This window comes from Frigoriflavimonas asaccharolytica (assembly GCF_013294015.1).
GTDB lineage: Bacteria > Bacteroidota > Bacteroidia > Flavobacteriales > Weeksellaceae > Frigoriflavimonas > Frigoriflavimonas asaccharolytica.
The window spans coordinates 173,015-225,038 of record NZ_JABSNO010000002.1 but is presented as its reverse complement, the minus strand read 5'-3'; the positions used below and the strand labels follow the sequence as shown (position 1 = coordinate 225,038).

Below are 52,024 nucleotides of genomic sequence, written 5' to 3'. Positions count from 1 at the left end.
GAAATCATGACTAAAATATGCAAGGATTATTACATAAAGATACGTTTTCTTGCAGATATAAACAAACTTTATAACTTCTAAATAACTATTAATCAGTTGTTTAAATAGTTTTTAATGGCTGACTATTTAGAAGAAAATCCTGTCAATCTATTTTTTACAGCGGGAGACATCGCAAGAGAAGAACGGAATTCAATATTAAATAAGTTACTTTCAATTTTGCCTAAAGACAAAAAATTTCTGGTCAGAAAAATAAGAATCAAGTATAGAAATGGTTTTGCAATAGAAGATTCTTTGGAAAAAATTGAAAAAAAGGAATTTAGATATGAAATTACAGAATAGTGTAAACTAAAATTATTTCCTTTCTCGTTTCGGCTTTTTCGCTTCCTCTGCAGCTTTTATCTTGTCCACCTCAGCTTTTGCAGCATTGAAAAGTCCATTATCAGATTCATAAACAACTTCGGGATAGTTGGGCGAATCTACCAAAATATCTTGCCATTTTTTGATGCGATCTTTGGTATTATAATTAAAATCTGGGAAAAAGCGCTCTTCCTTCGAGATAAAACTCATCGGGTAGACATTATTTTGAGAAGCAATTTTACAAGATAATATTTGCACCGTATTCTCCTCGAACAAAGCTTCTATCGTACCACAAGCTGTAAGTGTAACGCCAATTCTTTCTACTTCTTTCGTTTTTTCATTTTGATCGTCTGCATACGTTATCGCTTGTGCATTTCCAACCACCGTTGCAACTTTTATATTATTGTTTTCGTAGTAGACATTCATCAATTTGCCTTTTACTTGGTGAAATTCGTCTTTAATGTTCAGAGAATCTACTTTGCTTATCGCAAATGCATTATTCACAACTTTCAAAGAATCTATAAATTCTTTTTTGGTATCAAAATAAGCATTGATCAGATCTCCCGTCACTTGTTTTGCGCCACTCCACAAAATAGGTTTCACGTTCAAACGTAGAATGCCATCCGTTTCGTTAAAACTCATAGAATCTGCTCTTGCTTGCGCATTAGATTTATAAAATCTGGCTTTTTTGTACGCTCGCAGATAGCTTTTTTTAGCTAAAAGAGAATCTAATTTTTGAAAAGTAATAATTCTTTCTGCGGAAAAATACATAGAATCTTTTTCTAAAATCCTTACAGCATAAGCATTTCCAGTGATCATTGCAGAATCTATTTTTTCATAAATTTCTCCATAGTCTCCTTTTATGTATCTATTTTCTTTGGGATCTCTTAAAACGACATTTCCTTTTCCTGTACCGAAACCTGTAATTTGGTTGAAATATAATTTATCACCGGTTAAGGTTTTACCATTGTAATAAATTTTTGAATTTTTGTTGAGGTACACCTCCTTAGTTTGCATATTGTAAGTTCCACTTTCTGTGTATACTTTATTTGCAGGGTTTTTCTTGTTGGTAATGGTTGTAGGTCCGGTAAAATTTGCAACTCCCGTATTTTGATTTTGTTTGATGTTGCTGCCATCAATTTTATAATCTGTAGTATTGATGCCCACATCGCCACTTAAATCTATCAATCTTGTATTTGTGAAATAGGTTGCGGTTTTAGAATAAATGGTACTTTCTGCAGTAGTAATTGTTCCGCCTGTATTAAAATAAGCTTGATTGGATATTCTATCATAATACAAAATATCCGTCTTTATGGTTTGTTTCGGATCTTGCAGCACTACATTTTTGCGGGCGATTCCTTTTTGAGTTTCACCATCATATTCCATCTCTTCGGCAGTGATTATAGAACCATCGGGATTTTTCAAAACTACATTTCCGATTGCTTTTATAAATTTTCTATCTTCATAAACGATTACTAAATCTGCATTGATAATAGAACCTTTGTTGTTGAACTGTACATTTCCTTTAAAATATCTATTGCCATCATACAAAAGTGGATCTACACCAAAAAAATCTGAGTGATCGTGTTGTACAATATCTTCGGGATTTTGGGTAGGTTTTGGGTTTTTATTAAAATAAGGATCTTTTGCAGGTGTCTTTTGCCCGAAAGCAGGAATTGAAATACATATAAGAAGCAGGAATAGGAAAATTCTTTTCATTAATCTTTTTTGGTGCCGTAGAAATAAAGTGAGTGCGAATCAATTTTTACGCCAAAAGCTGCTTCTATAGATTCTTTGATTCCTTGTATTCTAGGATCACAAAATTCTATAATTTCTTCTATATCTCTATCGCTCGTGCTATCTTTTTTATATATTACAAGATGATCATGCTGTCTATCAAAATAGGATTTTTCGTAGGAAGAAGAGTTGGAATCTTTTTCCATAAATTGATGCTTTCGGATAAGACCAGCATCCAAAAAGATCTCCAAAGTGTTGTAAATAGTAGCTTTTGAGACATGGTATTTTTTCTGCATCATCAATAGATACAAATCGTCTACATTGAAATGATTTTGTTGATTGTAAATTTCCTCTAAAATGGAATATCTTTCTGGTGTATTTCGGTAGCCTTTTTCTTGAAGGTAAACTTTAAGTACATCTTTTATTTGGGATATGTTGTTTTCTTTCTGAGTAAGATTCATTGAGAATATTTGTACAAATTTATTGAATTAAAATTAAACAATATTATTAATTATAATGCCTAAAATCTACTTGTTTTATTTTTTTGGAGATATATTTATGATCCAAAATTGGTGCCGATTCTACTATTACATTGTGAGATGATACTCCGTAAGATTTGAAATCTGTAGTCCCGAAATTTTTAACAAAATTATAAATATTTAAAATTATTTTTTCTCGCACGGTAAGTAGATATTCATCTATGTAGACGTTATCTATAATTACATATTTTAAATCTGCTGGTATATTGTGATTTCGTAAAGATGGATGAGGACTTCTAGAAGGTATGGTTCCATCTTCAATTAGATCTTCTACAACTTGCTGAAAATAATCGTTAATTCTTCTATCAACTTTAAAACCTAGTAAAAAATTAATTTTAAAAATCGTCCCTGGTGCAATTTCGTCTACGGAATAGGTGAAAGTATAAGGATCTTCTAAATTTATGATATTTAAAATAAAATAATGATCAGCTCGCTTCGGTTGAGCTCTCATGATGGAGTATATAATTTTAGATTCTACTTCGTCGCCCTTTTTTGCCCTGCTGAAAAAAGCCAAATTTGTTGCAAATTTTGGGATAGATTCATCTAATTTCATATCCATAATGGTAGAAACATATTTTTCTAATTTTACAAATTTTACAAATTTTGTTTTTATTAATCTTCCATTGTACCATGCATACATGCAAACTCCAATAAAACCTGCAAGTACTAAAGTAATCCAACCTCCATCTAAAAATTTAATTACATTGGCACTAAAAAAACCTATTTCGATAGATAGATAAAGCGATAGGAAGCATAGTATCAATAATTTATTTATCCGTTTTTTCAAAAGCCAGAATGCAAGCAAAACAGTGGTCATCATCATGGTAATGGTAATGGAAAGTCCATATGCTGCCTCCATCTTTCCAGATTCTTTAAAATGATAAACAATGATTAAACATAAAATTAATAATCCCCAATTAATAATAGGAATATACATCTGCCCTTTTATTCCAGATGGATAATCTATCTTTTGGTATGGCCAAAAATTTAGCGACATTGCTTCAGAAAAAATAGTAAAACTACCTGTAATCAATGCTTGACTAGCGATAATAGCGGCGCCAGTTGCAAGTATAATACCTGGAATTAACATCCATTCTGGCATCACACCAAAAAAAGGATTCACTTTTCCACTATATACAGCATCAAAATTTTCTAAAATCCAGGCGCCTTGTCCTAGATAATTTAAAATCAGCATCACTTTTACAAAAATCCAACTTACACGTATATTTTGTGCACCACAATGACCAAGATCGGAGTAGAGTGCTTCTGCACCAGTTGTACAAAGAAATACAGCTCCTAAAATTATAATTGCACTAGGCGAATGAGCAATAAGTTTGTAAGCATAATATGGGTTGAAAGATTTTAAAATTGCATAATTATCTACTAAATGCGTAATACCTAAACCTCCTAATACCAAAAACCAAACTACCATCACAGGTCCGAATAACTTACCAATAGAATTGGTACCAAATTGTTGTACCGTAAAAATCACAAATAGAATAATACACGTTATCGAAACTACTGGAGTATCTGGATTATAAATTTTCAAACCCTCTATTGCAGAGATTACAGTAAGAGAAGGTGTAATAACTCCATCTGCAATTAATGCTGATGCTCCGATGATAGCGATAAGATAAAGCCAGCGTTTTTTTAAATTTTTTATTAAAGAAAATAGTGCCAATATGCCACCTTCCCCTTTATTATCTGCACGTAGCGATATAATTACGTATTTTACCGTGGTTTGCAAAGTTAGCGTCCAGATGATACAAGACAATGCACCTTCGATGTACTCATCAAATGGCATAGAACTACCTTCTGTTCTGGCATTTACAATAGCCTTCATCACGTACAAAGGAGAGGTACCAATATCGCCAAACACAATACCGAGGGAAACCAATATCCCAAGTGTCGTTAGCTTTTTAGTATCTAGATGAATATTAGAATTTTGTGACATTATAAAAAATATCTGCAAATGTAAATTAAAAATATATTTCAAAAACAAAAAAAAACTCTCAAATTGAGAGTTTTAATTATTAAGATTTTACGTACATTGCTTTCTTAATTTCTTCTTTCACATTTTCCAGTTTTGGAAACCATTCTTCAAATAATGGCGCAGAATATGGAGCTGGAGCATCTGGAGTTGTAATTCTTTTTATTGGTGCATCCAAGTAATCAAAGGCTTTTTGCTGTACCATATAGGTAATTTCTGAGGATACAGAACCAAACGGCCAAGCTTCTTCTAGAATTACCAATCTGTTCGTTTTTTTCACAGATTCCAAAATCATATCAAAATCTAGCGGACGAACGGTACGAAGATCGATCACTTCTACAGAAATTCCTTCTTTTTCCAAATCTTCGGCAGCTTTCAAAGCCAATTTCATTATTTTTCCGAAAGAGACCAAAGTTACGTCTGTCCCTTCTCTTTTTATTTCTGCTTTCCCAATTGGAATGTAATATTCCTCTTCCGGAATTTCCATTTTATCACCATACATTTGCTCAGACTCCATGAAAATCACAGGATCATTGTCTTGTATTGCTGATTTTAAAAGTCCTTTTGCATCATAAGGATTAGAAGGTACGATCACTTTCAAACCTGGGATATTGGCAAACCAACTTTCCAAAGCCTGAGAATGTGTAGCACCCAATTGACCTGCAGACGCAGTCGGACCACGAAAAACGATTGGACAATTCCATTGGCCACCAGTCATTTGTCTTATTTTCGCAGCGTTATTTATTATTTGATCTATCCCAACAATACAAAAATTGAAGGTCATATATTCTACAATCGGGCGGCAACCATTCATTGCGGAACCTACAGCAATTCCTGTAAAACCAAGCTCAGCAATAGGAGTATCAATGACTCTCTTTTCACCAAATTCATCTAGCATTCCTTTGGAAGCTTTGTATGCACCGTTGTATTCTGCAACTTCTTCACCCATTAGATAAACGGTATCATCTTTTCTCATTTCCTCGCTCATTGCATCACAAATGACTTCGCGAAAAGTTTTTTCTGCCATAATAATATTCTATTTAGAGTACAAAAATAATGAAATTTATTTTAGAAAAAAACAAAAAGCAATTCATTTCTGAATTGCTTTCAATTTTTAAATCTTTTATAAGATTTAGTCAGCTTTATACCAAGTTTGAGATCTTCCTATCAACGAGAAACCAACGTATCCGCGTACATTCAATTTATCACCTTCTCTTTTGATGATGCATTTGTATGTTTTTCCAGTTTTAGGATCTGTGATGGTTCCATCCTCAAAATCATTTCCGTCTTTCACTAATCCTCTGATGATTTCTAGACCTAGAATTGGTTTATTTTTTCTGTCATCTTTACAGTTTGTACAAGTTGCACTTGCTGGTTTTATCAATAGCTGTACTACTTTACCATAGTATTTTCCATCTTTTGCTTTGGTAATTTGAACGATGGATTTTGCTTGTCCAGTTTCATCATCTATGGTTTTCCATTTTCCCTCAATTTGAGCGTAAGACAATGTACTAAATAAAACTGCTGCAAAAGCAAATAGTAATTTTTTCATTTTTAATAATTTTTTGTTGGGTTAAATTTACTTAAAAAAAGTTAAAATCAAAATTTTTAACTATTCTTATCATAACATTTGCAAAATGGATACCAAACTTTTAAAAGAGGCATCATTACTCTAAATAATCAATAATTTAATTTAATTTTTTATTAATAATTCTATCCATATAATCTTGATACCAAGCTTTCGCTTTTAGTTTCCCTAATTCGTTTATAGGGTTTTTTGGTTCATTGATTAAATTTTTTTCTAAAGCCAAATCCTCTTTTTTATAAATTCCTGTAAAATTTGCTCCATCAAATAAATAGATAAAATCCCCGATGATGAATTGTTCTATTCCCGTAGAATTTACGATAATATTATCTTCTACTTTACTAGAAACTAAACTGTTTCCCCAACTTCGTATTTTTTTGTTATAGCCCATTAAATCTGCCAAAGTTGGATAAATGTCTATTTGCTGTGTAGGTTTAGAAATCTCCCCAATCAATTTATATTTAGGATTTGGCGAATAAAACAGAATAGGAATTGCAAATCTATTCATCGCTTTTTCATATTCTGGATAAGCAATCTGATTGGGATGATCTGCCACCATCACGAAAATTGTATTGGAGTACCAAGGCATTTTTTTCGCAGTTTCAAAGAATTTTTTTAAAGCAAAATCTGTGTATTGTATCGGTTGATGCATTTCTATTGTTCCTTTTTTAAATTTTCCATTATATTTTTCTGGAATTTTGTAGGGATGATGCGAAGAAACCGAAAAAAGCGTTGCCATAAAGGGACTTTTCTTCTTATTTAAAGTGTTTGCAAAATATTGAAAGAAGGGCTCGTCCCAAATTCCCCAAATTCCATCAAAATCATCGTCATTATTATACTCTGTTTTTCCATAATAATGTTTGAACCCCAATATATTACCAAAACCTTGGAAACCCATAGATCCATTGGGAGCACCATGAAAAAATGATGTATCGTAGCCCATTTCATTAGAAACAGAGACGATAGACTGTATTTTTTGGTTGGCAAATGGCGAGCTCGTAAATGCATCTTTCAAACTTGGAATTCCCGCCAAAATGGAACTCATACCATGGATAGACTGTCTTCCATTAGCAAATGCATCTGTTGCTATCAAACTTTTTGTAGCCAAACTATCAAAGAAAGGTGTGTAGGTTTGGAAATTTTCTATTTTGGTATTTTTATTAAATGCTCCAGAATATTCTTTTCCAAAACTTTCCAATATGAAAATAACCACATTAGGTTTTGGGCTAATGGAATCTCTTTTATAAATTTTGTAGGGTTGAATATTTTTATCAATAAAAGCACTATCCACAAAATGAACTTCTTTAAAATTATTGGTATTTATGGTACGGAAAAATGAGAAAACACTGTTTAGCACTAGATTTCCGTGCAAGGGATTTTCTACATGTCTATTGGCATCTACCAAATTTATAGGACGTGTGGAATGTTGAAAATCACCACGGATTCCACCAACAGTAAGCAAAGTAGCAAGACAAATGAATAATATTGAGGATAGAAAATATTTAATTTTATTTGTAGCCTTACTCGTTTTAATTGTAAATTTTTTGTAGAGAAAAACCCAAGAAATCATCAAAATGATATACCAAATAATTACAAAAGGATGTTCTACAACGGATGCTAAAAAAACTTTGAAAATATTATTTTCATTTTTTGCAACATCAATTGCTGCCATCGTTAGTCTTGTTTGTGAAAATTTATAGTAAATAAAATCACCAAAATTCATAGAATAAGCTATTCCATTTAAAATGAAATACGTGATCATTAAAAATTTTTGATAAACTCTTCCTGTGTTGATCGTTAATGGAATTAAACTTAAAAGAATAAATAGTGCATTAACGTATAAAATCGCTGTAGTATCAAAGGCAGTTCCGTAGTACGCAATATTAAAATATTCTGAAATGGAATCTACTTTGATCAGCTCTTTATTAAAAAAATAAAATAACAATCTTGCAATTTGGTAGAAAAAATAAGCTAAAAAAAGTCGGTAAATAAGAGCAAAAATCTCTTGGAATCTATAATCTTTCATATAACAAGTGAAAACTTTTCACAAATTTACATTAAATTCATATTTAATTAACTGTATGTTCACAATTTAAAATAACGATGGTAATTTTAATAAAATTCTTACTTTTGCACTTATGAATTTTGTCCAAAAAAATCTCGCAAATGCTTTCACTTTAGGGAATTTACTTTCTGGGAGCATCGGTATCATTCACCTAATAAAAGGAAATTATGAAGTTACGGCTGTATGCATTATCATTTCATTAATCTTGGATTTCCTAGATGGATTTGTAGCCAGAGCGATGAAAACGGATTCCAATTTAGGAGCACAATTGGATAGTCTTGCAGATATGCTTACTTTCGGTTTGTTACCGGGAATTACTATGTATAAAGCATTAGAACCATTTGGCTATCAATTTTTAAACTTTACACTACCCTTTGAAATTTCTTATTTTGGGTTGTTTATAGCCCTATTTTCTTGTTTAAGATTGGCTATTTTCAATTTAGACGATGAGCAAACCTATTATTTTAAAGGTTTAAATACTCCATCAAATACCATATTAATTTTTGGATTATATTTCGCATTTATGGAAACTTCTGCATTTCAATTTTTATTCTCAAATGAAAATTTGTTGGTGTTAAGTATCGTCATCAGCTCTTGGCTTCTAATTTCACCCATAAAAATGATTGCTTTTAAATTTAAATCCATGAAATTGCAAGATAATATTCCAAAAATTGTGTTGTTGGTTGGTGCGATAATCATCTTTTTGATATTCAAAAAAATGGGAATTCCACTGATAATAATCTATTACATGTTTATTTCTATCATTTTCCAAAAGCAATTAAAGAATAATTAAAATCAATTTTCAATTTTCACCCCTCAATTATAAATAATGAACCTAAAACTCCACAAACCTCTTTGCGTATTCGATTTAGAAACTACAGGATTGAACATATCTAAAGATAGAATTGTAGAAATCTGCATTTTAAAAGTTTTTCCAGACGGATCTAAAGAAAGTAAAACTTGGCTGGTAAATCCAGAGATGAAGATACCAAAAGAAGCAGCAGAAGTGCATGGTATTTCTGATGAAGATGTTGCCAATTCTCCAAAATTTAAAGAAATTGCGCCAAAAATAATGGAAATGATTGCCGGTGCAGATTTGGGAGGATTCAATTCCAACAGATTTGATGTTCCACTATTAGCTGAAGAGTTGTTGAGAGCAGAATTAGATTTCGATTTAAAAAAACACAAAATGGTAGATGCGCAAACCATTTACCATAAAAAAGAACGCAGAAATCTTTCTGCAGCTTATGAATTTTATTGCGGCAAGACTTTAGAAAACGCCCATTCTGCGGAAGCAGATACTTTGGCTACGTTTGAAATTTTGGATGCGCAAGTTGGAAAATATGAAGACGTACCAGATAATGTGACTGAATTGAGCGAATTTGCAAGCCACAAAAAATTTGCAGATTTGGCAGGGATGATCCATTTTGACGATGATGATATTGAGATTTTTGGTTTCGGAAAATACAAAGGCCAAAAAGTTTTAGATGTTTTCCAGAAAGATGCAGGCTATTATTCTTGGATTCAGAATGCAGATTTTCCTTTTTACACCAAGAAAATTTTCACTCAAATATTCTTAAAAAGCAAATTTTAAAACTGTACACCAGTAAAAAATGTAAATTACAAAAGGAATAAAAGTTTAAAAAAATGACGCGCTTTTTAAAGTTAAAAAAAGAGCACCGCTACTTAATTTGTCTTTATTAAGAAATATTAAAACACTTTCTTTTGTTACTTTTGTGGTTAAAAAACACTTTTAAATTTTTAAATTAAACTATGAAATTTATTTGCATCGGCAGAAATTACGCAGAACATGCTCTAGAATTGGGCAACGAAATTCCAGAAAGTCCAGTAATCTTCATGAAACCAGATACTGCACTTTTCAGAAATGGCAACCAATACTATATTCCAGAATTTACACAAGATTTGCACTACGAAATAGAAATTGTAGTAAAAATAATGAAAAACGGGAAATATATTTTGGAGAGAAATGCTCACAAACACTACGAAGAGATTGCTTTAGGTATCGATTTTACAGCAAGAGATTTACAATCTGACCTCAAGAAAAAAGGACTTCCGTGGGAATTGTCAAAAGCTTTTGATGGATCTGCAGTGGTGAGTGAATTTTTCCCAAAGGAAAATTTCGATTTGAATAATTTGAATTTTTCTCTATTAAAAAATGGGGAAAAAGTACAAGATGGCAATTCATCGCAAATGATGCATTCTGCAGATCAAATTATTGCTTTTGTTTCCCAATACTTCACTTTGAAAAAAGGTGATATCATATTTACTGGAACGCCGAAAGGCGTAGGAAAAGCGGATTCTGAAGATGTACTTACGGCATTTCTGGAAGATAAAGAAGTTTTGAGATTAAAGATGAATTAAGATTTTCACTTCAATCTTTTTTTTAAAACTTATTTTAAAATTTTTCGTAACTTTAATTCAATAAAAAAACCAACCATGAAAAATATTATATTGCCCATAGATTTCGGAGATTCTACAGAAAAACTTCTAAATGCAGCCGTAAAATTCGCAAAAGAAATGGATGGAAATATTTGTTTAATCCATGTTGCACCATCCGATATGGGTTTTGCAATAGGAGATATGGGTTTTCAATATTTTCCAGAAGTAGAGCAAAATGAGATCAGTGGAGAACTATCTCAACTCAATGATCTAGAAAATAAAGTAAAAGGCGAAGGAGTATCTTGCGAACATCTTTTGAAACAAGGTATTGCAAAGGAAGTAATATTAGAATATGCCGAAGATAAAAACGCAGATTATATCGTGATGGGATCCCATGGAAGAAGCGGGATTTACGATGTTTTTGTAGGAAGCTTGACAAAAGAATTGACAAAAAACTCTCCAATTCCCGTTTTGGTAATTCCTTGTCACGAATAATTAAATTAATTTTAAAACACAGAAAAACCCGTTTAGATTAAATTCAAAACGGGTTTTGTTTTTTAAGAACAAAAGAATTTAATCTTCTTTTGTCTTGTAAATTTTTGGATCGTAGTATGGGTGATGACCTTCTGTTGGCGAAAAATATTCTTTGTCTTTATTATTTCCCAATGTAGAAATCAAAACGTAGCACCAGTAGCAGAACATTCCACATGCTGTAAAAAACAAAATCCAATTGATTACATTTCCTGCAATAGGAAAAATTTGGAAGATCCACTTAAAAACGTCACTCAAGAATAGCCAAAAAGATGTCATTATTTTATATTTTAAATTAACTTTGCACAAAGTTAAAAAAAATGTTCAGATTACTTTCAAAAGAAAGCACTATTTTTTCAATTCCTTTGTATATTGGTTTTTTGTTGGTGATGCTCATCTTCTTTAATTTATTCGAGATAAGCGATTTCGCAATCATTTCTACTATTGTTACTTTTGTGGGAGTTGCCTTGGGATATTTTTGTTTCAACGCCATAAAGCTTAATTATTTATATCATTTGCCGTTATTTCTCTATACATTTTTCGTATTTGCGCTTTATCCTGGAAATTTAGATATAGGAATTGCCGTTACGCTGCTTTCCAATTCCTTTATTATTTTAATTTTAACAGACGTGAATGAGGATACCAATAAGAAATCTTACATTCTAATCGGTACATTGCTCGTCATTAATTATATTTTTCTGCCTACAACATGGCCAATGATATTATTCGTTATTTTACACGTTATTTCAACGTCGCAAAGAATTGGTCTGCAACTTTTTCGGGTCATCTTTGGTGCAGCTTTAACTATTTTTTCTTATTTTTCTGTCGTATATTTCCTTGGATACCATTCTTGGAATGAAGCCTATCTTCCGTTTTATTATTTCAATTGGACGGTAGATTTTCAATCTTTATATCCACTTATACCTGTGGTCTTATTGCTTTTGTACGCAGTTTTAGATCATTTTAACAATTACAATAAAAAAAGTCCGGTAAGTAAATATAAATATACTTTCATCCTTATTTTCACGGTGGCGCAACTGCTTACGATTGTATTTTACATGGGATCTCACTATGAATATTTGCTACTTTTGGCTTTACCAATCAGTATTATATTAAGCAGAATGTTAAATTTTTTACCCAAATATTGGATGCGAGAAGTAGGACTTTGGAGCATCATCATTTGCTTATTAATTTTCAAAATCAGTTATTATTTTAAATATTTTTAACCATGGTATTAATAGAAGATAAACTTATCTCTGAAGAAATTTTCTCAGAAGAATTTGTGTGCAACCTAAGTAAATGCAAGGGAGCTTGCTGTGTAGAAGGCGATGTAGGAGCACCACTAGATGAGAATGAAACAAAAATTTTGGACGAAATCTACGATAAAGTAAAACCCTACCTAACAGCAGAAGGTATAGAAAGCATAGAAAAGCAGGGGAAATGGGAAATTGATGCACGAGATGGAGATTACGTGACGCCAATGGTGGAAGGGAAACAATGCTCCTACGTAACCTACGATGCAAAAGGAATCACAAAATGCGGTATAGAAAAAGCGTATGAAGATGGAGTGATAGACTATCAAAAGCCGATATCTTGCCACCTCTACCCTATTCGTGTGAAAGAATACGCTACATTCACAGCTTTTAATTATGATGAATGGCCTATTTGTAGCCCAGCTTGTGCGCTAGGAAAAGAATTGAAAGTTCCTGTTTACAAATTCGTGAAAACGCCATTGATAAGAAAATATGGTGAAGAATTCTATCAAACACTTTCCGATGCCGCAGATGAATGGAAAAAGGAGTTTGGATCAAAATAAAATAATCAGCTTTATTTTAAAATATAAAATTTTGGAATAAAAAATAATACAGTAGTTAAAATAATGACAGTAACGATAATTGGAGTCGGATTGATAGGTGGTTCGATGGCTTTAAAGCTGAAAAATCAGCAATTTGCAAGCAAAATATATGGGGTAGATTTCAATGAACAAAACCTTCACAAAGCATTAGAATTAAAAATAATAGATGAAGCTGTAAATTTGGAATTTGCAATTAAAAATTCAGATTTAATAATTCTCGCAATTCCCGTAGATTCATCTCAGAAATTATTGCCGAAAATTCTTGATTTTTGTACAGAAAATCAAACGGTGATGGATGTTGGTTCTACAAAATTTGAAATTACAAAAGGCATAAAAAACCACATCAACAAATCCCGTTTTGTGGCGTCTCACCCAATGTGGGGAACAGAAAATTCTGGTCCAGGAGCTGCAACTTCAGATGCGTTTGGTGGTAGAGCTGCTGTAATTTGCGAGGCAGAAAATTCTGCTACGGATTCTTTAGAACTTGTAAAAAAAGTCTACGAAAATCTAGAAATGAATCTTCTTTATATGTCTTCCGAAGATCATGATATTCACACCGCTTATATTTCCCATATATCCCATATTACTTCTTATGCATTGGCAAATACAGTATTAGAAAAGGAAAAGGAAGAAGATACCATATTTCAATTAGCGAGCTCTGGTTTTAGTAGCACCGTACGTTTGGCAAAATCTCATCCAGAAATGTGGGTTCCTATATTTAAGCAAAACAAAGAAAATGTGTTGGATGTTTTGAATGAGCATATCTCACAACTTCGCAAATTTAAATCTGCACTAGAGAAAGACAATTTCGAATATTTGGAAGAATTGATCAGCAATGCAAACAAAATAAGAGGAATTTTGAAGTAGAAATTATCAACCGCAAGAAATATTAAACAAAAAAAATCCGCAAAAAATAAATTTTGCGGATTTAATATTTTAAAATAAATTAATAAAACTTAAGCATTTTCTGCTGCTACAGCTTCATTTTTTTCATTTTCTGCTTTGATGATTTCTAAAAATTCATCGTGAGAAATAACTACTTCTTCTTTGGTAGCTTTTTCTAAAATCACGTCTTTTAGTTTATTCATCGCAACTTCTTGAGAAATTTGCTTCACTTGATCTTCACTTTTCAACATTTCGGCAGCATATTTTTGTACTTCTTCATCTGCAATATGATGCAAACCATACATTGCCATTTGATTGCGTATTGCTTGTTCTGCTTGTGAAAGAATATCTGCATAATCGATTTTTACATCGTTATCATTCATCAATTTACCTTCAATAATCTGAAATTTTAATTGATTTTTTTCTGCTTGAAAAACTTCTTTTGCTTGATCTTCAGTTTTAATGTTTTCATTATTAAACATCAACCATTTGATTAAGAAAGCATCTGGAAGTTGAATTTCTTCTTTCTCATTAAGTTCAGCTAAAACTTGATTTACAAAATGAACATCTGCATTTTGCTGAAAATATTCATCCAATTCAGTTTTTACTTTCGTTTTCAGTTCTTCTTCAGTTTTTATTTCGTCTTTACCATAAACTTTATCAAAAAGATCTTGATCTAATGCATGGTTTTTCGTTCCGTAGAAATCCTTCACAGTCAATTCTACTTCATCATGATGCAATTGCTCTAGCTCTGGCTTAGAAAAACTAAATGCCTTTGCCAAATCTTCATTCGCAAGAAGATCTGCTTTGCTTACACGTAGAGTTTCATCCATTTTCATAGATTTCAACATCTTGAATGCATCTTTATGTTCCGCGTTTATGGTTACATTTTTCGGCTGATGAATGTGCTCACCTTCTGCTTCTGCTTCTACAACTTGTTTGATTTCTACATTGATGTGAGAATCTTTACCAATTTTATCTTGTGGAATTTGCTCAGCAAAACGCTTTTGCATATTTTCTATAGATTGAGAAACTTCTTTGTCAGATGCTTCAACTTTGTAGAATTTTGCTTTATATTTAGCTAAATCTATGGTGAATTCAGGTTCAAAACCAACTTCAAAACCAACAGAAAGTTGTTCTTTTTTATAATCGAAATCGTCTACAGGAATAGGAACTGGCTGCCCTACCAAACGCAATTTATTTTCGTTAATGAATCCGTTTAAAGATTCGCTCACCAATTTATTAATTTCTTCATAAGCAATTGGCGCTTCATATTGCTTTTTCACCATGCTCATTGGCACTTTTCCCTTTCTAAAACCAGGGATATTTGCAGATTTTGCATAATTGTGAAGTTGCTTTTCTACTTTCGTTTTATAATCTGCATTATCGATAGTTACAGTAAGTAGTGCACTTACATCATCGTGATTTTGTTTAGTAACGTTCATTTTCTATAAAATTTTAGGTTGCAAAAATAGCAATTTTTTTTCGAATAGCGATTTGCTTTACGCTAAAGAAATGTTAATGTTATTTTTTGTTATATTTAAATTAATTTTCCATTTCTAGGGCTATATCTTCCCACAGTTGAAGTTCTTTTGCGAGATCTTCTTTTAGCAATTCATAATCTTCTAATTCCTTTGCCGAAGGATTTTTTTGAGTAAATTCTCTCTCCAATTTTTTGATGGTTTTCTCGAAATCAGCAATTTTCTCCTCCGTTTTTTGAAGTTTATTTTTTAAAACTTTTTGCTCTTTAGATTCAAAAGCTGGTTCTTTCTCTACAATTGGTTTGCTTGCTTCCAATTCTCTTTCAGCTTTAGACTCTTGAAGTTTAGATCTTTCTGCAGAAATTTCTCGGATAGATTCTTTTTGGCGGTAGGTTAAATATTCATTAATATCTCCTAAAAATTCTTTCATAGATCCATCTCTAAATTCGAAAATCTTATCTGCAACTCCTTGCAGAAATTCTCTATCGTGAGAAATAACAATCAAAGTTCCTTCATATTTATTCAAAGCCATTTTGATGATTTCCTTAGATTGAATATCCAAGTGATTGGTTGGCTCATCCATAATCAAAACATTGAATGGACGCAGTAATAATTTACACAAAGCCAAACGGTTTCTTTCTCCACCAGAAAGTACTTTTGTTTTCTTCGTTACATCATCCCCTTGAAAAAGGAAACTTCCCAGCAAATCTCGAACTCTTGGTCTTGTTTCTTCGGTTGCAGCATCTTCTGCTTCTTCCAAAACGGTTTTATTTGGCGTCAAAACTTCTTCTTGGTTTTGTGCAAAATAGCCGATATTTACGTTATGTCCCAAATTCCATTCTCCAGAATAATCATTGATTTCTCCTGATAAAATTTTTGCAAGAGTAGTTTTTCCTTGACCATTTTGACCAAGAAGTGCAATTTTTTCACCTCTTTCTACGAAGAAATCTACCCCATCAAAAACTTGTTTCTTTCCATAAGCTTTTCCTAAATTTTTGGCTTCAAAAACTATTTTTCCGGGAACTACAGATTGTACGAAACGAATATTGAATTTAGAAACATCATCTGTATCTACTTCAATACGATCTAATTTATCTAATTTTTTTATTAAAGATTGCGCAAATGAAGATTTGGTTGCAGAAGCACGAAAACGGTTGATATTATCTTCCATCTGCTTTATTTCTACATCCTGATTTTTCTTCGCTTGAATTTGCTTCTCTTTCCGCTCAATACTTAATTCTAAATATTTGGTATAGTTGGCTTTATAGTCGTCAATTTTTTTATTATTAATATCAAAAGTTCTATTGCAAACTGCCGTCATAAACTGCTTATCGTGGCTTACAAGAACAATTGCTCCATTATATTCTTTCAAAAAAGATTCTAGCCAAATGATAGATTCCATATCCAAATGGTTGGTTGGCTCATCCAGAAGCATCAAATCATTTTTTTGAAGTAGAAGTTTTGCTAATTCTATTCTCATTCTCCAACCACCAGAAAATTCGTCGGTAATTTTATGAAAATCATTTGCTTTAAAACCAAGACCAAACAACACTTTTTCTACATCACCTTCCAAATTATAAGCGTCATGATGCATCAGAAGATCATTCAGATCCGTCATTTTTTGGATGAGTTGATCATAAGAATCACTTTCATAGTCGGTTCTTGTCGTCAACTGAATATTCACTTCATCCAATTCATTTTTCAGCTCATTCACTTTTTCAAAAGCTTGCATGGTCTCATTCCACACCGTTCTTCCTTTCACAAAATCTAAATCTTGTTTCAAAAAACCGATGGTAATATTTCCTTCCGGAACGATGGTTCCTTCGTAGAAATTAATTTCTCCGGTGAACATTTTTAATATGGTAGATTTTCCAGCTCCATTTTTACCAACCAAACCTATTTTATCATCTTTTTTGATGGTGAAATTGACGTTTGAAAATAAATAATTTCCTGAATGATGAAGACCTAAACTTTGAACTGAAAGCACGATTTTATATTTTTAAAATGAATGATTTTAACAATTTGCAAAAGTACACATTATTTGAAAGATGAGAAAATGGATATCTGTGATTTTTAAACTGTTTTTTTTGTACAGAAATTTTGTAGTAATTTTATAACTTAAATTTAACACTGCAAAATTTAAAAACAATTGCACTTTGAAATATCTACTATTCATCTTTTGTATATTTATAAATATGAACTCACAAACAATATTTGATTTTAATGCTGATGCTAAACTTAGCAATTGGCAAGTTGTAGACGATGTGGTAATGGGCGGAAAATCTTTGGGTACTTTTGGTTTAAATGCCGAAGGTCACGGAATTTTCAAAGGTCTGGTTTCCTTGGAAAATAATGGTGGATTCTCTTCTGTGAAGTATAATTTTGATAAAATATTTGTAAAAAATAACGCCAAAATATCTTTGAAAGTGAAAGGCGACGGGAAAGACTATCAATTTAGAATTAAAGCCAAATCTGTAGAATCTTATTCTTACATCCACACATTTTCTACCGATGGAAGTTGGCAAACGATTGAAATTCCACTGAATGTATTCTATCCCTCGTTTAGAGGTAGAAAACTAGATATTCCCAATTTTTCCGAAAATTCTATGGAAGAAATTGCTTTTTTAATTGCTAATAGCAAACAAGAAAAATTTGAGCTAGTAATAGATAAAATTGAATTAATATAAATTCTTACATTGCAGATCACAAAAAATTAATTTAAACAAATGAAAAATCTATATTTAATTTTCCTGCTTTTACTTTCTACGATGGTTTTTGCGCAAAAAAAGACAGGCAAAAAACTTCCTCCTCCACCACCACCAGAACCACCAGCTGTGATAGAATATTCCGAAGAATACAAGACACTTTTACAAGAAGATTCTAATAAATGTTTCGTTTTAAAAGAGGAAGAAAAAAAAGAGTCCCTTATTCATTACACAGAAACCTTGATAGAATCTGGATGGCCATCCAAAAATGCAAGAATCATAAAAACAACATCTACAGCAGATCCCGTGAAAGTGGAAGAGGCTGAGAAAAAAGGATATCTGATAATGAATACGCAAACTATGCAATTTATAGAAGGTGTTTCCACATTAGAAAAAAATATTCTCACCTTCACTCCAGAAAAAAAAGATAGATTTTCTACGGAAGTTTTCAAGATTTTCTATAAACCTAAATCAAAAAAAGTGAACTATTTGGAAAATGCTAAACATCAAAAATTTATTGAGGGGAAATGTTTAGAACCCACAGTTTCTATGTGATAATCATAAAAAGATATAATATTGTTTGTATTTTTGCAGAAATAAAATCAAATGAACTAAATTATTTGATAAAAAATCTGCTAAAATGTTTGTTGAAATTTTGATGTGTACTTATAATGGGGAAGATTTTCTAGAACAGCAAATACAATCTATTTTAGCACAAACTTATAAGAATTTCAAACTCATAATAGTAGATGATATTTCCCAAGATAGAACAGTAGAAATCATTAAAAAAATGATGAAAACTGATGCTAGAATAGAATTTCATCAGAATGAAAAAAATTTAGGCTACTTCAATAATTTCCTTTCTGGACTAGACTTCGTGACTTCAGAGTATCTATTTTTTGCAGATCAAGATGATGTTTGGCTGAAAAATAAAATAGAAATTCAGTTGAAAGATTTAATGCAAGAAAAGGAAAACGTATTTATGAATTTCACAAATTCCTTTCTTTTGTATGGTGAGCTCAACATTAATTCTAAACATGCAACCAAAAGAAACCCAGATAATATTAAAAAATATTACAATTCGCCAATAGAACTGGCCTTAAAAAACATCGTTGCGGGACATACAATTTTAATAAAAACCCATCAAATTCCTAGAATCAAAGATAGAATGTCTAAAATTGTAGACAAAAAAAATCTCTATTTTGATTATGTTCTCACGCTTCTATTGTTAGATAAAGGAAGAATAAAATACTTGGATCAATCTTTGGTTTATTTTCGCCAACATCCAAAGAGTACTTCCACCATAATGAGGATGAACTACTATAAATACGTTTCTTCCAACGCTTTTGCATTTTCCCAAATAAGCGAATCGTCTAAAAATGTACAATATTTTTCTGCCTTGGATAACACATTTTTAAAAAAATCTAATTTCCCGACCTATTCCAAACTTTTGTATCAAAATCTTCTGAATTTTAAATTAATTTCCAACAATTACGATTTCTTTACCAACAAAGTAAAATTTTCTAATTTTAAAAAAATCCGCAGAACTTTTCGATTGTCCTATCGTTTTTCTAAACAGAAATAATAGGTGAGCAAAAGAATAAATATTCATTCCATAAATTTGTAATTCAGTTTCATTTAATTATCACATACAAAAATTTCAAACAGAAGAAGATTTCAAAAGAGACTCAACATCATTATTTCAAAGGATCCAAATTACACCAGATATTATAAAACAAGCTATTCTACATGCTATAAATAAAGGTTGGACCCCCAAATGAAAAAGGGAATGAATTTAGAATAAATTGTATTGATGAAAATCTGCAACTTACTTTAAAACCTATAATTAAACTGTGAAATCGCAGATCCTAAATCTTCGTCAGTTTCGCAAATTTTAAGATTAAATTTTTCTCGCCTTCATATTGGAAAATCACTTTTGCTTTGACGTTTGCAGGATCGCTTCCATCTAGAAATTCTACTTTCCCCACGCCAAAACGATCATGACGAACGCTGTCTCCCACTTCAATATCTTCCGAAGATTGTCCACTTGGATTGATGATTTTTGCGGTGCTCAGTGGTTTTAAATTTTTTGCAACCAATGTGCTGGCTTCTTTTTGCAAGGTTTTTTTGGCTTCTTTCTTTTTCAAGAAAGGTGAAGAAAAACTTTCGTCTCCAAAAATATTGGATTGCAAGCCAGAATGATTGATCAATCTGCTTTCTACTGCTGGATTTATCAATTCTAAAAATTTACCATCTACTTCGCTCAAAAAACGAGAAGGTTCGCAATCTTTAATTTTCCCCCATTGAAATCTTGAAACTGCGTAGGTGAAAAAAGCACTTTTTTCTGCTCTCGTTAATGCTACATAAAATAATCTTCGCTCTTCCTCAAGTTCTTCTCGTGTGCTAGAGCTCATAAAACTTGGGAAAAGATCTTCTTCCAAACCTACCAAATGCACCACCGGAAATTCCAAACCTTTGGAAAGGTGTATCGTCATTAATGATACTTTTTCCGCATCATCATCGTCTTTTTTATTTTGTGTATCTGCAGAAAGCGCGATATTTTCTAGGAAATTAGACAAACTTGGGTCGCCATCTTCCACTTGCTGCTGCTCTTCTATGAAACCCTGCATGGAATTCATCAATTCGTGCACGTTTTCTAAACGGGAAATTCCTTCGGGAGTTTGATCGTCTTTTAGGTTTTTTATCAAGCCAGAACGCTTGCCAATTTCCATGGTTACATGGTAGACATCTTCAGTTTTCAATAAAACCTGCCCGGCTTTTATCATGCTCCAAAAATCTGATAGTTTGGTGATGATGCCATTATTCAAGCCTAATCTTGGCGCATAATAGCCCAGATCATTCAAAATTTTTGAAATGGGCAAACCTTGAGAATCTGCAAAAACAATCAATTTATTTTGTGTGGTATTTCCAATGCCACGAACGGGATAGTTGATGACGCGCATCATGGCTTCGGCATCGTTTTCATTGACCAATAATCGCAAATAAGCTATCAAATCCTTTACCTCTTTCCTTTGATAAAAGCTCAAACCACCATAAACTCGGTACGGAATGTTTTTCCTACGCAATGCATCTTCAAAAGCTCTGGTTTGAGAATTGGTGCGGTATAAAATTGCAAAATCGCTAAATTTTTTCTGTTTGAAATTGTGCATTTCCCAAATGTTTCCTGCCACAAAATTGGCTTCGTCTGCATCAGAAAGTGCGCGGTAGATTTTTATTTTATCACCTTCTTCATTTTCACTAAATACATTCTTTTTGAATTGTTGAAGATTTTTTGCAATAACTGCATTGGCAGCATTTACGATGTTTTGCGTAGAGCGATAATTTTGTTCCAAAGAAACCGTGACAGCATCTGGATAATCTTTCTTAAAATTTAAAATATTATAAATATTTGCACCACGAAAAGAATAAATCGATTGTGCATCGTCTCCTACCACACAAATATTTTCAAATTTTGAAGCCAAAGCTTTCACAATTAAATATTGAGAATGATTGGTATCTTGGTACTCATCTACTAATATATATCTAAATCTATCTTGGTATTTTGCCAAAGTTACGGGAAACCTTGTAAGCAATTCGTTGGTTCTTAAGAGTAAATCGTCAAAATCCATGGCTCCATTTCTGTAGCATGCTTCTACATATTTTTGGTAGATATCGCCCATTTTCCGCATATTTGCTTTTTCATCTGCTTCAATCAAATCTAGATTGTTGTAGTAGGCTTTTACGGTAATTAAATTATTCTTGTACTGCGAAATTCTATTTTGAACTTTCTTTGGCTTATATAGATCTGAATCCAAAGCCAAATCTTTGATGGCTTTTTTGAGTACATTTAAAGAATCTTGCTGATCATAGATCGTAAAATTGGAAGGAAAACCTAATTGATGCCCTTCACTACGCAAAATTCTAGCAAACACGGAGTGAAAAGTTCCCATCCAGAGTGCTTTTGCTTCGCTATTACCTACCACTTTTGCAATTCTAATTTTCATTTCCTTTGCAGCTTTGTTGGTAAAAGTAAGCGCAAGAATATTGAACGGGTCTATTCCGTTGGTTATCAGATGCGCTACACGCATGGTAAGAACGCGGGTTTTCCCAGAACCTGCACCTGCAAGTACCATCAATGGTCCATTGATAGTGGTTACAGCTTCATGTTGTGGTTCGTTCAATCCTTCTAAATAGTTCATTTTTACAGCAAATTTTTGAAGTCCAAATTTACCATTTTAAAAAGGATAATTCAAATTTTGAGAAAATTAGAGAAGAAAAATTTGTACTGAAAGGATTTTTTCCCTCGCTGATTTCAGAGATTGAGAAGATTATTATATTGCATTAGTTTGATAGAAATCAATCATCCTTTTTAATATTACTAAAAGTTTTAAATATTAAGTAAATAGCCAGAAACTCAACCATCATTCCTGATATTATTAAAGCATTTGCAGAAAAATCTATTTTTAAAAAATGTACCACTACTCCGCCAATTATCAATAGTAAGCCAAGAACAAAAAGTGCGATGTTTAATTTCATATATTTGATTGAATGGCAAATTTAGACAAAAAAGCTGCATATTTTAATAGAAATTAACATCCAAAACGTAAAAAGACACCTTATAGTTTTCATAAATTTCATATTTTAGCAATAAATTTATAAAATAGATTTACAAAATAGATTCAAAAATTTAGTCACTTTTGTAACATCACCTGCAATTTTTATACTTATTCAATAAATAATATAATCTATCATAATGAAAAAAAGAATTATTTCCGCTGCGATGATTGCCTTTCTTGGGGTAATTGCTAGTGCGCAGCAAATTAAATTTGAAGAATACAACTTGCCAAATGGCTTGCATGTAATTCTTCATCAAGACAATACTGCACCAGTGGTAACAACTGGAGTTATGTATAATGTAGGTGCAAAAGATGAAGAAAAAGGCAGAACTGGTTTTGCACATTTCTTTGAGCATTTGCTTTTTGAAGGTACTGCAAACATCAAACGTGGAGAATGGTTTAAAATTGTTTCTTCTAACGGAGGTGCAAACAATGCCAATACCAACAACGACAGAACCTACTATTACGAAACTTTCCCATCTAACAATGAGCAACTGGGTCTTTGGATGGAATCTGAAAGAATGAGAAAATCTGATATCAGCCAATTGGGTGTTGATACGCAAAGAGAGGTAGTGAAAGAAGAAAAAAGATTGAGAATGGACAACCAACCTTATGGAAATCTTTTTACAGAAGTACAAAAAAATCTATTTACAAAACATCCTTACCATTGGTCTACCATTGGATCTATGGATGATTTGAATGCTGCAAAATTAGTGGAATTCCAAAATTTTTACAAAAAATTCTACGTTCCAAATAACGCAACATTGGTTGTAGCTGGTGATATAGATGTAGCACAAACGAAAAAATGGATAGAAACTTATTATGGTTCTATTCCACAAGGAACAGTAGCTCCAAAAAATTTCCCGAAAGATGATCCAATTACTGTTCAAAAAGAAATTACAGCTTACGATCCAAATATTCAGATTCCAGCTTATGTAACGGCGTACAGAACACCAGGAAATCAGGAAAAAGATTCTTATGTTTTGACAATGTTGTCTACTTATCTTTCTGGTGGAAAATCTTCTGTTTTGTACAAAAAATTGGTAGATGAGGAGAAAAAAGCATTGCAAGTTGCCGCTTTCAACCAAACATTAGTAGATTACGGAATTTTTGCATTTTTTGCTTTACCAATGGGAGAAACTTCTAGAGCTGTATTGCAAGGTGACATTGATGCTGAGATTAAAAAATTGCAAACTAATTTAATATCTGAAGAAGATTACCAAAAATTGCAAAACCAATTTGAAAATCAATTTGTAAATTCAAATTCTAGTATACAAGGTATTGCTTCTTCTTTAGCAAGCTACAGTGTAATGAATGGTAATACAAATCTTATCAATAAAGAAATAGATATTTACAGAGGCATCACAAGAGAAGACATCCGCAATGCTGCAAAAAAATATCTGAACCCAAATCAAAGAATCATTCTTAACTACTTACCAGAAAAAAAATAAGATAATGAAGAGAAATTATAAATATATTGCAATGGCTTTCTTGGTTTCAGGAATGCTATCTGCGCAGAAAATAGACATCAATAAGATGCCAACTGCAGGTCCAACTCCTGTAATCAATATTGCACAGCCGAAAACTTTCACACTATCTAATGGTATGCAAGTAATGGTAGTAGAAAACCACAAATTACCTAGAGTTACTGCAAGCATTTCTATGGATAGACCTCCTTATTACGAAGGTAGTATTGTAGGTGTTAGCGATATCATGTCTGATCAATTGGGCAATGGTACTACTACGATGAGCAAAGAAAAATTCAATGCGAGAGTAGATTATCTTGGAGCAAGTTTAAATTTAAGTAGTGGTGGTGCAGGTGCAAACACGCTTTCTAAATATTTCCCAGAAATACTTTCTATGATGGCAGATGGAATGATCAATCCATTGTGGTCTGCAGAAGAAGTAGAAAATTCTAAAAACAGGACTATAGAAAGTCTTAAATCAGAAGAAAAAAGTGCAGACGCAATTGCAGGAAATGTTTCTTCTGCGTTGATCTATGGTAAAAATTCTGCAATGGGTGAATTTCAAACAGAAGAATCTGTGAAGAAAATTACTCTTGCTGATGTGAAAAATATTTACAATAAATATTACGGACCAGACAATGCTTATATGGTTATTGTAGGAGATGTGAAATTTGACCAAGTAAAATCAATGGTTGAAAAAGCATTCAACGGTTGGAAAAAAACAAACGTAAAATATGATGCAATTCCTGCTGCAAAAAACTTAACTACAACAGAAATTGATATCGTAGATGTACCAAATGCTGTACAATCTGTAGTTTCTGTAAATAACGTAACAGATCTTAAGACAAATAACCCACAATATTTTGCTGCAAAAATTGCCAATTACATTCTTGGTGGTGGTGGAGAAGCAAGATTATTTATGAATCTTCGTGAGAAAAATGCATTTACGTATGGAGCGTATTCTTCTTTAAGCACTAGTAAATATGCACCAAATTTCTCTGCATCTTCTAGCGTAAGAAATGAAGTTACAGATAAAGCAGTAATGGAATTCATGAATGAATTAAAAGGAATTACTGGCAAAAAAGTAACTGCAGAAGAACTTTCTAATGCAAAAGCAAAATTGAAAGGAGATTTCATCCGTTCTTTAGAGCAACCTGCAACTATCGCAAGTTTCGCTTTGAGCCTTAAAACTCAAAATTTACCTTCAGATTTTTATACAAACTATTTAAAATCTATTGATAAAGTGACTTTGGATGATGTAGAAAAAGCTGCAAAAACAGTTATTTTACCTGGTAATTCTAGAATTTTTGTTGCTGGTAAAGCTTCAGAAATTTCTGAAGGACTAGAAAAACTAGGTTATCCAGTGAAATACTTTGATAGATTTGCAAATCCGGTTGCAAAACCAGTTGCTCAAAAAGTAAGTGCAGATGTAACTGTAGGTGCAATTGCAGATAAATATATCGCTGCGATTGGTGGAAAAGCAAACGTAGATAAAGTATCTTCTTACAGCATGAACGGAACTATTTCTATGCAAGGACAGACCATCAATATGAAAAAGACTGTTGCTAAAGGTGGAAAAGAGGCTAACTTGATAACAATGGGTGCAATGACTTTACAGAAAGATGTATTCGATGGAAAAGCTGGATATACGGAAGCGCAAGGTCAAAAAACCGCATATACGGCTGAACAAATTGCAGAGAAAATGCAGAATAAAGACGTTTTTCAAGAACTTGGTTTTGCAAATTCCGCAAGTTATAAAGTTGCAGGTATAGAAAAAATCAACGGAGATGATTCTTACGCTGTAAAAAATGATGATACTACGTACTACTACAGTGTAAAAACAGGTTTGAAAACAGGAGAAACTTCTACAGTAAAAACTCCACAAGGAGAAGTGAAAATTCCAACTACATTTTCTGACTACAAAGAAGTAAACGGAGTGAAAATGCCTTTCAAAATTGGTGTAAACCAAATGGGAATGGACATGACTATTGAAATTAGCTCTTACGATGTAAATAAAGCTACAGACGCAGATTTTAAATAAAATCTGTCTTCAAATTATAAATAAATGGCATCTTCGGATGTCATTTTTTATTTATACGCATTTAAATTTTGAGGTTGTGCAAAAATAGTTTATTTTTGCATCTCTAAATAACAAAGAAGAATGAACACAATATTTATATTATTCATGGTGCTAATAGTAATAGCATGCGTACTTTTGGTAATCATCATTATGGCACAAAATCCAAAAGGTGGCGGTTTGTCTGGTACTTTTGGAGGTACATCTCCTGCACAATTTGGTGTACAAAGAACCAATGATTTCATGGAAAAATCTACGTGGACTTTAGGTGGTGTAATAATCGTTTTATGCCTTATGAGTGTGATATTAACTGCAAATCCTGCATTAATAAATGCCTCTACGAAATCTAAAGATGCAGCTCCTGCAAAAACTGAAGCTCCTGCAAATAGCAACACTCCAGTTCAAGCTCCTGCTACAAAATAAATTTATTTTTTTAAAATATAAAAGCGTTTCAAAAATTGAAACGCTTTTTTTTGTAGAATTATCCCCAAAAAGAATCATCCTCGTTAAAGAATACATCCTCCAACCAAGATGTTAAAGACATTTTGTACAAAAGCTCTTCTGACAAAGGTATAAACGAAGAATCAAAGAATTCTACAGAAATTACGGGATTATGTCTATCAATAATCGCTATGTTATTTTTATCATAAAATGGATAATTTATAACATCCTTATTCGTAGTAATCATTTTTCTACCAGAAGCCAAAACTTCGAAGGTTCGCATTGTCAATCCATTCTGAAATGGTTTTTGAATATCCAAAACGGCCTTAGATTTTTGATAAATTTCCGAAATTTGAATGTGAGACAATTCATCATAACTGATTTTAGCTAAATCAATCTTTTTTAAATTTCTATCCAAAATTTTCTTTAATAATAAAACAGATCTAGAATTTGAAAAATAATAAAAATTAGTTATTAAATTTAGTTTCTTAGCTAAATTTTCTACCATTTCACCCACCAAAAATCGATCTGTGTGCGCACTTCCTACAAAGCAAACATCATATTTAAAATCAGTAGTTTCTTGCTTGTTTAGATAAACTTCGTTAAAAAATAAAGGACGAAATTGCATTTTAAATTCTACGGCATCTTTCCGATCAAAAATTAATTTTTTATCAAAATATTGTAGAATATTTGCGATTTTTGGATATTCTGAAATTGGATCATAACCATAATAAATTATTTTTGTTGCTGGATGATCTATTTTGAATTGCTTTAAAAAAAATACTGGTACAGTTTCTCCCTTTATGATCAATAGAAAATCATAATCTTTGGCAGAAGTTTCATTCAAAATATTTTGATAATAATTTCGAATAATTTTTTGATAGAAATTTCTTTTAACTCTAATAATTCCCTTGGTGAAGGTAGAATTAGAAGGTCTTTCGTTATAATAATCTACCGTTGCTCCAAAATTTTGCAATTGCTGTACGATTACTTTTTCATAATTAAAAAAAGCAGCGGAGAAGAAAATTATTTTTTTGCCTTCAAATTTTTTCATTTTCTTAGAAAACCTTTTGCTTTCATTTCATCCAAAGATTGTTGGAAATTATTAGTTTCTAATTTTTGTGTAGAAACCCAATCTGTAAAGCGTTTCAAACCGGTTTCAAAATCTATTTTTGATTCAAAATTCAGATCATTTTTAATACGAGAAATATCTGCAAAATTATGGCGAATATCCCCAATCCGAAATTGTCCCGTAATATTTACGTCAACTTTTTTCTTATAATTTTTAATTAAATTTTCTGCAACTTCAAGTACATTTGTGGAAATCCCAGATCCAACATTGTAGATTTTATGATTAGAAATTTCATTTTCTACAACCAGCTTTATCGCTTCTACTCCATCATCAATATGAAGAAAATCGCGAGATTCTTTGCCATCTTCAAAAATATTTAAATTTTCTCCGTTCAAAATTTGGGTAGAAAAGATCGATAAAATTCCGGTATATGCATTTTTCAAAGATTGTCCTTCTCCGTATACATTTTGAAAGCGTAAAATTGTAGTTTGTATCTCTAAACTTGGGCAAATTGCCTGCAACATTTGCTCTTGTGTTTGCTTGGTAATTCCGTAAATTGAACTTGGATGAATTTTGGAATTTTCATCAGTAGAAACCAATCCTAAAATTTCACCATTTTCTCCACAGATTTCAAAATTTCCGGCAGACATTTCCTCGGGATTTCTATGCTTTGGGTAGCAAAAATTTCCTTTTTCATCCACATATTTCCCCTCTCCATAAACGGCTCTTGTAGAAGCAAGAATTATTTTTTTAATAGAATGTTTTTCCGTCATCAAAACTTCAAGCATTTGCGAAGTACCGAGAATATTGGTTTCTGTGTATTTAGAAATTTCATACATCGATTGTCCGGTTCCAGTTTCTGCAGCAAGATGGATGATGATATCTTGCTTTTTTATAGCTTTTTTCCAATCTTCCTTATTACGAACGTCGCCTTTTATAAATTCTACTTTACCAAGAATATTTTGGTATAAAGAAGAATCTGTTTGTGGATTTTCGCCATGTATTTGCTGAGATAAATTATCTAAAACGGTAATATTATAACCAGATTTCATAAGATATAATGCAAGATTGCTTCCTATAAAACCTGCGCCACCAGAAATGAGAATGTTCTTCAAATTGAAATGTATTAACTATAAACTTTAAAAAATCTAATTTACTAAAAAATAAATTTAAATTTGCAATAAAATAAAATAGCATTGAGATTAATTACATTAGAAGACTTTAAAGATATTTACATCAAATTTCATCAAAGAGGTTTAACTTTTTTATTATCAAAATTATCTTTCAATTCTTATTTGAGAACAAAAACTGCATTCAATGATTTCCATATTGAAGCTTCCAATTTTTGGATAATTCCAGCTGTTCGAGAAAGATGGAATATTTTAATCACCGGCAATGCAGAAAAGACGTACGAAGAATTTATCACAGAAAATTATTTCCAAGATAAAAAACAATTGAGAGTTTTATCTCTTGGTTCTGGTGTTTGCAGCCACGAGATAAGACTTGCAGCACTCAATCCTCATTGGGAAATAGATTGTTTTGATTTTTCTGATGAATTATTAGCAAATGCTAAAAATATATCTGATGGTAAAAAATTGACTAACATCCACTATTTCGCAGAAAATATAATGGAATTTAAGTTTGAAAAAAACAGTTACGACATTGTTTTTTTTCACGCATCTCTTCATCATTTTGACGATATTCCAAACTTTTTCACCAACATCATAAACACTGCTTTAAACAAAACTGGGTATTTAATCATCAACGAATTTGTAGGAAAAAATCGTTTACAATACTCAAAGATTCAAATAGATTACATCAATAAAGCTTTGAAACTCATCCCTAAAAAATATCGGAAAATATTAAAAACGACTTTATACAAAAATAAATATTATAGTTCTGGTATTTTGAGAATGATAATTGCAGATCCGTCTGAATGTATAGATTCTGAAAGCATTTTGCCTATCGTTAATAAAAACTATGAGACGATTTTGGAAAAGAAATACGGTAATAATCTTTTGCAAAGTGTTTTCAAAGATATTGCGCATCATTTTGTACCAGAAAATAATGAAACTTTGTCTTTAGAAAAACAAGAAATCTTAAATAAAATTTTCAAACTAGAAGATGAGTTTTTGACGAATAATCCAAGTGATTATGTTTTTGGAATTTACAGACTGAAATAATTTCAATAGTTGCTTGTAATGAGCAAAAACCAATATATTATTAATAATAGATTTTTTTTGTAGATTTTTTCTATGAATTTGTTCAGATATTATTTAGAACTAAAGTATCATAACTCGATTTTTGAGATGTTAAGCAATATCACTTCCTATAAAATCTGCGCAACCAGAAATGAGAATGTTTTTCATTTTTATTTTCTACAAATTATAGAACGTTCGTTTTCTGCGAATCCTAAATAGTTATCTCCTTCAAAATTTCTAATTTCAGTCTTAAAACCAGCGATTTGAAGCCTCTTGTTTAGTCCGTCTATGGAATAAATCCTTACGTGATTATTTTGTCCGAAGAATTTTCTCTTTCCTGCTTTGAAGTTTTAGTGTAATATTCATAAATTTCACCATGCTTGAAAGGTGTTTGTATCAATAACACTCCATCATTTTTTAAAACTCTATACAATTCTCTCATCGCTTTTTCATCTTTTATAATGTGTTTTAATATATGATAGCAAACAATAACATCAAATTTTTCGTTTTCTGTTTCAATATTCGTGATATCAAAATGATAATCTGCGAGAAATTCATTTTCAAAATCTGAAGGAAAATAATTGATGTCTTTTCTTTCTTTCAAATTTTTATACATAATCCGAAGAGGCGAAAAATCTAAAAATACACCGTTTGCTTTTAAAAATTCACTGTTCAAAAGCATGTACAATCTTCTTGTTCTTGGAATACTACCACAAATTGGGCAGATTTTTTCTCCGTTTTCTAAAGTTGCAAAAGTTTTTAATTTTGTACCGCACAAATTACATTCGTGGCTATTTCCTGTATAAAATGGTAACAATAATTTTCTGAAAAAAACTTCATTTTCTACCAAAAGCTTTTGTGGAATTATTTTTTTCGCAAAGGCTTATAGATAATTATACATGAAAGAGAATTTACTTTTTTAAAAATTGAAAAGTCAAAAATAAGGATAAAATTTTTGAAAAATAAAATTCATTTTTAGAATTTCAATTTTTAAAAATTTCTGATTTGCAGAACCAAAAATTTTATTTTATAAAATATAAAATAGAATATCCATTCAAGAAAACTAATTCTCTTTTGATAATACATTTCCTTTAAATTTTTAAGAAAACCAAGATGCATTTCTTTTAAGTTTGCAGACAAACCAGAAACACCGAAAGTTCTTTTTCCGCCATTTGCAATTACCAATTCTTCATTTAAAAATGACATTTTATTCTTTTCAGAAATTCTTAACCAATAATTAACGTCTTCAGCATACCTTTGATTATCATTAAGATAGCCCGTATTTTCTAAAATTTTTCTTTTAAAAATAACCGTTGAAGGTTGGGTTTCATTTCTAAACAGTAATTTTCGGAAGGTAATTTCCGCAAGATTATTTTTACCAACTTTATAAGGATATTTGATGGTGTGGTTCGTTCTTCTACAGCTTAAAAAATCTATTTCTAAATTTTCAGTAAAAACATCCATTTGTTTTGATGTTTTCTCTGGAAACCAAATATCATCTGCATCTAAAAAAGCAATATATTCTCCATTGCAAATTTTTAAACCTGCATTTCTTGCTGCAGAAACTCCTTTATTTTCTTGATGAAGAAAAGAAATTTTAGCTTCCGGATTTTTATTAATAAATGTTTCAACTAAATTTTTACTGCTATCTGTAGAACCATCATTGATTACAAAAATTTCAAAATTTTCTAAACCGAAAGTTTGATTTAGTACAGATTCCAAAGCTGCTACAATGGTTTTTTCTGCATTGAAAAGTGGGATAATTACAGAAATCATCTTTCAGGTATAAATTTATTTTTATACAATAAAACAAAGCTAATGATAACAAACGGCATAGACATATTGAAAAAGTTTACATCAAAATAGGAGTTTATAAACACATTTTTCCATCCAAAATCTTTCAGATGTAATAAAAATGGTAGCAATGATGCACTGAAAAACAAAATCGCCGACCAAAATGCTATATCTAAAAAGTTTTTTACTTTAAATGATACAAGACAAGCAAAAAAAACAAATAATAAACTTAAAAATAAGGGCTGTTTTCCACCTTGTATTGTGAAGGGATTGTACTTAACAATCATTTGAAAATCTTGCGCATTGTGAAAAAAATAACTTAAAATAAATACATTTATTAGTGAAAATATAAAAACAAATATCAATTTTTGTTTTATTGAGAAACATATAAATGGTTTGAAAAGTAAGATCAACAAAGGTATTACGACAGAAAGTCTAGTAAGAAAAATCAATGCTGTGAAAACTGGAAGCCAAATTGTTCTAAATTTTTCATTCTTTGCAATATATTTCCAGCTCAAAAGAAGAAAGAAAACCAGCAATACAAAATTTGAGAATAAATCGCTTTTCACATAAATTTCCCAAAGATAACTTGGTGAAAATATCAATATCACCAAAGCTAGAAATCTCTGTTTATAATCATCAAAAATTTTAAAAAATAGAAACGCAAAAAGTAAAAAAACGAATGCTTGCAAATATCCAACACTTTCCAATAGTAGATAGAAAGGCATTCCTAAAATAATTAATGTAGGCAAATTAGAAGATTCTCTACCCAAAAAATCTGGAATATTATAAGGATATTGATTATTTAAAATCGCTTTTATACCAACTTCCATCGCAGACCAACGATCTACATTAAGAGAATTGCCATCTACAAAATAATTTACAAAACATACACTGATAAAAAAAATAGTAGCAAATATTATGAAAAACCACTTATAAACATTTTTTTTAAATTTTATTTTCAAATAAATAAAGAGAAAAAAAGTAATTAAAATTAAATATAAAGGAAGAACATATTCTACAAATTTTCCACCATATTTAAAAATAAAAAGAGAATTAACAAATAGATAAATGAAGCCTATTGAAAACTTACTTAAATTTTGAAAATCTTTAAAATTTTTTAATAAAATCATTCACTTATTTTTGAAAATTAATTAAGAACTACTTTCATCATAAGGAATTCTATTTTGTATGGATCTTCCTAATGATATTTCGTCTGCGTATTCTAGTTCGTCGCCTACCGAAATTCCACGAGCGATAGAGGAAAATTTTGCATTGAAATTTTTAAATTTTTTGTAAATGTAATAAGCTGTTGTGTCTCCTTCCATCGTTGCGCTCAATGCAAAAATGATTTCTTGAACATTTTTTTCCAGCTTTTTTTCTATGCTCGTAATATTCAATTGATTGGGACCAACTCCTTCCATCGGTGAAATTTTTCCACCCAAAACCAAATATTTCCCTCGGTATTTTCCGGTACTTTCTATCGCCATCACATCTCGAACGTCTTCTACGATGCAAAGTAAGGCATCATTTCGTTTTTCTTGTGCGCAAATATCGCAAATTTCTGTATCCGAAAAGTTGTGGCATTCTTTGCAATATTGAATATCAATCACCAATTTTTGTAGCGCATCTCCTAAATCTATGGCGATATTTTCTGGTTGTTTTAAGAGATGCAAAGCCAATCGCAGCGCAGATTTTTTTCCAATTCCGGGTAATCCAGAAATTTCTTCTACTGCTTTTGCCAATACTTTGCTCGGATAATCCATGTAGCAAATTTAAGTTTTCAAATTTAATAATCAAAGAAATTAAATCGGGTAAATTTTACTTTAAATATTTTATCTTTACAGAAACAAAATTATAAATGATCTTAAATAACCTCAACTATCCGCTGGATTTCAAATTTAAAATTTCTACTCTTTCGAGTGATTTTAATATTACCGATAAAAATGGCAATTATGTAGCCTACGTTCGCCAGAAAATGTTTAAATTTAAGGAAGATGTGATCGTTTTTAATGATGAATCTCGAAGTAAAGAAATTTTTCGCATTCAAGCAAACCAATGGATAGATTTTAATTCATCTTATTCCATAAAATCTGTAGCAACAGGCGAAAGTTTTGGAAGACTTGCCAGAAAAGGAATGAAGTCTATTTGGAAAGCAAAATACGACATTATCGGTAGCAACGATCAAATGAAATACAGCATTTCTGAAGATAATGGCTGGACAAAAGTTTTTGATAGCATGATTGGAGAAATACCCGTAATTGGCATGTTTACAGGATATTTTTTAAATCCATCTTATAGTGTGAAAGATAAAAGTGGACAGATTTTATTCAGATTAAAAAAAATGCCTTCCCTTATTGGCAGAAGATTTCAGTTGGATAGATTGGTAGATATTCCAGATGAAGATGAGAGTTTGGTGGTGCTTTCTTATTTGATGATGGTCCTTTTGGAAAGAAGTCGTGGTTAAAATTCAGTAAAAATGAAAAAATTTAATTTAGTTATAATACTCTTGAGTTTGTTGGTCGTATTTTCTTGTAAAAAAGATAAAGAAATACTAACGGATGAAGTTCCATCAACCGAAATGGTAGAAGATTCTATGATTGTACAAGATTCTAGCGAGATGGGTTCCAATACAATTCAAACTTTTGCAAGCCCACCAGAAATACAAGGTTGCTCTAGTAAATTTGCTGCAAATGAAAGTGATTTTAAGCAAGGAAAATTTGTATATGTAGATGATTATGGAAACACAGCTTTCGTGAAAATCAATAATAAAATCGTTAAAATATCAATGGAGGAAGGAGATTTTGATCCTTCTGATATTTCAAAAACTTTAAAATCTGAAACTGGAGTTGTAACTATGAAAGGACAGCAAATAAAACAGGTTGGCGAAAGTACTTATTTCAAAGGTGAAATGACGATTGAAAATAAAAACGGTACAAAAAATACAACGCCAATTTACGGGAAATGTGGATGTTGAAATTGATGAATCTTTTAATCTATTATCATTAAATTCAGGCAAAATTAGAGGAATTTGTAATAATTCGAGAAATTAAAATAATTAAACATATGGAAATCAGTCAATTAGAACCAAAAGCAATCTGGAAAAATTTTTCAGCTTTAAATTCGGTTCCAAGACCTTCAAAAAAAGAGGAAAAAGTAATAGCATTTATCAAAAAATTCGGAGAAGATTTGAATTTGGAAACTACAGAAGATGAAGTAGGAAATGTAATCATCAAAAAACCAGCAACTTCTGGTATGGAAAATAGAAAATCCATCGTATTGCAATCTCATTTAGATATGGTTTGCCAAAAAAACAATGATGTAGATTTTGATTTTGATACACAAGGTATTGAAATGGAAGTAGATGGAGATTGGGTAAAAGCAAAAGGCACCACTTTGGGCGCAGATAATGGATTGGGAGTTGCCACAATTATGAGCATTTTAGAAAGTAGCGATATTCCACATCCAGCTTTAGAAGCTTTGTTTACTATTGACGAAGAAACTGGAATGACAGGAGCAAAAGGCTTAAAACCAGGACAATTGCAAGGTGAAATTTTATTGAATTTAGATACAGAAGAAGATGACGAAATAGACATCGGTTGTGCAGGAGGAGTAGATATTACGGCTTCCAAAAATTATGAAGTTTCTGCTGCAACAGGAGAATTTTTAAAAGTTTCAATAAAAGGTCTAAATGGTGGACATTCTGGAATGGATATCATCAAAGGTCTTGGAAATGCTAATGTGATGCTTGCAAGATTTTTATATTTAGGATTGGAAAATCAAAATATTCGCTTGATTTCTATTGATGGTGGTGGTTTGAGAAATGCAATTCCAAGAGAAGCTTATGCCATATTTTCTGTAAAAAATGGAGCAGAATTTGTGGAAGCAGCTGAAATTCTTAAAAAAGAAATTTTTGAAGAATATGAAAGTCTTGAAAAAAACATGATTATTTCTATCGAAAATGTTTCTTCAACAGAAGATGCGCTTTCCGAAGAAGATTCTCGAAATATTACTTTAGCATTGGCTGCGGCGCACAACGGCGTTTACAGAATGAGCCCAGAAGTAGAAAATCTAGTAGAAACATCTAATAATATTGCAAGAATTATATTGAAAGATGGCTCTTTACAAATCATGAATCTTACGAGATCTTCTGTAGAATCTAGCAAAACAAAACTTGCCGAACAATTAAAATCCACTTTTCAATTGGCAGGAATGGACGTTGACTTTGCAGGATCTTATCCTGGATGGAAACCAAGACCTGGATCGGAAATTGTGACTATTATGTCTAAAATCTACGAGAAAAAATTTGGAGAAAAAGCTGCAGTTGTAGCTTGTCATGCAGGTTTAGAATGTGGTATTATCGGTGCAAACTATCCAGATATGGAAATGGTAAGTTTCGGACCAACCATCAAAGGTGCACATTCACCAGATGAAAGAGCGAGTATATCTTCCGCACAAAAATTCTGGAGCTTTTTGAAAGATATTTTGGCGGAAATTCCAGAGAAAACGGCTTAATTTTAATATTTCTTATTTTGAAAATCTTGCAGATTAATTCGTAAAGAAACTGCAAGATTTGCAAAATTTGCGTCTGTACAGCAACAAAAAATCCCACAAAATAGCGGGATTTTTTTTTATATTTTAAAAGTCAGTCTAGAATTTTCCTCTATGTCGCATTGTTGGGTTGTGCATATGCTTTTGCATAGATGGCATTTTAAGTTGATCTTTCATTTGCTTTATTTGCTCCGTCATCATTCCAGCAGAATCTAGCTTTTTAGCTTCTTCCAAAAGTTTTGTACCTTCTTGTCTTCTTCCTTTTGAGATGGCGTTTGCCGCAAGGTTTAATGTTGCCATTGCTCTATCTTGCTTCATATTTAAGCCATATTCCAAGGCTTTTTTCATATATGGTTCTACTTTTTGTGGGCTGTCTTGGGCAAATGTTAAGCCTTGTAAATAATGAAAATAGCCATATTGAGTTTTGTGCAATTGCGTTTTGTAATTGGTGATTTTATTCAGCCAACCACCAGCTTTTTCAATATTTTGTTTGCGGAAAAACCAAAAAGAAATTAAAATCAATTCATTTTTGAAAAATAGAAATATTGGAAATGCAGAAAGTAAAAATACTACAATTCCCCATCCAATTTCACGGGTGAAAAACATCATGTAGATTCCAAGACCTATCAATATTGCGGCTAAAACGAGTTTTATATATTTGTTCATAGTTTATTTTAAAGTGGTGCAAAGGTAAGAATTTTGTTTAAATTTTCTCCAAAGGTTTTATTCTTTCATACGTCTGAAAACAAAAAGGAAGATTATTTTTTTCATCCGGTTCATGGCAAGTTTCTTCTATCTTTTTCCAAATTTTAAGATCAACTTTTGGAAAAAAAGTATCTGCTTCCTTTTCTACATCAATAATTGTAACTTCTAATCTGTCTGTAAAATCTAATGTTTGTTCATAAATAGTACCACCACCGATAATAAAAATATCTTCATCTATTTTTTTGGAAAATTTTAGCGCTTCTTTAATATTTCCGACAATTAAAATACCTTCTTGAAACCAATCTTTCTTTGATGAAATAACAATATTGGTACGATTGGGCAACGGTTTTCCAATGCTTTCGTAGGTCTTTCTTCCCATGATTATTGGATGACCAGAAGTGAGTTCTTTAAAATGTTTAAGATCTTTTGGAAGATGCCAAAGCAATTGATTTTCAAAACCAATCTCGTTGTTTTTTCCCATTGCGACTACAATTGTTGTCATGCTATTTATTTTAATGCAAAAATAACTTTAATATTTGCGACAACATAATTTATTTGATAAAGAAATAATCAACTTTTTATACCCAAAATATATTGCGACAGCTTGCAGCCCGACTTGAGCGGAATTCCTTTTTTGAATAAAAAAGAATGAGAGCGGAAGGCGGATTATGCTGCCCAAGAAACTAAATAATTAAGAAATATTCAAAAATAATAGTAATTAAAATTAAAATTATCTCGACTTTTTATACTATCAATCTTCTTAATTCGTATATTTGAGATTGAAAATAGACTAAAATCACAAAAAACTATGAAAAATAAAGGATGCTTAAGCGCAGGAACTATCGGCATTGCGCTATTGGTAATAGGTGCCATCGTTTTCTTTTGGGGCACAAAAGGATACAATGATTTTGTTTCTAAAGAGCAAAATGTGATCACAAAATGGAGTAACGTAGAAACCGTATATCAAAAAAGGGCCAATTTAATTCCCAATCTTCAAAATGCGGTAAAATCTTATTCAAAATTTGAACAAGAAACTTTAACAAAAGTGGTTGAAGCTAGATCTAAAGCTACGGGCATTAACATTGATCCCAGCAACATGACGGAGCAAGACATGGCAAAATTTCAAGCTGCGCAAGGTGAATTAACTGGTGCATTGAGCAGATTGATGGTAGTGGTAGAAAAATATCCTGATTTGAAAGCGGATCAACAATATTTAAATTTTCAGCGAGAATATACGGCTATAGAAAACAGTATTCGTACGGAAACAGTGTATTTTAACGAAGCTGCACAAGATTACAATACGACCATCAAGCAATTTCCGAACAATATCATCGCGAATTTTACCAATTTTAAAGAAAAACCTCAGTTTAAAGCTGATGCAGGCGCTCAAAAAGCACCAGATGTATTTACGGAATAATGAGTAATTTCCTCACCAATATAGAAATGGATTCTTTGGTTGAAACCATCAAAACTGCAGAAAATAATTCTACAGGAGAAATAAGAATTCACATCGATTCCAACACGGATGATCGCAATGCAGAGGTCGCGTTTGAAGTTTTCAAAACGCTTTGCAAAGATAAAACTGCTGAAAAAAATGCGGTACTTTTTCACGTGAATTTTGAGCAAAAATATCTTACAATCATCGGTGACGAAGGTATTAGCAGATGTGTAGATCAAAAATTTTGGGATGTGATGCACGATTATATTACCGCAGAATTTGCAAAAGGAAATTTCTACAAAGCACTAAAAAGTTCTGTATTGAAAACTGGAATAGAACTGAAAAATCATTTTCCAATAACGGGAGAAAATCCTAATGAACTTCCAGATGAGATTACCTTCTCTTAAATTATTTTTTATTTTAATCATTTTGTGTTTTCAATTTTTGGGAGCACAATATACCATTCCGGCAAAACCTCAAATTTTATATCCTGTTTACGATGAAGCTGGACTTTTAAACGCTTCTGAAAAGCAATCTTTAAACGATAAACTCATCAAATTTTCAGATTCTACTTCTACGGAAATCGAAGTGATCATCATTAAATCTACGAAAGGTGAAGATGTAAATTTTCTCGCAACACAATTCGGAGAAAAATGGGGAATTGGGCAAAGCGCAAAAGACAATGGTTTTGTATTTTTAATCGCTACGGAAGACCGGAAAATGTCTATCCAACAAGGTAGAAACGTGGAGCAATACCTAACTGCCTCGGTTGCTGGTCAAATTTTAGATTATATTGTAACACCAAATTTCAAGCAAGGACTTTGGTACGAAGGCATCAATCGTGGTACTTCTGCAATAATGGAAGCTGTACAAGGTAAATTTAAGCCAGAAACTGTCGTAAAAGATGAGGAAGGATTGAGCTCATTTGAAATACTATTGATATTATTTTTTGCTCTTCTAATTTTCAGTCTACTATTTAAAAATAAGGGCGGCGGCAGAAATAACGACGATGATGATGATGTGATTCTTTCCAGACGCGGAGCCAGAAATTTTCCAGGCGGATTTTTTCCCTTCCCAGGAAGTTTTGGTGGCGGCAGATCTAGCGGTGGAGGTTTTGGTGGTGGTGGTTTTGGCGGTTTCGGTGGCGGCGGAAGTTTTGGCGGAGGTGGTGCTTCTGGAGGTTGGTAGAAAATTTGGAAATATTTAAAATAATTGTTTCTATATTTGTAATATACATCTTGTTTATGAATACATTAATTTTACACTTCAACGATAATATTGCGAAAAAATTGAAAACAGTTCTTGCCACATTTTCTGAAAAAGATTTACAAGTTGAAGAAAAAAAAGATCAACAGTTTTTGCAAACTAAAAGAGAATTAGAAGAAGATTATGCTTATTCCCAGTGGCCTGATGCAGAGTTATATACAATTGAAGACGTAAAGCAACATTATAATATTGTAAAAAAGCTGAGAGAATGAAAGTGGTTTTTACCAAAACTTTTTTAAACAAATTAGATAGACAAGTCAACTTTATAGCACGAGATAAACCTATTGCCGCAGAAAAATTTAGATCAGATATAATTCTTATGATTGAGAAATTCCAAATCAACCTTCTGCTTACAAGAAATCCAGATTTTTTGAAAATGAAAATATTCGCGAATTGATATTTAAAGGTTACAGAGTTGTTTTCGAATTTCGGAAAGGTTATATCATTTCTGTTTTCGGATTTTAAAAATGGGAAGATGATTTGAAGTCATAATTCATGAAAATTCTTCTGGAATGGTAAATTATTGAATATTTAAAATTAAATGAATATCCTACAATTAATCTAACATTTACTTCTGTTGGTTGCCTAAATGTATTTCTACTATCAGCAGATAAAATTTTCTATTTCTAAATTTTTTTTAATCAACTTTTCTCTATCTTTGAGAAAATGCACCATATTTGAAAAATACACTCGTACTTTTTGCTCATCCTTATCTAGAATATTCGGAGTCTAACAAGATGCTGCTCAATTTTTATGTGCGCCATCACCATTATACCTTCCGAGATTTGTATGAAGAATATGCAGATTTTCACATTCCCGCATTTCGAGAGAGAAAAAGAATTATTCATTTCGACAGAATAATTTTTCATTTTCCACTCATATTTTTTGGAATTCCACCCCTTTTAAAACTTTGGATAGACGAAGTTTTTGATGTTTCTTGGAGATTAGATGCCGCAGAAAATCCAATGAAAGGAAAAGAAGCTGTAATTTTAATAACCGCAGGTTCCAAAGAAGAATTATTTGGCAGAGATGGTCAATATCATTACACCATAGAAGAAATGATTTCTGGACTTTTGGTAACATTAAAAACAAACGAAATAAAATTACTCGATATTTTGCCAATTTACAATGCAGAACTTATCAGCAAAAAAGAAATAATTGCGCATAAAGCAATGTTTGATAAAATTTTAGAAGAAGAATAAAATGGAAGGAAATTTTGCAATGACTTTATTGGTCTTTCTAGGAGCAGCCATTATTATGGTACCACTCGTACGGAAATTTGGTTTCAGTTCTGTGATTGGGTACATCGTTGGTGGAATTATCATCGGTCCTTTTGTTTTAAAATTGACAGGAAATCAAGAAGAAGACGTAATGCACGTTACAGAATTTGGAGTTGTCATGTTGCTTTTTTTGGTGGGACTAGAGATGGAACCCAAGAAATTTTGGGCAATGAGAAAAAAAATCATTGGTCTTGGTTTGTCTCAAGTTTTGCTTACAACAGGTTTAATATTTGGTATTTTGTACCTTTTCAATTGGCGAATAGACGAAGCATTGACGATTGCATTATGCTTTTCACTTTCTTCTACCGCTATAGTTTTACAGATATTACAAGAAAAAAATCTTTTTGGATCTGCTGCAGGTGAAGCTTCATTTTCAAATTTATTATTTCAAGATATTGCTTTTATACCAATTTTGGCTTTATTACCATTTATTGCGCAATACCATCCAAAAGAAAAAGAGACAGTTGCTACTTTACTCATTCAAAAATTGCCAGAATGGATGCAAAGTTCGTCGGTAATTTTGGGAGTTGTATTATTAATATTTTTAGGAAGATATATTTTTGTCCCATTTTTGCGCTACGTTTCAAAAAGCAATATGAGCGAATTGCTCACTGCTTCTGCTCTATTTCTCGTTTTAGGCGTTTCAGAATTGATGATTATGGTAGGTTTAAGCCCTGCATTAGGAACATTTATCGCAGGTGTAATGCTTGCAAACAGCGAATTTCGCCATGAAATGGAGGCTCAAATAGATCCTTTCAAAGGTTTATTTCTTGCCGTATTTTTCGTGAGTGTTGGTGCGAGTATCAATTTTGCTGTAATTTTAGAAGATCCTATTTTCATCCTGAGTATGGTTTTGATGGTTTTGATTGTGAAATTCTCTGTACTTTTTGGGATTGGGAAATTTTTTAAATTGAGCAATGATCAAAATTTTCTTTATGCTTTCGGACTTTCGCAGGTAGGAGAATTTGCGTTTGTATTATTAAATTATTCTGTAGGTTTATTTTTAATAACTGGAGAATTAAATGCTCAACTAATGGCGGTAGTTGCCATTACGATGATTATCACACCTTTTATTATTTTAATAAATGACCATTGGATTGCACCCAATTTTAATACAAAAAGAGAAGAAAATAATGATCTGCAGTTACCAGATACTTTGCAACCCAGAAAAATAATCATCGTAGGATTTGGGCATTTTGGAAGCACAGTTGGTAGGCTTTTGCGTGCCAATAAAATAAGATCAACCATTTTGGATCACGATTCCGATCGCGTGAAATTGCTGCGAAGCTATGGCTTCAAAGTTTTCTATGGAGATGCTACACGTTTGGCAATTTTGAGACAAGCTGGTGCAGAAACTGCAGAGATTTTGGTGCTCTGTTTGGACGATCCAGAAGCTAATAAGTATGTGATTGAACTTGCGAAAGAAAATTTTCCGCATTTAAAAATATTTGTGCGTGCAAAAAACCGAACAGATGCCTACGATTATTTAAAACAAGACGTGAATCATATTTACAGAGAAACATTGGGAACCGCCGTAAATATGGCAGTAGATCTACTACACGAAACCGGTATGCGAAAATATATGGCACGCAGAATGGGCAAAAGATTTACTTTAATTGATAGAGCTTCTGTAAGAAAATTAGCACAAGAAGATACCAAAGATGGACTTTATTTTAGTACAAAAGAGTCTCTAAAATTAGAAGAAAATCTGCTCAATTTTGATAGCCTTTCCTTTGACGAAGGTCTTTGGAAAGACAATGATGAAGATGAAGAAAAATTGGATTAAATTTATTAATGATGAAAGATGAAAGATAAATGATGAAAGATGTTTGATTTAAAAATATACAAGATTCAATAATCATTCATAATTCATCAACTTTATTTATTGTATTGAAACACTTCCACTACTGCTTTCTGATTTTGTGATGGCAGCGTTGCCCATTTTTTTGATATTGATAGATCCGCTAGAAGAAGCATCTGCATTTGCATTTACAGAAATCATCACGTCTAAACTTCCAGAAGAAGATGCTTCTAATTTCCCATTTTTAATTTCTAAATTTTTGCCGTCCAAATATCCACTAGAACTTACAGAAATTGCAGCATTTTGTATTTTTCCTTTCAAGTTTGCATCGCCGCTAGAATTGACAGAAATATCTCCAACATCTGCCCATATAGTTCCTTCAAATTCTCCGCTGCTTCCAATATACATTTTTAAATTATTGGTTTCAAGATCACCCATCATTTCTCCAGAACTAGAAACATTTACTTCCATTTTTTCATTAGAAAATTTATCTCTCAAGGTAATTTCGGCAGAGCTATTGGCTTCAACAAAAGTTAATTCTTTAGTATAAATTTTCACTCGTATATTTTTTGTAGAAATTCCAGTGTTCCAAGATGAATTATTATTAATACCAATTCTCATTGTTCCATCAGATTGCAAACTTGCATCTACATACTCTAAAATATCATATGGCGCAGAAATTACCACTTTATTTTCTGTAGATTTGAAAATTTCTGCTTCTATAGCATTGGAAACCTCCACTCTAGAAAAATTTTCTGTAACGGTTTTTTCTTTTATCGGTCCTTTTCCCTCGTTTCCATTCAAGGAAAAACTGATGCCATCTTCGCCTTTTTTCCCATTAGATCCGCTTGTTTGGATACAAGAAGTGCTTACCATTAAAAATGAAGATAAAATAAGAATTGATTTTTTCATAATAGATAAAATTTAATATTTAAAAGGAAGTTCTCTTTCACAAAAATAGAGATTTAAAGCGAAAAACCGTATCTTTAATGCTCTTAAAATTAAATTAATTTAGATGAAACCGATCTCATTAGATTTGGTAAATGAACCGATGAAATTTTAAGTGTGGACAAATTAAATTAAAAAACAATTATTTATATATGAAAAATATAGTTCCGATCGCTATCGTTTCCGCATTGACGATGACTACCGCTTGCACTACGATGGATAAAACAACCAATACCAATATGCCTTCAATCCCAATGGAATTAGCAAATAATCCTTTTATGAAGAAAAGTTCTTTGCAATATCAAGCACCAGAATTTGATAAAATAAAAGATGAACACTTCAAACCCGCTTTTGATTATGGTTTGAAAATTCAGCTTCAAGAGATTGATGCAATTGCCAACAATGCTGATGCTCCAACTTTTGAAAATACCGTTGTCGCTTTAGAAAACAGCGGCGAAATATTGAGCCGTGCAAGAATCGTTTTTGGAAATCTTACCGGTTCCAACACCAATCCTACATTGCAAGCTTTGGACGAAGAATATTCGCCAATTTTTGCAGGACATTCGGATAAAATTTATTTAAATGAAAAATTGTACACCAGAATAAAAGCTATTGATGCAAGCAAATTGCAAGGTGAAGACAAACGTTTGCTAGAATATTACAAACAAAACTTTGAGATTGCCGGTGCTAATCTTTCTTCTGCAGACAAAGAAAAATTAAAAGTCGTCAACAAAGAATTAGCAACACTTTCTACTCAATTTGGCAATAAATTATTAGACGCACGAAAAAATGGTGCCTTAATTATTGATGATGTGAAGGAATTGGATGGGCTTTCTCCAGATCAAATAGCGAGTGCTGCAGCAGATGCAAAACTTGCTGGCAAAGATGGAAAATATCTTCTTGCTTTGCAAAATACAACGCAACAACCGCTTTTGCAAAACCTAAAGAATAGAAATACCAGAGAAAAACTCTTCAAAGCATCTTGGTATCGCGCAGAAAAAAGCGATGATGCAGATACTAGAGCAACCCTAGAAAAGGAAGCGAAATTGCGTTTGCAAAAAGCAAAATTGCTCGGCAAAAAATCTTTTGCAGATTGGAAATTGCAAGATCAGATGGCGCAAAACCCTACAAATGCACTTAAACTTCTATCGCAATTGGCAACTCCTGCCGTAGAAACTGCGAAGCGCGAGAGCAAGGAAATTCAAGATATGATCGATAGTCAAAAAGGCGGTTTCAAAGTGGAAGCTTGGGATTGGAATTTCTATTCGGAACAAGTAAGAAAAGCAAAATATGATCTAGACGAAAGTGAAATAAAACCTTATTTTGAGGTTTCTACCGTACTAGAAAAAGGCGTTTTCTACGCAGCAGAGCAATTTTATGGCATTAGTTTTAAAAAACGAACAGATCTTCCCGTGTATCATCCAGATGTGGTAACTTATGAAGTATTTGATAAAGATGGAAAATCATTAGCCATTTATTATTTAGATTTCTACACCAGAAGCAACAAAAATGGTGGCGCTTGGATGAATAATTTGGTAGATCAATCTCACATGAAAGGACAAAAACCAGTGATCGTGAATGTATTTAATTACCAAAAACCTGCGCCTGGAAAAGCATCTTTGATCAGCTATGACGATGTTTCTACGATGTTCCATGAGTTTGGGCATACTTTGCACGGTTTGTTTGCAGACCAAAAATATGTATCTCTTTCAGGTACGGCTACTCCACGGGATTTTGTAGAATTCCCATCTCAAATAAATGAATTTTTCGCGCTAGAACCTGCGGTTTTGAAGAATTATGCCCTGCATTATCAAACCAAAAAACCGATGCCGCAAGCTTTGGTAGATAAAATAAAAAAAGCATCGGCATTCAACCAGGGATATTCTACTACAGAACTCGTTTCTGCAGCAACCTTGGATATGAGTTGGCATTCCATTACGGATGAAAATCAATTGAAACCCACTTTAGAATTTGAAAAAGATGTGTTGAAAAAATATGGTTTCAACTTGGCAGAAGTTCCGCCTAGATATCATTCTCCCTACTTTGCGCACATTTGGGGCGGTGGTTATTCCGCAGGATATTATGCTTATATGTGGAGCGATATGTTGAACTCAAACGCTTGGGATTATATTTCTAAAAACGGCGGAATGACGAGAGCGAACGGAGACAGATTTAGAAAATACATACTATCCATCGGGAATTCTAAAGATCTAAATGTTGCTTTTAAAGAATTTACGGGCAAAGATCCAGACATTAAAGCTCTGTTGAAAGATAAAGGTTTTATAAAATAGTTGAAATTCTGAAGATTGAAAACTAATGTAAAAAATCCCGTATAACACGGGATTTTTTTTGTTTTGAACTTACGGATTCTATTTCCGCGAGATGAAAAGAAATTTTATTTTTTCTTCGCTGGTTCCTTCTTTTTTGTTTCCTTTTTAGCTGAAGCCTTCGCTTTTGTTTCTTTCTTCGCGGGAGCCTTTTTCTTGGTTTCCTTCTTCGTTGCTGCCTTTCCCTTCGTGTCTTTTGTATCTTTTGCTGTTGATTTTTTCTTATCAGCAGATTTAGATAATTTAGATGCTGCAGCAGACTTTTCTTCTTTAGAAGATTTTTTGTCTTTCAATGTTTTTGATGCTTTGGAAGATGCTTTCTCTGTTGTCTTTTCGTCTTTCTTTGCCATTTTTTCTATTTTTTATTAATTAAAATTATATTTTATCGACAGGTAAAAGTACCTAAAAACAAGAACTTTCATCCATATAAAAAAATAAATTTGTTATAAAAATTCCACTTTGTTTGGGTGGTATTGTTTAATTGGAAACGTAAAGTCGGGAGATTTTGCACAGCGGGTTGGACCTATTCCCATGTAAAACCTGATACATCAAATTCCATTTGTCTAACACCTTCATTATAAAATTCTACTTCAATAATTATTTTTTTACTTTTTTTAAGTTTTGAAATAATTGTTTTAGTTGAATTTATAAATACTATGTCCATACTGTTATCTGATGCACCACTAAAAGAGAATTTTTTTGGTTGCTCATCGTCAAATTTAATTCTGAGATTACCACCATCATAAGAACTGTTAAATTGACCTTTAGAAACCTTTAAATAAATATCATTTACACCATCTTTCTTTCTAATTGTAAGACTTGGTATTGAGCCACCGTTGTATGGAAATTCAAATTCTAAAACTTCATTTGCATCTATTGAAGCATATTTCACTGTTTTAGAAGTCATTTTATCAACATCCTCCTGAAATTGCCATTTAGTGCTTGCTTCACTTGTTGATGCCGTATCGGAAACAACATTTTGATTTTCAGTTTTTGAGCCCGTTGATGATGTTTTTTTATCATCATCACTTCCAAGTGCAATAAATAAAAAGAATGCAAATACAGAAGCAGAAGCTACATGTTTTAATTTTTGGTTCATAGTTTTAATAATTTAAGGTTATATTTATTTTTAAAAATTATAAAGGGTGAAAAGAGTCCTAATGTGTAAAAAATTAAGTCAATTATGTCAAAAGTTCCATTAACAATATGAAATATTTGTGCTATTTCAGAAAAAATAGCAATCAATGGAATTAATGTTATCCAAATTAAACTTTGTACTGAAATATTACTTTTCCAAATATATAACATTAAACAAACATAAGAAAATATCCATATACCATCTGGAAGTGAAAATAAAAACCAATCAGGTAAAAATTTAGCAAAGACTATTGTTGTTTTTCGCAAATCCGTATTGGTAAAATCTATTCCTATAATTTTTAACCAAGAAAATATTTTTAAACTTTCAGAACGAAAAAGCAAGTAAATTAAAACGCCTAGTGATAACGAAAATAAATGAGCAAACAACAATTTTTTTTTCATTAAGTCTTTACTATTTTGAATTTAATTTTAATAAAATGTACTTTCAATTTATAAATATGGATAATATATCTTTTATTTTTTCAAAATAGTTTACTAATTATAAAAAACTAATCGCTAAAATAAGAAAAAATGTCTGAAAAAAACACCATTAAAATATTTAGTTTACGAAATACACCCAATCCAACCTACATCTTTAAAAATTTCCAAAATTTTCATTAATTTTAATACCAATCTATCAATATTTTTTCTAAATTTGGGTAAGATAAAACAAAAAGGGTATAGCAGATGCCGGGTTTTTGGTTTATAAGTGTTAGTTGTCATAATAAAGCCGGTATTCTGCGATATCCTAAAGTGGTTTGCCCAAGACAGCCGCTGTTTTAGCATATCCTAAACAATATAGACCAAAACAGCGGCTGTTTTTATAAAACCTAAACAGAATAAAGCAAGATAGCCGCTGTTTTACATGAACCTAAACAGGATAGACCAAAACAGCCGCTGTTTTATAAGAACCTAAACAGGATGGCACAAAACAGCCGCTGTTTCTCTCCAAAGTTTTCTGAAGATTATTCCGTTTTTTGAGATCTATTTTTAACAATTAAAAAATAAAATTATTATGAAAAAACTTACACCCATTAATATTGCAGGGCTACACCACGCAGAATTTGGGCAGATGATGGTCCGTTTTTTTGAGGATTTTAGCAAAACAGATTTGAAAACTGCGGATGATGCAGATTTTGAATCGCTCTACAATGCTTTGGAAAGTGCCCTCCCAACCTTCAACAGCGCGCTAGACCAAGTGCGGGCAAGTGAAGAATCTAAAGAGATCGCGCGTTTGGATTTTGTGCGAGATGCCGCGCTGCAAAGCTTGCGAGACTCTTTGAAACCCTACAGAAATGCAAAAGATGAAGAAGAAAGTGCCGCCTACAATGCGCTCAGCATTCTTCTTTCTGAGTACAAAGGCACGGAAGATGACTCGCTAGAAGCGGAGACCAACAAGCTGAATACGCTTACTACGCGGCTAGGATCTGAAGATTATATAGACCGCACAGACGCTTTGGACATCAAAAAATTTGTGACAAGATTGGGCGAAGCCAATACCAATTTCAACAACCTTTTTGCGCAACGCTCCTACAAAACATCTCAAAAGGAAGTGTATGACGTGAAGGCTTTGAGAAAAGCAATGACAGCAGATTACAAAAAAATGGCCAATTACATAGCTGCCATCGCAAACGTGAAGGAATCTGGGTACTATCCAGATGTTTTGGCGGTGATTAATAATGGGCGTACGTATTTTTCTAGCGTGGTGCTCTCTCGCAGAAAGGGAAAAAACCCGCCGCCGCCTGCTCCGTAAAAAAAAAACCGCCAGATTGAGCGGTTTTTTTTTATTTGATTTAGAAATAAATGCCAATAAATAAATCTGGATTGCGCTACAAATATTAAATTTGTTGAATCAATAAAACAATTAAATTCATGAAATCTCCCCGAGAAATTTTTAAAAATAAGCCCACACTTCTTGATGAGCCAGAAATAGAAGAATTGCTGGAATATTGCGAAGAATTGGAAACAGAAATCATAGAATTTAAATTTGAAAAAGCCAACAACAAAGAATTGGTGATGAAGGATTTGCTGCAAGAAGTGATCAAAGGTTGCCAAGATCTGGAGAAAGAACAAATGGAACACGAGCGTTTTGGCTACGATGCACCACAATATCTAGAAGCTATTTCAAATTTGAAAAGATTTATCTTGAACCGATGCAGAGATGAGAAAATTTATCTTTGAAGGAAATCAAGGCGCTTCCACATCATACACAACTTGGAAAATAATTTTTTGCTTGCCATTTTTCCACATATCCAAAGCACCGATTTTGTTGTAGGTCGTTCTTCTGGTGAAATTTTTTAGGTCTAAATTTAAAATACCAGCTATCACATATTCATCTGGAATGGAAGTAACGGTGTAAATTGGTTTTTTGTCTGTGCCAGATTTATTTCTCTTTACGGTCTCTATCAACTTTTGAAATTGGTAGCCTCGCAAATATTGAAGATCTTCATCTTTCTTATCGGTTTGCAACAAACTATACATCAGCAAACCCAAAACTTCTATATCTGCCGGCGAATTTCTAATCATTTTTTCGCCTTCGAAAATAGCTTCATCATACTTTTTGCCTTTGATCAAATCGTTCAGTTCTGCTCTAGAAATCTCTTGTTGCGTAGAAAAAGGAACTTTGTAGTTGGCGTAGGTTTTTCCATAATATAAATGTTTTGCTTCTTCTAGGCCGATAGTTCCAGGATTAAAATTGAATTGATAGACCAACTTTTCATAGAAAAAAGGGGAAGCTTTATCCGTAACGTTTGCTTTTATGCTATCTAAATTTAAAGGATCTTGAGCGAAAGAAACATTAAAAGAGATAATCGCAATAAATAGAATAAGGTATTTTTTCATGTAGAGGCTGTTTACATTGTATAATTAAAAGATTTTGACCAAAAAAGGAACAAAAGAATGAGCTTAAATTATTCGTTTGAAAGTTCTTAAACTTAGGTTCCTTTTGTGGTTTTATTTATTTTTAAACAAGCTCTTAATTTTTTAGGTATAAATCAAAATAATCTGTTACTTTTTGCATCAAATGCACCCTATCTTTTCCACGCACATTGTGCTCGTGACCAGGATAAACGAAATAATCTAACTGCACTCCATTATCAACAGCAGCTTTCAAGAATTTTATAGAATGTTGCCAAACCACCACGTTATCTTGCGCACCGTGGATCATCAATAATTTCCCTTTCAAATTCTGAACTTTATTCAAAAGATTGGCATTTTTGTAGCCTTCCGGATTTTCTTGCGGTGTATCCATGTATCTTTCTGTGTACATGATTTCATACATATCCCAATCAATCACAGGTCCACCTGCAACTCCTGCTTTGAAAACATCTGGATAAGTGAGCATTAAATTCGTCGTCATAAAGCCACCAAAACTCCACCCGTGAATTCCCATTTTTGCGGAATTTACATAAGGCAAAGATTTCAAATATTCTACACCTTTCATTTGATCGTTCATCTCGTTTACGCCCAAATTTCTGTGTACAGCTTGTTCAAATTTCAAACCTCTATTGCTAGAACCTCTTCCATCCATAGTGAAAATGATGTAACCACGTTGCGCCATATATTCGTACCAAAGATTGCCAGAAGCTGGAAAAGTATTGGTGATGAGTTGCAAATGCGGACCATTATATAAATAAACGATGACGGGATATTTTTTGGAAGCATCAAAATCTGTAGGCAATATTAATTTTCCGTAGAGCGGAGTTCCATCTTCAGCTTTTAGGGTAATATTTTTTATTTCCGGTCTTTGGTAGTTTGATAATGGATTTTGCGCAGACAATAAATTCTTGCTAGCCAAAGTAGAAGTATTGATGATGTTTACTTTTCTCGGCGTATCTGCATTGCTATAAACATCTAACAATTCATTTCCGTCACTACTCAGAATTCCTGAATGGACGCCAGTTTCGCTATCCAATTTTTCCATTTTGAACGTATTCCAATTGATTCTATACAAATGTCTTTCTAGCGGAGTTTCTTTGGTAGAAGTAAAATAAATATCTTTTTTCTTTTCATTAAATCCTAAAATTTCTGATACCAACCAATCTCCTTTCGTTATTTGTGATACTAAACCTTTTTCCAAATTGTAATGAAACAAATGATTGTAGCCAGATCTCTGACTTTGCCAAATAAAATCTGTGGAAGAATTTGGAAAAAACAAGAGCGGATTTTGCGGTTCTACATATTTTGAATCTTTTTCTTCAAATAATGTCTTCACGAAATCTCCGTTTTCCGCGTTATATTGATTGAGTTGCAAATAATTCTGACCTCTATTTAATACACCCACAAAAATAAACTTAGAATCTGGACTCCAAGAAATTGCAGTCAGATATTGCTCTGGATCGCCTTGAATCTTTAGAAATGTAGTTTTTTCATTTTTAAAATTGTAGACTCCCAAGCTTACCTCATGAGATTTTTGACCAGCCATTGGATATTTTATGTTCACATTTTTTGCAGGTGTACTGCTCCAATCTATAATCGGATAATCTGCAACCATGGTTTCATCCATTCTGTAGAAAGCCACATTTTTATAATCTGGCGAGGGAAAAGTACCATCTACAATACCAAATTCACTTCTGTGCGCAGCTTGTCCGTTTATGATATGAACTTCGCTATCGTTTGTTATAGAAACTTTTTGTCCGTTTTTTAAGGCGTACAAATTATTTTTGATGGTATAAAGTATTGTTTTATCATTTAATACTTTTATGTTTTCTGCACCATCTTCTATTTTGCTATTGCTTTTTAATTGATAGCTATTGCCAGATTTTTCTAGCCAATA

The 52,024-nt window shown here is 32.1% G+C and carries 52 protein-coding genes (1 of these 52 only partly in view); 27 read left to right on the top strand and 25 right to left on the bottom strand.

Going from position 1 to position 52,024, the window contains the following annotated elements; all coding sequences use genetic code 11:
- Positions 1-114 precede the first annotated feature (114 nt).
- On the top strand, positions 115-339 hold the full coding sequence (locus HNQ03_RS02400; protein ID WP_173778052.1) for a hypothetical protein: 225 nt from the start codon (positions 115-117) through the stop codon (positions 337-339).
- A gap of 12 nt (positions 340-351) precedes the next feature.
- Here HNQ03_RS02400 and HNQ03_RS02395 read toward each other — a convergent pair whose 3' ends face one another.
- From HNQ03_RS02395 to HNQ03_RS02370, 6 genes are all read right to left on the bottom strand, one after another.
- Positions 352-2,076, bottom strand: a complete 1,725-nt coding sequence (locus tag HNQ03_RS02395; RefSeq protein WP_173778051.1) for an OstA-like protein — start codon at positions 2,074-2,076, stop codon at positions 352-354.
- On the bottom strand, positions 2,076-2,555 hold the full coding sequence (locus HNQ03_RS02390; RefSeq protein WP_173778050.1) for a Fur family transcriptional regulator: 480 nt from the start codon (positions 2,553-2,555) through the stop codon (positions 2,076-2,078). The genes HNQ03_RS02395 and HNQ03_RS02390 overlap by 1 nt, the downstream gene beginning before the upstream one ends.
- 46 nt (positions 2,556-2,601) lie before the next feature.
- The gene (locus HNQ03_RS02385) at positions 2,602-4,587 is read right to left on the bottom strand and encodes a KUP/HAK/KT family potassium transporter (RefSeq protein WP_173778049.1); all 1,986 of its coding nucleotides are present in this window, start codon (positions 4,585-4,587) and stop codon (positions 2,602-2,604) included.
- A 79-nt stretch (positions 4,588-4,666) separates the two neighbouring features.
- Positions 4,667-5,650 carry a pyruvate dehydrogenase complex E1 component subunit beta gene (locus tag HNQ03_RS02380; RefSeq protein ID WP_173778048.1) on the bottom strand — a complete coding sequence of 328 codons (984 nt, stop codon included), beginning with the start codon at positions 5,648-5,650 and terminating at the stop codon, positions 4,667-4,669.
- Between the two features lie 105 nt (positions 5,651-5,755).
- Entirely contained in the window at positions 5,756-6,175 is a 420-nt protein-coding gene (locus HNQ03_RS02375; RefSeq protein ID WP_173778047.1) for a DUF2147 domain-containing protein, read from the bottom strand.
- 136 nt (positions 6,176-6,311) lie between these two features.
- Positions 6,312-8,234 (bottom strand): LTA synthase family protein, encoded by a 1,923-nt coding sequence (locus tag HNQ03_RS02370; protein WP_173778046.1) that lies wholly within the window; start codon positions 8,232-8,234, stop codon positions 6,312-6,314.
- 112 nt (positions 8,235-8,346) lie between these two features.
- Between HNQ03_RS02370 and HNQ03_RS02365 the strand changes: the two genes are divergently transcribed.
- The 4 genes from HNQ03_RS02365 to HNQ03_RS02350 all read left to right on the top strand — a co-directional run bounded on the left by HNQ03_RS02365 (position 8,347) and on the right by HNQ03_RS02350 (position 11,168).
- Positions 8,347-9,066: a CDP-alcohol phosphatidyltransferase family protein gene (locus tag HNQ03_RS02365; RefSeq protein WP_173778045.1), complete on the top strand. Its 720-nt coding sequence runs from the start codon at positions 8,347-8,349 to the stop codon at positions 9,064-9,066.
- 36 nt (positions 9,067-9,102) lie between these two features.
- The gene (locus tag HNQ03_RS02360) at positions 9,103-9,867 is read left to right on the top strand and encodes a 3'-5' exonuclease (protein WP_173778044.1); all 765 of its coding nucleotides are present in this window, start codon (positions 9,103-9,105) and stop codon (positions 9,865-9,867) included.
- Positions 9,868-10,046: 179 nt separating this feature from the next.
- Complete coding sequence (locus tag HNQ03_RS02355; RefSeq protein WP_173778043.1) at positions 10,047-10,655, top strand: fumarylacetoacetate hydrolase family protein; 609 nt, start codon at positions 10,047-10,049, stop codon at positions 10,653-10,655.
- Between the two features lie 75 nt (positions 10,656-10,730).
- Positions 10,731-11,168, top strand: coding sequence for a universal stress protein (locus tag HNQ03_RS02350; protein ID WP_173778042.1), 438 nt, complete (start codon positions 10,731-10,733; stop codon positions 11,166-11,168).
- Between the two features lie 78 nt (positions 11,169-11,246).
- Here the strand turns inward: HNQ03_RS02350 and HNQ03_RS02345 are convergent, their stop codons facing one another.
- The gene (locus HNQ03_RS02345; RefSeq protein WP_173778041.1) at positions 11,247-11,483 is read right to left on the bottom strand and encodes a hypothetical protein; all 237 of its coding nucleotides are present in this window, start codon (positions 11,481-11,483) and stop codon (positions 11,247-11,249) included.
- 41 nt (positions 11,484-11,524) lie between these two features.
- Here HNQ03_RS02345 and HNQ03_RS02340 point away from each other — a divergent pair, with 41 nt between their 5' ends.
- The 3 genes from HNQ03_RS02340 (at position 11,525) to HNQ03_RS02330 (ending at position 13,926) form a co-directional block, all read left to right on the top strand.
- Entirely contained in the window at positions 11,525-12,430 is a 906-nt protein-coding gene (locus HNQ03_RS02340) for a DUF6427 family protein (RefSeq protein WP_173778040.1), read from the top strand.
- A gap of 2 nt (positions 12,431-12,432) precedes the next feature.
- Positions 12,433-13,020 (top strand): DUF3109 family protein, encoded by a 588-nt coding sequence (locus HNQ03_RS02335; RefSeq protein WP_173778039.1) that lies wholly within the window; start codon positions 12,433-12,435, stop codon positions 13,018-13,020.
- Positions 13,021-13,083: 63 nt separating this feature from the next.
- On the top strand, positions 13,084-13,926 hold the full coding sequence (locus tag HNQ03_RS02330; RefSeq protein ID WP_173778038.1) for a prephenate dehydrogenase: 843 nt from the start codon (positions 13,084-13,086) through the stop codon (positions 13,924-13,926).
- Positions 13,927-14,015: 89 nt separating this feature from the next.
- Here HNQ03_RS02330 and HNQ03_RS02325 read toward each other — a convergent pair whose 3' ends face one another.
- Positions 14,016-15,389 (bottom strand): trigger factor, encoded by a 1,374-nt coding sequence (locus HNQ03_RS02325; protein WP_173778037.1) that lies wholly within the window; start codon positions 15,387-15,389, stop codon positions 14,016-14,018.
- A gap of 100 nt (positions 15,390-15,489) precedes the next feature.
- A complete protein-coding gene (locus HNQ03_RS02320; protein WP_173778036.1) occupies positions 15,490-17,412 on the bottom strand; it encodes an ABC-F family ATP-binding cassette domain-containing protein in 1,923 nt (640 codons plus the stop codon).
- Between the two features lie 208 nt (positions 17,413-17,620).
- Between HNQ03_RS02320 and HNQ03_RS02315 the strand changes: the two genes are divergently transcribed.
- From HNQ03_RS02315 to HNQ03_RS02305, 3 genes are all read left to right on the top strand, one after another.
- Positions 17,621-18,112 carry a CIA30 family protein gene (locus HNQ03_RS02315; RefSeq protein WP_173778035.1) on the top strand — a complete coding sequence of 164 codons (492 nt, stop codon included), beginning with the start codon at positions 17,621-17,623 and terminating at the stop codon, positions 18,110-18,112.
- A gap of 39 nt (positions 18,113-18,151) precedes the next feature.
- Positions 18,152-18,685, top strand: a complete 534-nt coding sequence (locus tag HNQ03_RS02310) for a hypothetical protein (RefSeq protein WP_173778034.1) — start codon at positions 18,152-18,154, stop codon at positions 18,683-18,685.
- A gap of 85 nt (positions 18,686-18,770) precedes the next feature.
- Positions 18,771-19,715, top strand: a complete 945-nt coding sequence (locus tag HNQ03_RS02305; protein WP_173778033.1) for a glycosyltransferase — start codon at positions 18,771-18,773, stop codon at positions 19,713-19,715.
- Between the two features lie 283 nt (positions 19,716-19,998).
- Here the strand turns inward: HNQ03_RS02305 and HNQ03_RS02300 are convergent, their stop codons facing one another.
- A complete protein-coding gene (locus tag HNQ03_RS02300; RefSeq protein ID WP_173778032.1) occupies positions 19,999-22,329 on the bottom strand; it encodes an ATP-dependent helicase in 2,331 nt (776 codons plus the stop codon).
- Between the two features lie 157 nt (positions 22,330-22,486).
- On the bottom strand, positions 22,487-22,666 hold the full coding sequence (locus HNQ03_RS02295) for a hypothetical protein (protein ID WP_173778031.1): 180 nt from the start codon (positions 22,664-22,666) through the stop codon (positions 22,487-22,489).
- Positions 22,667-22,883: 217 nt separating this feature from the next.
- On the opposite strand from HNQ03_RS02295, the gene HNQ03_RS02290 reads away from it, so the two are divergent.
- The 3 genes from HNQ03_RS02290 (at position 22,884) to secG (ending at position 26,712) form a co-directional block, all read left to right on the top strand.
- Positions 22,884-24,197, top strand: a complete 1,314-nt coding sequence (locus HNQ03_RS02290; RefSeq protein WP_173778030.1) for a M16 family metallopeptidase — start codon at positions 22,884-22,886, stop codon at positions 24,195-24,197.
- A gap of 4 nt (positions 24,198-24,201) precedes the next feature.
- Entirely contained in the window at positions 24,202-26,253 is a 2,052-nt protein-coding gene (locus tag HNQ03_RS02285) for a M16 family metallopeptidase (protein WP_173778029.1), read from the top strand.
- A gap of 120 nt (positions 26,254-26,373) precedes the next feature.
- A complete protein-coding gene (secG, locus tag HNQ03_RS02280; RefSeq protein WP_173778028.1) occupies positions 26,374-26,712 on the top strand; it encodes a preprotein translocase subunit SecG in 339 nt (112 codons plus the stop codon).
- Positions 26,713-26,770: 58 nt separating this feature from the next.
- Here the strand turns inward: secG and HNQ03_RS02275 are convergent, their stop codons facing one another.
- Complete coding sequence (locus HNQ03_RS02275) at positions 26,771-27,784, bottom strand: CgeB family protein (protein WP_173778027.1); 1,014 nt, start codon at positions 27,782-27,784, stop codon at positions 26,771-26,773.
- The gene (locus tag HNQ03_RS02270; protein WP_173778026.1) at positions 27,781-28,917 is read right to left on the bottom strand and encodes an NAD-dependent epimerase/dehydratase family protein; all 1,137 of its coding nucleotides are present in this window, start codon (positions 28,915-28,917) and stop codon (positions 27,781-27,783) included. The genes HNQ03_RS02275 and HNQ03_RS02270 overlap by 4 nt, the downstream gene beginning before the upstream one ends.
- 81 nt (positions 28,918-28,998) lie before the next feature.
- Here HNQ03_RS02270 and HNQ03_RS02265 point away from each other — a divergent pair, with 81 nt between their 5' ends.
- Complete coding sequence (locus HNQ03_RS02265; protein WP_173778025.1) at positions 28,999-29,985, top strand: class I SAM-dependent methyltransferase; 987 nt, start codon at positions 28,999-29,001, stop codon at positions 29,983-29,985.
- 319 nt (positions 29,986-30,304) lie between these two features.
- Here the strand turns inward: HNQ03_RS02265 and HNQ03_RS02260 are convergent, their stop codons facing one another.
- The 4 genes from HNQ03_RS02260 to recR all read right to left on the bottom strand — a co-directional run bounded on the left by HNQ03_RS02260 (position 30,305) and on the right by recR (position 33,563).
- Positions 30,305-30,820, bottom strand: coding sequence for a class I SAM-dependent methyltransferase (locus HNQ03_RS02260; RefSeq protein WP_226927414.1), 516 nt, complete (start codon positions 30,818-30,820; stop codon positions 30,305-30,307).
- 173 nt (positions 30,821-30,993) lie between these two features.
- Complete coding sequence (locus tag HNQ03_RS02255) at positions 30,994-31,779, bottom strand: glycosyltransferase family 2 protein (RefSeq protein WP_173778024.1); 786 nt, start codon at positions 31,777-31,779, stop codon at positions 30,994-30,996.
- Entirely contained in the window at positions 31,776-32,930 is a 1,155-nt protein-coding gene (locus HNQ03_RS02250) for a hypothetical protein (RefSeq protein WP_173778023.1), read from the bottom strand. Before HNQ03_RS02250 ends, HNQ03_RS02255 begins: the two co-directional genes overlap by 4 nt.
- Positions 32,931-32,951: 21 nt before the next feature.
- Positions 32,952-33,563: a recombination mediator RecR gene (recR, locus tag HNQ03_RS02245; RefSeq protein WP_173778022.1), complete on the bottom strand. Its 612-nt coding sequence runs from the start codon at positions 33,561-33,563 to the stop codon at positions 32,952-32,954.
- A gap of 95 nt (positions 33,564-33,658) precedes the next feature.
- Here recR and HNQ03_RS02240 point away from each other — a divergent pair, with 95 nt between their 5' ends.
- The 3 genes from HNQ03_RS02240 to HNQ03_RS02230 all read left to right on the top strand — a co-directional run bounded on the left by HNQ03_RS02240 (position 33,659) and on the right by HNQ03_RS02230 (position 36,312).
- Positions 33,659-34,264 carry an LURP-one-related/scramblase family protein gene (locus tag HNQ03_RS02240; RefSeq protein ID WP_173778021.1) on the top strand — a complete coding sequence of 202 codons (606 nt, stop codon included), beginning with the start codon at positions 33,659-33,661 and terminating at the stop codon, positions 34,262-34,264.
- Positions 34,265-34,276: 12 nt separating this feature from the next.
- On the top strand, positions 34,277-34,774 hold the full coding sequence (locus HNQ03_RS02235; protein ID WP_173778020.1) for a hypothetical protein: 498 nt from the start codon (positions 34,277-34,279) through the stop codon (positions 34,772-34,774).
- 89 nt (positions 34,775-34,863) lie between these two features.
- Positions 34,864-36,312: an aminoacyl-histidine dipeptidase gene (locus HNQ03_RS02230; RefSeq protein ID WP_173778019.1), complete on the top strand. Its 1,449-nt coding sequence runs from the start codon at positions 34,864-34,866 to the stop codon at positions 36,310-36,312.
- A 135-nt stretch (positions 36,313-36,447) separates the two neighbouring features.
- Here HNQ03_RS02230 and HNQ03_RS02225 read toward each other — a convergent pair whose 3' ends face one another.
- Together HNQ03_RS02225 and HNQ03_RS02220 are read right to left on the bottom strand one after the other, a co-directional pair.
- On the bottom strand, positions 36,448-37,014 hold the full coding sequence (locus HNQ03_RS02225) for a DUF2892 domain-containing protein (RefSeq protein ID WP_173778018.1): 567 nt from the start codon (positions 37,012-37,014) through the stop codon (positions 36,448-36,450).
- A 37-nt stretch (positions 37,015-37,051) separates the two neighbouring features.
- On the bottom strand, positions 37,052-37,555 hold the full coding sequence (locus HNQ03_RS02220; protein ID WP_173778017.1) for a dihydrofolate reductase: 504 nt from the start codon (positions 37,553-37,555) through the stop codon (positions 37,052-37,054).
- Positions 37,556-37,861: 306 nt separating this feature from the next.
- Here HNQ03_RS02220 and HNQ03_RS02215 point away from each other — a divergent pair, with 306 nt between their 5' ends.
- The 6 genes from HNQ03_RS02215 to HNQ03_RS02190 all read left to right on the top strand — a co-directional run bounded on the left by HNQ03_RS02215 (position 37,862) and on the right by HNQ03_RS02190 (position 42,823).
- Positions 37,862-38,470 carry a LemA family protein gene (locus HNQ03_RS02215; protein ID WP_173778016.1) on the top strand — a complete coding sequence of 203 codons (609 nt, stop codon included), beginning with the start codon at positions 37,862-37,864 and terminating at the stop codon, positions 38,468-38,470.
- On the top strand, positions 38,467-38,898 hold the full coding sequence (locus HNQ03_RS02210; RefSeq protein WP_173778057.1) for a TPM domain-containing protein: 432 nt from the start codon (positions 38,467-38,469) through the stop codon (positions 38,896-38,898). Before HNQ03_RS02215 ends, HNQ03_RS02210 begins: the two co-directional genes overlap by 4 nt.
- Positions 38,879-39,679, top strand: a complete 801-nt coding sequence (locus HNQ03_RS02205) for a TPM domain-containing protein (protein ID WP_173778015.1) — start codon at positions 38,879-38,881, stop codon at positions 39,677-39,679. Before HNQ03_RS02210 ends, HNQ03_RS02205 begins: the two co-directional genes overlap by 20 nt.
- 56 nt (positions 39,680-39,735) lie before the next feature.
- Positions 39,736-39,969, top strand: coding sequence for a hypothetical protein (locus tag HNQ03_RS02200; RefSeq protein ID WP_173778014.1), 234 nt, complete (start codon positions 39,736-39,738; stop codon positions 39,967-39,969).
- 465 nt (positions 39,970-40,434) lie between these two features.
- A complete protein-coding gene (locus HNQ03_RS02195) occupies positions 40,435-40,959 on the top strand; it encodes an NAD(P)H-dependent oxidoreductase (RefSeq protein ID WP_173778013.1) in 525 nt (174 codons plus the stop codon).
- A gap of 1 nt (position 40,960) precedes the next feature.
- A complete protein-coding gene (locus tag HNQ03_RS02190) occupies positions 40,961-42,823 on the top strand; it encodes a monovalent cation:proton antiporter-2 (CPA2) family protein (protein ID WP_173778012.1) in 1,863 nt (620 codons plus the stop codon).
- 96 nt (positions 42,824-42,919) lie between these two features.
- Here the strand turns inward: HNQ03_RS02190 and HNQ03_RS02185 are convergent, their stop codons facing one another.
- Positions 42,920-43,750 (bottom strand): GIN domain-containing protein, encoded by an 831-nt coding sequence (locus HNQ03_RS02185; RefSeq protein ID WP_173778011.1) that lies wholly within the window; start codon positions 43,748-43,750, stop codon positions 42,920-42,922.
- A 188-nt stretch (positions 43,751-43,938) separates the two neighbouring features.
- Here HNQ03_RS02185 and HNQ03_RS02180 point away from each other — a divergent pair, with 188 nt between their 5' ends.
- Complete coding sequence (locus tag HNQ03_RS02180) at positions 43,939-46,077, top strand: M3 family metallopeptidase (RefSeq protein ID WP_173778010.1); 2,139 nt, start codon at positions 43,939-43,941, stop codon at positions 46,075-46,077.
- Positions 46,078-46,181: 104 nt separating this feature from the next.
- Here HNQ03_RS02180 and HNQ03_RS02175 read toward each other — a convergent pair whose 3' ends face one another.
- From HNQ03_RS02175 to HNQ03_RS02165, 3 genes are all read right to left on the bottom strand, one after another.
- Positions 46,182-46,463: a hypothetical protein gene (locus tag HNQ03_RS02175; RefSeq protein ID WP_173778009.1), complete on the bottom strand. Its 282-nt coding sequence runs from the start codon at positions 46,461-46,463 to the stop codon at positions 46,182-46,184.
- Positions 46,464-46,636: 173 nt separating this feature from the next.
- The gene (locus HNQ03_RS02170) at positions 46,637-47,212 is read right to left on the bottom strand and encodes a hypothetical protein (protein ID WP_173778008.1); all 576 of its coding nucleotides are present in this window, start codon (positions 47,210-47,212) and stop codon (positions 46,637-46,639) included.
- Positions 47,209-47,652, bottom strand: a complete 444-nt coding sequence (locus tag HNQ03_RS02165) for a hypothetical protein (RefSeq protein WP_173778007.1) — start codon at positions 47,650-47,652, stop codon at positions 47,209-47,211. Before HNQ03_RS02165 ends, HNQ03_RS02170 begins: the two co-directional genes overlap by 4 nt.
- A 613-nt stretch (positions 47,653-48,265) precedes the next feature.
- On the opposite strand from HNQ03_RS02165, the gene HNQ03_RS02160 reads away from it, so the two are divergent.
- Together HNQ03_RS02160 and HNQ03_RS02155 are read left to right on the top strand one after the other, a co-directional pair.
- Positions 48,266-49,003 (top strand): DUF6261 family protein, encoded by a 738-nt coding sequence (locus HNQ03_RS02160; protein WP_173778006.1) that lies wholly within the window; start codon positions 48,266-48,268, stop codon positions 49,001-49,003.
- Between the two features lie 119 nt (positions 49,004-49,122).
- A complete protein-coding gene (locus HNQ03_RS02155; protein ID WP_173778005.1) occupies positions 49,123-49,431 on the top strand; it encodes a hypothetical protein in 309 nt (102 codons plus the stop codon).
- 6 nt (positions 49,432-49,437) lie between these two features.
- Here HNQ03_RS02155 and HNQ03_RS02150 read toward each other — a convergent pair whose 3' ends face one another.
- On the bottom strand, positions 49,438-50,091 hold the full coding sequence (locus HNQ03_RS02150; RefSeq protein ID WP_173778004.1) for a DUF4919 domain-containing protein: 654 nt from the start codon (positions 50,089-50,091) through the stop codon (positions 49,438-49,440).
- Positions 50,092-50,224: 133 nt separating this feature from the next.
- A protein-coding gene (locus tag HNQ03_RS02145) for a S9 family peptidase (RefSeq protein WP_173778003.1) crosses the window boundary here: on the bottom strand, positions 50,225-52,024 show its 3' portion. Its footprint extends 339 nt past the window's final position; 1,800 of the gene's 2,139 nt are visible here — the last part of the coding sequence; the start codon falls outside the window, past its right edge; the stop codon is at positions 50,225-50,227.

Bases quoted from the DNA above. Each gene is read 5' to 3' on its own strand.
- HNQ03_RS02200 (WP_173778014.1), top strand. From the start codon at position 39,736: ATGAATACATTAATTTTACACTTCAACGATAATATTGCGAAAAAATTG.
- HNQ03_RS02375 (WP_173778047.1), bottom strand. From the start codon at position 6,175: ATGAAAAAATTACTATTTGCTTTTGCAGCAGTTTTATTTAGTACATTG.
- HNQ03_RS02340 (WP_173778040.1), top strand. From the start codon at position 11,525: ATGTTCAGATTACTTTCAAAAGAAAGCACTATTTTTTCAATTCCTTTG.
- HNQ03_RS02275 (WP_173778027.1), bottom strand. From the start codon at position 27,784: ATGAAAAAATTTGAAGGCAAAAAAATAATTTTCTTCTCCGCTGCTTTT.
- HNQ03_RS02150 (WP_173778004.1), bottom strand. From the start codon at position 50,091: ATGAAAAAATACCTTATTCTATTTATTGCGATTATCTCTTTTAATGTT.
- HNQ03_RS02390 (WP_173778050.1), bottom strand. From the start codon at position 2,555: ATGAATCTTACTCAGAAAGAAAACAACATATCCCAAATAAAAGATGTA.
- HNQ03_RS02255 (WP_173778024.1), bottom strand. From the start codon at position 31,779: ATGATTTCTGTAATTATCCCACTTTTCAATGCAGAAAAAACCATTGTA.
- HNQ03_RS02360 (WP_173778044.1), top strand. From the start codon at position 9,103: ATGAACCTAAAACTCCACAAACCTCTTTGCGTATTCGATTTAGAAACT.
- HNQ03_RS02155 (WP_173778005.1), top strand. From the start codon at position 49,123: ATGAAATCTCCCCGAGAAATTTTTAAAAATAAGCCCACACTTCTTGAT.
- HNQ03_RS02290 (WP_173778030.1), top strand. From the start codon at position 22,884: ATGAAAAAAAGAATTATTTCCGCTGCGATGATTGCCTTTCTTGGGGTA.
- HNQ03_RS02295 (WP_173778031.1), bottom strand. From the start codon at position 22,666: ATGAAATTAAACATCGCACTTTTTGTTCTTGGCTTACTATTGATAATT.
- HNQ03_RS02325 (WP_173778037.1), bottom strand. From the start codon at position 15,389: ATGAACGTTACTAAACAAAATCACGATGATGTAAGTGCACTACTTACT.
- HNQ03_RS02175 (WP_173778009.1), bottom strand. From the start codon at position 46,463: ATGGCAAAGAAAGACGAAAAGACAACAGAGAAAGCATCTTCCAAAGCA.
- HNQ03_RS02380 (WP_173778048.1), bottom strand. From the start codon at position 5,650: ATGGCAGAAAAAACTTTTCGCGAAGTCATTTGTGATGCAATGAGCGAG.
- HNQ03_RS02250 (WP_173778023.1), bottom strand. From the start codon at position 32,930: ATGATTTTATTAAAAAATTTTAAAGATTTTCAAAATTTAAGTAAGTTT.
- HNQ03_RS02180 (WP_173778010.1), top strand. From the start codon at position 43,939: ATGAAAAATATAGTTCCGATCGCTATCGTTTCCGCATTGACGATGACT.
- HNQ03_RS02350 (WP_173778042.1), top strand. From the start codon at position 10,731: ATGAAAAATATTATATTGCCCATAGATTTCGGAGATTCTACAGAAAAA.
- HNQ03_RS02310 (WP_173778034.1), top strand. From the start codon at position 18,152: ATGAAAAATCTATATTTAATTTTCCTGCTTTTACTTTCTACGATGGTT.
- HNQ03_RS02215 (WP_173778016.1), top strand. From the start codon at position 37,862: ATGAAAAATAAAGGATGCTTAAGCGCAGGAACTATCGGCATTGCGCTA.
- HNQ03_RS02305 (WP_173778033.1), top strand. From the start codon at position 18,771: ATGTTTGTTGAAATTTTGATGTGTACTTATAATGGGGAAGATTTTCTA.
- HNQ03_RS02370 (WP_173778046.1), bottom strand. From the start codon at position 8,234: ATGAAAGATTATAGATTCCAAGAGATTTTTGCTCTTATTTACCGACTT.
- HNQ03_RS02330 (WP_173778038.1), top strand. From the start codon at position 13,084: ATGACAGTAACGATAATTGGAGTCGGATTGATAGGTGGTTCGATGGCT.
- HNQ03_RS02165 (WP_173778007.1), bottom strand. From the start codon at position 47,652: ATGAAAAAAAAATTGTTGTTTGCTCATTTATTTTCGTTATCACTAGGC.
- HNQ03_RS02315 (WP_173778035.1), top strand. From the start codon at position 17,621: ATGAACTCACAAACAATATTTGATTTTAATGCTGATGCTAAACTTAGC.
- HNQ03_RS02355 (WP_173778043.1), top strand. From the start codon at position 10,047: ATGAAATTTATTTGCATCGGCAGAAATTACGCAGAACATGCTCTAGAA.
- HNQ03_RS02335 (WP_173778039.1), top strand. From the start codon at position 12,433: ATGGTATTAATAGAAGATAAACTTATCTCTGAAGAAATTTTCTCAGAA.
- HNQ03_RS02400 (WP_173778052.1), top strand. From the start codon at position 115: ATGGCTGACTATTTAGAAGAAAATCCTGTCAATCTATTTTTTACAGCG.
- HNQ03_RS02345 (WP_173778041.1), bottom strand. From the start codon at position 11,483: ATGACATCTTTTTGGCTATTCTTGAGTGACGTTTTTAAGTGGATCTTC.
- HNQ03_RS02300 (WP_173778032.1), bottom strand. From the start codon at position 22,329: ATGAACTATTTAGAAGGATTGAACGAACCACAACATGAAGCTGTAACC.
- HNQ03_RS02230 (WP_173778019.1), top strand. From the start codon at position 34,864: ATGGAAATCAGTCAATTAGAACCAAAAGCAATCTGGAAAAATTTTTCA.
- HNQ03_RS02185 (WP_173778011.1), bottom strand. From the start codon at position 43,750: ATGAAAAAATCAATTCTTATTTTATCTTCATTTTTAATGGTAAGCACT.
- HNQ03_RS02235 (WP_173778020.1), top strand. From the start codon at position 34,277: ATGAAAAAATTTAATTTAGTTATAATACTCTTGAGTTTGTTGGTCGTA.
- secG (WP_173778028.1), top strand. From the start codon at position 26,374: ATGAACACAATATTTATATTATTCATGGTGCTAATAGTAATAGCATGC.
- HNQ03_RS02190 (WP_173778012.1), top strand. From the start codon at position 40,961: ATGGAAGGAAATTTTGCAATGACTTTATTGGTCTTTCTAGGAGCAGCC.
- HNQ03_RS02285 (WP_173778029.1), top strand. From the start codon at position 24,202: ATGAAGAGAAATTATAAATATATTGCAATGGCTTTCTTGGTTTCAGGA.
- HNQ03_RS02385 (WP_173778049.1), bottom strand. From the start codon at position 4,587: ATGTCACAAAATTCTAATATTCATCTAGATACTAAAAAGCTAACGACA.
- HNQ03_RS02205 (WP_173778015.1), top strand. From the start codon at position 38,879: ATGAGATTACCTTCTCTTAAATTATTTTTTATTTTAATCATTTTGTGT.
- HNQ03_RS02395 (WP_173778051.1), bottom strand. From the start codon at position 2,076: ATGAAAAGAATTTTCCTATTCCTGCTTCTTATATGTATTTCAATTCCT.
- HNQ03_RS02220 (WP_173778017.1), bottom strand. From the start codon at position 37,555: ATGACAACAATTGTAGTCGCAATGGGAAAAAACAACGAGATTGGTTTT.
- HNQ03_RS02225 (WP_173778018.1), bottom strand. From the start codon at position 37,014: ATGAACAAATATATAAAACTCGTTTTAGCCGCAATATTGATAGGTCTT.
- HNQ03_RS02365 (WP_173778045.1), top strand. From the start codon at position 8,347: ATGAATTTTGTCCAAAAAAATCTCGCAAATGCTTTCACTTTAGGGAAT.
- HNQ03_RS02240 (WP_173778021.1), top strand. From the start codon at position 33,659: ATGATCTTAAATAACCTCAACTATCCGCTGGATTTCAAATTTAAAATT.
- HNQ03_RS02170 (WP_173778008.1), bottom strand. From the start codon at position 47,212: ATGAACCAAAAATTAAAACATGTAGCTTCTGCTTCTGTATTTGCATTC.
- HNQ03_RS02160 (WP_173778006.1), top strand. From the start codon at position 48,266: ATGAAAAAACTTACACCCATTAATATTGCAGGGCTACACCACGCAGAA.
- recR (WP_173778022.1), bottom strand. From the start codon at position 33,563: ATGGATTATCCGAGCAAAGTATTGGCAAAAGCAGTAGAAGAAATTTCT.